We start from the raw sequence: 57,671 nt of genomic DNA on the forward strand, positions 1-57,671 counted from the left end.
GAGGACTTTTTTTGTCTATCCCCATAGCTAAAGCTCTATGATGCCCACTGGCATAGCCAGTGGTTAAATTCACTAACAAAAAACTCCCGCAACGAAAATTGCGAGAGCTTTTTTGATTTGCAGTTATTAAGCCGTTAATTAAAGTTCGGCGAAGTATTTGATGGTTCTGACCATCTGGCTGGTGTACGAATTTTCGTTGTCGTACCACGAAACAACCTGAACTTCGTAGAGGTCGTCGGCGATCTTGGAAACCATGGTCTGCGTGGAGTCGAACAAACTGCCGTAACGCATGCCGATAACGTCGGACGAAACAATGGGATCCTCGTTGTAGCCGTAAGATTCGGAAGCGGCTTTCTTCATAGCGGCGTTGATGCCGTCTTTGGTCACGTCCTTGCCCTTAACGACAGCGGTAAGGATAGTCGTCGAGCCGGTCGTAACGGGAACGCGCTGTGCCGATCCGATGAGCTTGCCGTTGAGTTCGGGGATAACCAAGCCGATAGCTTTTGCCGCGCCCGTCGAGTTGGGAACAATGTTCGCCGCGCCCGCGCGCGCACGACGCATATCGCCTTTGCGGTGCGGTCCGTCGAGGATCATTTGGTCGCCGGTGTAAGCGTGAATCGTGCTCATGATACCCGATTGGATAGGCGCATAATCGTTAAGCGCTTTCGCCATGGGAGCGAGGCAGTTGGTCGTGCAGGACGCCGCGGAAATGACCTGATCGTCTTTCGTGAGCGTTTTTTCGTTTACGCCGTAAACAACGGTTTTGAGGTCGTTGCCCGCGGGAGCGGAAATAACGACTTTCTTTGCGCCGGCATTGACGTGCGCCATCGATTTTTCTTTCGAGCAGTAGAAGCCCGTACATTCGAGCACAACGTCCACGCCGAGCTTGCCCCAAGGCAGATCCTGCGCTTTGGGCATTGCGTATATCGTAATCTCTTTGCCGTCAACGGTGATCGATCCGTTTACTTTAACGGTCTTGCCGTCCTCTTCGTAAACGGGTTCTTTGGACGAAACGGTGTGCGCGCCTTCGCCTATTTTGCCGCAGTAGCCGCCTTGCGCGGTGTCGTACTTCAACAAGTTGGCGAGCATTGCAGGGCTGGTAAGGTCGTTGATAGCGACAATTTCATAGCCCTTTGCGCCGAACATCTGTCTGAACGCCAAGCGTCCGATACGTCCGAAACCGTTGATTGCAACTTTTACGTTTGCCATAAATATTTAAACCTCCGAGTTTTGTTTATTACGTTTTTATCGATTTCTCGCGGCGGATTCAGTTTTGTTTTACTCCCGCGATTAACCTTTTGAATTATACCACTTTGGCGGCGATACGTCAAGTATTTTTATAACTTTCAATCTTTTGCATTATCGCCGTCGTCGACGGGATTTTCGCCGTCCGCATCGCCGTTGCCGTCGCTTTCGGTCGCGGCGTAAGGATTGACCAAGCCGCCGCGCCGAGCGCTTAAAAACTTATTGAGTTCGGGCAACGTCTGCCCGCTTGCGATTGCGTTCTTTATCATGAGCGCAACGTCTTTGCCCGTGTAAACGAGCAAGTATTGCTTTTTATCGCGCACTTCCGTGACCGACGCGAACGGGATTTTTACGTCCTCGCTCGGCGATTGCACGGCTATGCCGTTTTCGTCTATTGAAACAGTCAAGTCGTCGTCGCTCGGTTTAATCGCGCTTACTACAAAGTTTTTGGGCGCGATTAACAACATTATCGAACACAGCAACAGTATGCCGCCGAGCACAAGCAATATTATGCCGAGCACGAACATCAGTTTGCTCGGAGCCAGTACGACGGCAATCACGCCGACGGTTAAGCCGACGACCGCTACCGCCAAGTACAGCACGAAATAAAAAAGCATGAATTTTTTGTTTATCGCTTTAATATCGCCGTCGGTTATTTTATAATTCAGTTGAAACATCGCACCCTCGCTTATTTCAAGTTTTCGGGGTTGAGGCAATCGAGTTCGGGCAAGACGAACCGCCCGTCGTCGCGTATAAGCACGCCGTCGAAGTAAATCTTGCCGCCGCCGACAGCGGGCGTTTGGCGCAAAACCAAGTCCCAGTGCACTGCGGAAATATTGCCGTTATACGCGTCGTCGTAACAGCACCCCGGGGTGAAGTGTATCGACCCGCAAATCTTTTCGTCGAACAGAATATCGCCTATCGCTTCCGTGATGAACGGGTTTACGCCGATTGCGAACTCACCCACGTATTTCGCGCCGTCGTCGGTATCGAAAATAGCGTCGGACTTGGCTTTGTCCGAACTGTCAGACTGTATAATTTTGCCGTCTTTAAACGTCAGCTTGACCCAGTCGAACCGCGTGCCGTTGTACACGGTGGGCGTGTTGTAGGTAATAACGCCGTTTACCGAATTCTTGACGGGCGCGGTGTAAACTTCGCCGTCGGGAATATTCATGTGTCCCGAGCACTTAACGGCGGGAATATCTTTAATGGAGAACGTCAAGTCCGTGCCGTTTGCGACAAGCCGAACTTTGTCGGTCTTGTTCATGAGCGCGGCGAGCGCGTCCATGGCTTTGTCCATTTTGGAATAGTCGAGGTTGCATACATTAAAATAGTGATCCTCGAACTGTTCGGTTGACATGCCCGCAAGCTGCGCCATCGACGGCGAAGGATAGCGCAAAACAACCCAGCGCGTTTTTTTAACGCGGATTTCGTGATGCACGGGGTGCGAATATATGCTCATGAATTTATCCATGCGCTCGGACGGCACGCCCGCGTTTTCGTAAGCGTTGTCACTGCCGCGCAGCCCTATATAGCAGTCCATTTCGGACATGACAGCCGCGTCGAGCTTGCTCCAAAGCGTAAGCTGTTCGTCGGTCGCGCCCTTTAACAGTTGCGCGCGCACGCGCGTATCGATATTGGTAACAAACGCCTGCGCGCCCGCCGCGTACACCGCTTTTATAAGTTCCGTTACGAGCGGATACGGCACGTCAAACGCTTCGATAAGCACTTTGTCGCCCTTTTTTGCCGCCACGGAATAATTTACAAGATTGTGTGCGAGTTTAACTATTCTTTCGTCTTTCATTAACGCCTCCGTTTTTCCTTTTTATATTGTAATTCTTTTTGCGGAAAAAGTCAATAAAACAGTAGTCAAATCTTTTGCAATGTGGTATAATGTCCAAAGAAACAAAATGTTTTTTTGGAGGTAATAAAACATTATGCCGTTAGTAACAACCAAGGACATGTTCGCAAAAGCGTATGAGGGCGGATATGCAATAGGCGCGTTCAACATTAACAACATGGAAACGATACAGGGTATTGTCGAAGCGGGCAAGCTCGAAAAAGCCCCGCTCATTCTTCAAGTGTCGTCCAGCGCCATCAAGTACGCCAACCCCATTTATCTTACGAAAATGGTTCAGGCCGCCGTCGAAGATTCGGGCTTGCCTATCTGCTTGCACCTCGACCACGGCAGCTCTTACGACCTTTGCGTTGACGTTATAAAGGCAGGATTTACTTCCGTCATGATCGACGCGTCGTCGCACCCGCTCGCCGAAAACATCAAAATCACGTCGCAGGTCGTCAAGTACGCGCACGATCACGGCGTTGTTGTAGAAGCCGAGCTCGGCAGACTTGCGGGCGTTGAGGACAATGTTAAAGTGTCCGAATCGGACGCGCTTTATACCGACCCGGAGGAAGCGGCGGAATTCGTCGCCAAGACGGGCGTTGACTCGCTCGCCATCGCAATAGGCACCAGTCACGGCGCGTTCAAGTTTAAGGGCGAAGCAAAACTGCGTTTCGATATTCTCGAAAAAGTTTCGCAACTTTTGCCCAAGTTCCCTATCGTATTGCACGGCGCAAGCTCCGTTCTCCCCGACTATGTAAAAATGGTCAACGATTTCGGCGGTGCAATGCCCGGCGCGAAAGGTATTCCCGAAGAAATGTTGCGCAAAGCCGCGTCCATGGCGGTCTGCAAAATAAACGTCGATTCCGACTTGCGCCTCGCCTTCACCGCCGCCGTGCGTAAGCACTTTGCGGAGAACCCCGCGCACTTCGACCCCCGCCAGTACCTCGGCGACGGCAGAGCGCTCGTCACAGAGTGCGTGCGCCAGAAACTCGTCAACGTACTCGGTTGCGCAGGCAAAGCGTAATAATAAACGTATTTATCGCGTAACAGCGTGTAAAAACGGGCAGTTCCCCAAACAAAGGAATTGCCCGTTTTCTCTTGCCTATTGTTTAACTTTGCTTATAGCGCTAATTCTATTCTATGTCGAGGTTTGCCAAATCGAATACGGGACTGTCGAAAAATTCGGAAATAGTTACTCCGAGTTCCCGTATTATAAGAGCCATAGTTTTGAAATTAGACGCTTTTGTCTTTGCATGCAAAATATAGTTTACAGTACTCGGATATAAACCCGTTCTCTGCCCTAATTTGTATTGAGTTATTTTCTTTTCCTTTAAAAGTTCTTTAACTCTTGCCGCAAAGGCTTCGTTTAACGTCATGATGTTTACTCCATTCGATAATTACTCATTACAGTTTATCATAAAAATTAAAATAAATAAACAGTATATTAAAAATAATTTACAGATAAAAAACCGAGAGCACAACTCTCGATTTTTGTTTCTAATATTAAATTTATTTGCCGACAATGAGCGCGGTTTCGTACAACTCGTTGTCGAAATGCTTTTTCATTGCGCAACCCTCGACAATATCCATGTCGTAGAACTTGTGGTTCTTTATGCCGACTATTCGGTTGCCTATGCCCTGTTTTAACAGTTTTACGGCATGCACGCCGAAACACGTGCCGAGGTATCTGTCGCGGCACGACGGACTTCCGCCGCGTTGGACGTGACCGAGTCGCGTGGATTTGACCACCATTTCGGTGCGCGCCGACAGTTCGGCTTTAAGCTCGTCGGCATGCCCTGCGCCCTCCGCAAGCACGATAATGCCGCTTGTCTTGCCGTGTTCCATGCCGCCGCCCAAGGTCTTTACGATTTGGTCGATAGTGAGTTTATGTTCGGGCACGATAATAACTTCCGCGCCGCCGCAAAGCCCCGTATACAACGCCAAGTCGCCGCAGTTTCTGCCCATGACCTCGATTATAGACACGCGCTCGTGCGAACTCATTGTGTCGCGTATTTTGTTAATGGCGTCGAGAATAGTATTGCACGCAGTGTCAAAGCCGAGCGTATAATCGGTATACGCGAGGTCGTTATCTATCGTCCCCGGAATACCTATAGACGGGAAGCCTTTGTCAGTCATAGCTTTCGCGCCCATGAACGATCCGTCGCCGCCTATTACGATAAGCCCTTCCACGCCGCGAGCGCGCAGGTTTTCAATCGCCTTTTGCTGACCCTCTTGCGTCTTGAATTCGGGACAACGCGCGGTCTTTAATATCGTGCCGCCGCGGTGGATTATGTCCGACACGCTCCGCATATTCATGGGAACGAACAGGTCGTCGATAAGCCCTTGAAGTCCGCGCTCTACGCCCATGACTTCCATGCCCATATCCAAGCCGTAACGCACCACCGCGCGGATTGCCGCGTTCATGCCGGGGGCGTCGCCGCCGCTCGTAAGTACAGCTATTTTTTTCATTGCTTTCACCTCGAATAATTATCCGTGAAATCACAATCGCGGATTGTTGTACGGGTTAAGGTTCGGCGCGGATTACGCAATTCGTTGCGCCGTAACTTTTCCGTTTATATATTATAGCACAACGCCGTCCGAAAATAAAGAGTTTTAAATCGCATTTTTATATATTTTTCAACCGACAAAACGTCACTCGTTGGACTGTTCTTTGACGTTGGCGCTGCCGAGCACGGCGCAAAGCTCGCTCCTTGACAGATTGTCTATGACGAATTTGTCGCTCAACCTGTACAGCTTGCCGTCGTCGGTATTCTTGACGTACAGATAATCCCTGCCCGTGCCGTAAGCCGCGGCAATTTCTTTTACTTCGTTCAGCTTTGCCGTATCGGACAATGACAGATAGCAACAAATTTTGGCGGCGAACGCGTCCGCCTCGTCGAACGGTTTAATATCGTCAACGTACAGCGAAATGCCGTTGTCGTTCTGCTTAACGGTGCCCGTTATCGCGACGACGGTATCTTTTACCCACAAATGCCGTATACGCTCATACGACTTGTTAAACGCCAAAACTTCGACGGTTCCGTAAAGATCTTCGAGCACCGCCGTGCCCATGGGGTTGCCCTTTTTGGTCAGTTTGTTCACCGTTGCGGTGAGCATGCCGCCTATCGTTATTTTTGAATCGAACGGCGGGCAGTCGGGCAGTTCGGGATTGAGCATGGACGTGTTGTATTTAAACTGCTTGAGCTTGTCTATATACGCCGACAGCGGGTGCCCCGACAGATATACGCCTGCAACCTCTTTTTCGCGCTTGTATTTTTCGTTGGGCGAATACTCGTCCACTTCGGGATATATATACTCCGTTTTGATTTCCGGCGCAATGTCGAACAGCGACATTTGTCCGCTCATCTTTGCGCTTCGCTCTTTTGCTACCCTGTCCATAACGCTCGGGAACGCGGCGATAAGCACGGCGCGCTTTTTGCCGAAACAGTCGAACGCGCCCGCAAAAATAAGCGATTCCACCATGCGACGGTTTATAAGGCTTTTGCCCGTTCCGTCTTCCATGCGGCTGACAAACTCCACAAAATCCTTATACTCGCCGTTGCGTTCGCGCTCCTCGACAATCTTGTTTATAACGGGTACGCCCACGCCTTTTATCGCGCCCATGCCTATGCGTATACAGCCGTCCTCGACGGAGTACTCCGCGCCCGACTTGTTGACGCTGGGCGGCAGAACGGTTATTTTAGCCTCTTTGATGTACGACAGGTAGTGCGTAAGCTCGTCCAGCTTGTTTATGCGGTTGTTAAGAACAGCCGTAAAATACTCGACGGGATAGTAGCATTTTAGGTACGCTGTTTGATACGTGACGTGCGCGTAAGCCGCGGCGTGCGACTTGTTAAAGCCGTAACTCGCAAACTTGATAAGCATGTCGTAAATTTCGTTCGCAACGTTTTCGGGCACGCCGTTGGCGACCGCGCCGTTAATCTTGTTGCCCGTCTTTTTATCCACGCCTCCGCCCACAAAAACCTTGCGTTCGGCTTCCATAGCCTCATGCTTCTTTTTGCTCATCATGCGACGAATATTATCCGCGCCGCCCATGGAATAGCCCGCCAGCGTGCGCACAACGTCCATAACCTGTTCTTGATAAACTATTATGCCGTAAGTTACGCCGAGTATCGGCTTCATCAACGGGTGTTGATATTTGATTTTATCGGGCGCTTTTTTGTTCTTAATAAAGTCGGGGATAGCGTCCATAGGACCGGGGCGATACAGCGATATTCCGGCTATTACGTCTTCCAGACAGGACGGTTGCAGTTCGCGCATAAACCCTTTCATGCCGCCCGATTCCAGTTGGAACACCGCCTCCGTGTTGCCGCTGCCTATAAGCTCATACACTTTGGGATCGTCGTAACCGAGCTTGACAAAATCGATTTCCGCGCCGCTCGTCTGCTTGATGTAGTCGGTCGCTTTTTTTATGTCGGTGAGAGTTGTAAGACCGAGGAAGTCCATTTTGAGCAAGCCCAACTCCTCGTCCACAATCATGTCGTACTGCGTGACGATGACGTCTTCGTTTGTGCGCGACAGCGGAACGTGCTCGGCTATCGGGTCGCGGCAGATGATAACGCCCGCCGCGTGCATGCCTATCTGTCGCGGCATGCCCTCTATCTTTTCCGCCATGTCCAGCACGCGCCGCGCGGTCTTGTCGTTGTTGTACAACTCAATCATTTCGGGCACGCCGGGAATAGGCTTGCCCTCTTTGTCCACGCCTCTGCCGAGCAAATCTTTGATGTGCATTTTTTCGGAGCCGCGCGGGATCATTTTTGTTATGTTGTTTACTTCGGAGAACGGCAAGTCGAACACGCGCCCTACATCTTTAATAGCCGCCTTGGTCGCCATGGTGCCGAACGTCGCAATTTGCGAAACGTTGCTTTTGCCGTATTTTTCGGTAACGTAGTCTATGACTTCGCCCCTGCGATCGACGCAAAAGTCAATATCGAAGTCGGGGTTGCTTACGCGCTCGGGGTTAAGAAACCGCTCGAATATAAGCGCGTATTTAAGCGGGTCTATCTTGGTTATGCCGATAGCGTAAGCGACAATACTGCCCGCGCCGCTACCTCGACCCAGCCCGACGGGTATGCCCTGACTCTCGGCGTAATGAATAAAATCCCATACGATAAGGAAGTAATCGACAAACCGCAACCGCTCGATAATGCCTAATTCGTATTCGGCGCGCTGTTTGACTTCGTCGGTAATTTCGCCGTACCTCACCTTTAATCCGTCGAACGTGAGTTTGCGCAAATACTCGTCGGAGCTCATGCCGTCGGGCGGAGTGTACGACGGCAGCAGCGGCTCTTTCTTTATAAAGTACGGATCGCACTTGTCGGCGATTTCGAGCGAAACGTCCAATGCGTCCTCGTAAGGCAGAGCGGAATACATCTCGTCGTAATTCTTAATGTAAAATTCTTCGGTCGGGAAATACTTATCGTCGCCCACACTCTCGCTCGACATGTTCTCCCCGCTCGCGCCGTCGTCGTCGTTTTCGAGCGTCGAGTGAAAAGAAATTGCCATAAGCACTTTTTGCATTTTTGCGTCGGCTTTGGTCAAATAATGCGCGTCGTTGGTGGCGACTATCTTAACGCCGTTTTCGTTGGCAAGCCGTATAAGGTGCGGCAGTACGACTTTTTGTTCGGCAATATTGTGGTTTTGAATTTCTATATAAAAATCCTCGCCGAACACGCCCTTGAATTTTTTAATCCAACCGTCGGCGGCGGCGAAGTCCTTTTTGAGTATCGCCTGCGGAATAACGCCCGCTACGCACGCGGATAGGCACACAAGCCCCTCGCTGTGCGATTTAATCATATCGAAGTCAACGCGCGGCTTGTAATACATGCCCTCGGTGTACCCTGCCGAAACGATTTTAATCAGGTTGTGATATCCCGTGCCGTCCTTTGCAAGCAGGATTAAATGGTTGAGCTTGGGCGGCGCGCCGTTAAGCCCCTTTTCTTTGACGTGCATGTTTTCGGTCATGTACACTTCGCACCCGACAATAGGTTTAACCTTAAACGGGCGGCGCTCTTTCATGAACGTCAAAAAGTCCGCGTCCTTGTCGGTGTACTTAACTGCGGCTTTCAAAAACTCGATAGTCCCGTACATATTGCCGTGATCGGTCATGGCGATAGCGGGTATATTAAGCTCGTCGCACAGCTTGAAAACCTTGTCCGTGCGCACCGCGCCGTCAAGCAGTGAAAATTCGGTATGAACATGCAAATGCGCAAAAGGCTTCATTTATCGTCATCTCCTTTATCGGCGCCCGACGTTCTGTTACGTTCGAGCTTTTTGGCGACGCTTACAATCTTATCGTATCTGTGCTTTAATCCCGACTTGGATATGCCGAGTTCGTAAGCGAGTTCGCCGAGCGACAGGTCGGGCGAATTGATACGCGCGTCCGCCGCCTCTACAAGTTTGGGATCGAGCACGTCCAGCCCGACCGTTTTGTCTATAAGCTCGATAGCTTTTACAACGTCCACCGCGGCGTTGGTCGTGCGCGTCATGTTGGCTATATCGCAGTTGTTGCGGCGGTTTACGTCCTTTTTCATGGACAGCGTCACGACAGTGCCCATAATGCGCAAAACCGTTTTGTCGGCGCGCATGAGAGCAAGACAGTTGCTCACGTTTTCGCTGTCCTTTGCGTAAACGACATACTTGTCCGCGCGCTCCATCTTGTGCACCTTTACGTCGTGCCGCGCAAGCAATTCTGTAAGCTCGTCCGCAAGGCTCTCGCTGACCAGCGAAAATTCGAGGTGATACCCCCCGCCGCCCTTGCGGCTGTCCGACCCGTCTGCCTCGCGCACCGACAAACTGCCGCAACCCAAAAACATGCCGCGAACATACGCCGAACCGTAATCGTAAAACCTTTCGGGTATGCCCGTCAACTCGAACCCGTCGCCGTCGGGCTTGAAAATTCCGAGCATGCGCAACAGCTTTTCGCAGTCGGCGTACATGAGCGCGCCGTCATTTGACTTGGGTCGAATTTTATAACTGTTCATCATTATGGGCGTTATAAAATCGCGCACGAAATCCGTTTGACAGTCCAAGCCCAAAAGCAATCCGTCCGCCGCGTTGATTGTAAGCGACAGGCACGACCGCACAAACCCCGACAGCAACGCTTCGCGTTCCTCGGGCTTTAACCGCGCCTCGGTGATTTCGCGCTTTACGTCCGCGCCGCTAATCGTTGACATGACTGTCCTCCGTCGCGCCCGCGCCGCCGTCGGCTTTATTTTTTTCGGCACGCGCCGCCTTGAAGTTGGCGGAACGGAAATCGGGCAACCGTTCCCAGTTGGCAATAAGTTCGTAAGGCACGCCGCAATCTTTAATGTACTTTTCGCCGAGCGTCATTTTGCCCACGTCGTCGGCATTGTGCGCGTCCGAATTGCAAATAAACTCCACGCCGCAAGCCGCCATTTGTTTGATTTCCGCGTCGGTAAGACTTTTATGTCTGCCGTTGAGCTCTATATACACGCCGCGCTCGTGCGCGTACTTTGCCACCTCCACCGCGTCGGCGATAATGCCGCGATTGAGATGTCCTATAAAATCTATCGGGTATTCGTCAATCATGCGTTTGTACGCCTGCGTGTTGTACTCTTTAATCTTGCGCTTGGGCAAGAATTTGAATATGACGTTGCGCGACCAAAACCGCACGTTTTTAGCGAGCGTAGGCGCGCCGATAAACGCATGATATCCGCCCTGAACGATTTGCAGTTCGGACAGAATATCCTGCGGACAGGCTATGAACGGCGTAACGTCGGCACTCTTGCCGCACCGCGGATCGAGGTTGTTTTCCAGCCCCGCGTAGATCTTAACGCCCGTGAGTTTTTCCGCTTCCGCGCAGTCCGCTTTGAGCCGAGCAAACGCGTCAGCGCCCTCTACGCCGTAAACGTGCGTAAACCCGTGATCGGTTATCGCCAGTTCTTTAAGCCCGCGCCGCGCCGCGGTTTGGGCGTTTTGCAAAACGCTACCTTTGGCATGGAGCTTATCGCCCTTTCTGCTGTATGTCGTATGCGTGTGGTAGTCGCCCCAAAACGCCATTCTTAAATCCTCCGACGTAAATAATTTCCTCTTTCGCTTCTATGCCTCGCGCTTCGAGTTCGCCTTTCATAATGCGAATAAGCCCGCAAACGTCGTCCGCCGTCGCGTCGCCCGTATTAACTATGATATTGGCGTGCACGGGCGAAATAACCGCGCCGCCGTTGCGTAAACCTTTCAGTCCCGCGCCGTCCAACACCTTGCCGACCGAAATGCCCGACGGATTTTTAAATACCGAACCCGCGCTCTTGCCAGACGGCTGTTTGCTTCTGCGCCGTTCCGTGTACTCGCCGCACCGCGCGAGCGTGACCGCCGCACTGATTTTATCGAGCAGAAACGCCGCGGCGATAACTACGTCGTCGTCCGCAATCGCGCTGTGCCTGTACGAAAAGCCGAGTTCGCCTCGACCGAGCCGCACGACCGCGCCGCCGCGCAAAACGTCCGCGTACAACAGCCTGTCGGATATTGCGCCGCCGAACGCGCCCGCGTTCATGCGCACCGCGCCGCCGACCGATCCGGGGATACCTATCGCCCACTCCAAGCCCGACAGCCCGCACCGCGCCGCCGCCGACGACACAGAAGCAAGACACGCGCCCGACCCCGCTACAACAAGATCGCCGTTAAACACAATATCGTCGTAACGGTTGATAACCGCGTCGCCGTCGTAACCGTCGTCCGACACGAGAACGTTCGACCCTCTGCCCAGCACGAGCGCGTCGGGCGCGAGGTCGATAAGTTCGCTCCGCGACCGTGCAACCGATATTCGGCGCGCGCGCCCGCCTATGCCGAACGTGGTGTAAGCGCTTAAACTATCACGCATATATTCTACTCCGTTTTGAAATTTTTTTCAATAGTTTACGGCAAGAATTTAAAATTTTCCCGATCGAGCGTATTTTTGCGCAAAATCTTGCAAAAACGTCCGAGCCGTGATATAATATAGAATATGGAACTTTTCGAGGCGAACAGAATACTTCGCACCGTCAAAGCCGCGATTGCCGCGGACGGGTACAAACTCCCGTCGTCCGCGGAAACCGACGGGCTTATGATGTTGCTGGGCAAGCTCGACGCCGAAAAATACCTCGCGCCAAAAATAAAACACGCGCGCGCGCAAGACCAAGCGTCGCCGTCGTTCGACCGCGCGTATAAATACGTCGCGTTTTTTCGCGCGTTGCAAATGTCGCAAACCGACCTGCCCAACCCCGTGACCGCAATGTCGGTAATGCTGTTGCACAAAGCGTTGTTCGGCGACTTCGACCGCAATGCGGGCAAACTGCGCACCGAGGACGCGAGCACGGACGGCAACGCCCACACCGACCCCAAATACATATCCGGCTCGTTAAAGTCGATAATAGCCAAAATAAACGAAATCGACTGCGCGCCGTCATCCGCGCGCGACGACTTTGCGGGCTACTTATCACATTATATGCGCGAACTTCTTATATTGCACCCGTTCGAGCGCGGCTCGGAATTTACCGTGCGCATATTTATAATGCTGTTTTGCAAAATAAAGGGCTTTACGCTCGTGCTGTCGCGCGTGCCCGCGTCCGCAGTGACCGCGGCGGAGAGCGCGGCGTTCACCCAAGACGACGTCACGCCCTTGTACAGACTGTTTGCGGAATGTCTGTCTTACGACCACAAAACGGAAACGATCAAACGCGTCGCGCCGCGCACAAGACGGGAGATCGACAAGGACTTGTGCCGCCCGCCCCGCCCCGCGACCAACGCGCCCGCAGTGTGCGAACCGCAACGCGGTAAATCCCCCGCCAAAAAATCGGGCGGGCTGACCGACGACGAAGTGCTTAAACGCGCTGTGCGATTGCAACAAAAAATATCCAGACTCAACGAACAGCTGACGGAACTGATACAACCGCTCAAATCGAGCGAAGAAAAATAACCCGCGCTACAACATCGGAGAAATATGGAAATTATAGCCAACAAAAGCAGTGGGAAAGGCAACGGCGCAAAATGCCTCGCCGCGGCAACCGCGTATCTCGACCAACGCGGTATTCCCTACAACATACACACAACCGAACGCACAGGTCACGGCAAAGCTATTGCGCAAAGCCTTTGCGCTAACGGTGCGGACGTAATAGTCGCGCTCGGCGGCGACGGAACGTTCCACGAAGTGCTTAATGGCATGGACTTTGAAAAGGCGCGCATGGGTCTTATCCCCGCGGGCAGAGGCAACGACTTTGCCATAGGCACAAAGGCGGCGGCGCTCGACCCGGTAAAAGCCATTGCCGATATAGTGAACGGCGCGCCCAAAACCCTCGACTACATTCAGGTCGGCGACAAACGCTGTCTAAACGTCGTCGGCACGGGGCTGGACGTAGAAGTGCTGTTAAAAACGGCAAGAAGCAAAAACAAACTGTCTTACGTTGCGTCGCTGTTCCGCTGTCTGTTGCGGTTTAAACCCTACCCCGTCGAAGTGACGACAAACGGCGAAACGCAAAAGTTCGACTGCATAATGGTCGGCGTATGCAACGGTACGCAAATTGGCGGAGGAATAAAGTTATCCCCGATAAGCGTCGCCGACGACGGGAAGCTGGATATTCTGATAATGGAAAAACCCAAGCGTACGCCCACGGTGCTTGTAATGCCCAAGTTCGTAAAAGGCAAACACATGGGCAAACCGTACACTCACCATATAGTGTGCGAAAGCGTAAAAGTGACCACGCCCGCGCCGTTACAGCTCGACGGCGAAATATATTACGACCTGCCGTTTGACGCGCACGTCGTCAAAGGCGGAGTCAAAACCTTCGCGCCGATTGAATAATATTAACGAAACGCCGCGACGCTCCGTGTTTTGCGTTTATTAAACGCGTAATTGAAACTAATCTTTATAACATAAAAGGCTCGCACAATCGAGCCTTTTACATTGCGATTTATAATCCGTAGTGTATTTAATTCTTTTTGAAATTTCCTCTCAACCGCTCGTTAAGCTCGTCGGTCGCAGAGTACCCGAAGTCGCTCAATCGGTGAGTGCGCGCCGCCGCTTCGAGGATAACGGCAAGGTTTCGCCCCGGCTTGACGGGCACCGTGTACTTGGGAATTTTCACGCCGAAAATCGAATAATAGTCCTCGGAGTTGCCCAGTCTGTTATACTGCGCCTTGTCGTCCCACGCTTCAAGACGAACGACCATGTCAATGGATTTTACAAGCCGCACCGCGCCCGCGCCGTACATGGCTCTAATGTCTATAATGCCGATGCCGCGCACTTCCATAAAGTTGCGTATCATATCGGGGCAAGTGCCGTTAAGTTTATCGCCGACGCGAGTAATTGTAACGGCGTCATCCGCGACAAGCCGATGTCCGCGCTCTATAAGCGACAGCGCGGTTTCGCTCTTACCTATTCCCGACTCGCCTATAACAAGCACGCCCACGCCGTACAAATCCATAAGCACGCCGTGTATGGTCTGCGACGGCGCAAGCAGTTCGTTAAGATACAGCGACAGGCTGTTGACAAACATTGTGGTACGCTGTTTGGAGCGGAACAGTATGCGGTTATACTTGCGCACCGCGTCGAGCAGTTCGTCGCACGGCGGGTGTGCCGACGTTATTATGAGGCAAGGAATAGGCTTTTTCAACAGCGACTCGCACGCGGTTTTGCGCGCGTCGTGCGTCATCTGTTGCAAGTACGCCATTTCCATTTCGCCTATAACCTGCACGCGTTCCGCCGAAAAATGCTTGTAATAGCCCGCGAGCTGTAACCCCGGGCGGCTAATATTAAACGTGCAAAAATGGATTGTTTGATTGTCGCCGCTGTACAGAATTTCAAGGTTCATGCGCCGCGCAAACTCCGCAACGTTCACGTCCGCTTCCGCTTCTTCTATCTCCGCGTCGTTCACGCCCGTTTTACTCTCGGGCGCGAGTACGTCATCGTCGCCGTCCGTTTGGGCTTGCGAATATTGCGTTCCGTCTGTTCTCTTTTTAGGCATAATCCTCTCCTTGTAAATCGTTGTTCAAACAATGTTTTTCTATGGTTTTTGCCACGCCGTCGGCATTGTTCGTCGGCGCGACCTCGTCCGCGAGCGTCTTTATCGCGTCGCGCGCGTTGCCCATCGCCACGCCCAGCCCCGCGGCTTTGAGCATAGGCACGTCGTTAAAGCTGTCGCCGAACGCCATAACTTCCGACATGGGTACGCCGTAAAAGTCGGCGACGCTTTTAAGCCCTTTGCCCTTGTCCGCGCCTGCGGAAATGCACTCAATCATTGCAGGCTCAAAGCTGTCGCCCGGTTTTTTCATGCGCGCGAGCAACGGCGCGGTGGACTGTATAAAGTTCAGTTCGGGAAATTCCGCGACAAGCGCCGCGGTAAGCGATTGAACTTTGGGTTCGTCGAGTATGAGTATTACTTTAATTATAGGCGTTCGGACGGTCTGCGCATACTCCGCCATGTCGCCCACTTCCCGCGGCGTGACCTTTATCGCCGCAAAGTAGTTGTCGGTCATTTCGTCGGATTGGGCTATCGCCACGCCGTCGCCGTCGTACATTTGCATCATCTTGCAATGCGGCGCGGCAAACTTTAACAGCCTCGCCGCAACCAAGTTCGGCATGTCCGTTACTTGCGCCGCTTTAAGATCCGCCGTGTTCACGGTCACACAGCCCAAATGACAAACCGCCATGACGGGGTGAACGTCCAGTTTAAGCGGCTTGACGTACTGCGCAAGACTGATAGGACTGCGCCCGGTCGCAACGGTGAATATCCCGCCCGCCGCACGGTATCTGTCAATAACGTCCAGCGTGTAATCGGACACGGTAAGTTCGTCATTGAGCAACGTTCCGTCGAGATCGACCGCAACAAGTTTATATTTAAGCGCGGTCGCCGTCTGCGAGGTCGGATGATAGTACGCGTATATATTGGCGGCGGCTTTCTTGGCAATTCCCGCTTTTTGCGCTATCTCGTCCGCACTCGCCTCGACAATGGTATGCGTATTAAAAACGTTAAGCACTTTTTTAACCGTGCTCGCGCCCACGCCGTCAATGCCTTTTAACTCGCTTTCGTACCGCCGCGACCGCAATGTGCGGTGATATAGCACCGCAAACCTGTGCGCCTCGTCGCGCACACGCTGTAACAATCGCAGTCCGTAATCGTCGCGGTTGAGCTTAACGGGTTCGCGGTTGCCGCGCAAATATATTTCCTCGTCGCGCTTGGCAAGCCCGACCATGGGCACCTTTACGCCCACGTCGTCCGCCGCTCGAGAGGCAAACTCCACCTGTTCCGCGCCGCCGTCTATAACTATAAGGTCGGGCAGTTCGTTAAATCCCGCGTCGCCGTTTTTATAACGGATAAACCTGCGCGACAGCGTTTCGTACATGGAACGAAAATCGTCCGCGCCCTCGACGGTTCGTATTCGATAGCGGCGATATTGCGCCTTGTCCGCCTTGCCGTCTATAAACACGACGCCCGACGCGACCTTGTCCGCGCCCGAAATATTGGAAATATCGTAACACTCGATGCGCCGCGCGCTCGGCAAGCCGAACACCGCTTTAAGCCGCTCGCACGCGCCCAACGTCATATCCGCGTCGCGCTTCACTCTGTCCGCGCTCTTTAACAAAAAGTCGGAACAGTTGCGAGCCGCCGTGTCGAGCAGTTTTTTGCGCATGCCCTTTTGCGGAAAAGTTATCGCGGGGCGCTTGGAAAACACAGACGTAAAATATTCGATAAGCGCCGTAACGTCGCGCTCGGACTGTAAACATATTTCGTCGGGAAGCTCGTTAGTCATGGAGTAATACTGCGGCAAAAATGTCGTCATGTCGCCGCCGAACATCTGCGGCTCGTTAATGATGTAGTTTTTTACGCCCATCATTTTCCCGCCGCGCACTATGCACACGCTGACCGCGCCGTACAACCCGTTATCTGTGTAAAAGAACGCGTCTATATTCGCGACCTTTCCCAACTCGCTAACAATCTTGCTTTTTAAATTGTCGAGCACGCGCAGTTGATTTCTGTACGAAATAGCGCGCTCGAAGTTCTCTTTTTCGGCGGCTTCGGACATCTTTTGCGTTATGATGCCCGAAATATCGTCGCCACCGCCCGATAGGAACGTCATTGCGCCGTTTATCGCCCGCAAATACTCCGCCCTGTCGCAACGCTCGCAACACGGCGCAAGGCACAAATCGATGTCATGATTGAGGCACGGGCGCGCGCGTTTTTTCAGCTTGCCCGAGCAAGTGCGTATGCGGAAAACCGACTGCAAAACGGAAATCACGTCGCGCACGGACACGCCGATAAACGGTCCGAAGTATCGCGCGCCGTCGCGCTTGACCCGCCGCGTGATTTCGATAGTCGGATATTCCGCGCGCGGATCTATGCGGATATACGGGCTTGTCTTGTCGTCTTTGAGCAGTATGTTGTAGTGCGGCTTGTACTTCTTTATGAGGTTATTTTCAAGCGCGAGCGCATCCTTTTCGGTGCGCGTTATTATATAATCAAAGTCGGCAATGTTATCCACCATCGCCTGCACTTTAACGGGTTTTTCGGTGTGCTGGAAATACTGCCTGACGCGGTTTTTAAGCACAACCGCTTTGCCGACGTATATCACCTGCCCCGACGCATCGCGCATAATGTACACCCCCGGGGTGTCGGGCAGGTCTTTCAGCTTGTCGGAAATGTTGCTCATATCGCACCGCCCGAAGCCGCAGCTTGCGCCCGCACCGAAGCCAAAGAATATTCGCAACCGCAAAAGTTTTGACGGTAGATGCCGAGTTCGCGCGCCAGTCGACACGATAAAAGAAACCCGTCGCGCTTTTTAAAATCGCGCGGCAAAAACGGCGCGCCGTCATTAAATCCGTCGGCGAGCGAAAACATAAGTTTGCTGTTTTTATGCGGACTGACAGTAAGCGTCGTAGTGTACGCGTCGAACCCGTTGTCGCGCGCATACAAAGCCGAAGCGCGCAAGCGATCGTCCATGCACAACGCGCACCGCTCCCCGCCCTCACGATCGGACGCGCGCGCATAAGCGTAAGACAGATAAGAACTATAATCGTGCGGCGGAACGATAACGGACAAACCGTAATACGAAGCAACGTCGTTGAGTGCGGCAAGCCGCAAATCGAACTCGCCGTCGATTATGCACGGATTGTAAAAGAACAAAGTAACGCGCGCCCCGTCGGCAAGCAACGGAGCGATTGCGCCTAAACTGCACGGACCGCAGCACGCGTGCAAAAGGATTTTTTTGTCTTTTATATCGTCGGTGTAGAACATAATCAGTAAGTAATGGTGACGGGTCCGATATTGGTCTGCGAGATAAGCATGTCCGCGCCGAATATGCCGCGTTCGACCTTGCCTCCTCCGTCGCGCATAAGATCGACAACGACGTTACAAAGATAGTCGAACATGTCGCTCGCAGCACTCGGCGGACGCATGGCATTGGTAAAGCTCGGACGGTTGCCGTGGGAAATATCCGCGCAAAGCGTAAAGTTAGACACAAGCAAAATATCCCCGCCGATATTGCGCACGGACAAATTCATTTTTCCGCAATCGTCGGAAAAGATACGCATGGCGACGAGTTTTTGCGCAAACGCGATAATATCCGCCTCGACGTCAGACTGCTCGACGCCGACGTAAACCGCCAATCCTCGCCCGACGGACGCGACGCACTCACCGTCCACGGACAAGCGTGCATTTTCCACACGTTGAATAACCGCTTTCATGCCGTCATTTTACCACATTTATTCAATAAATACAAGCAAACCGCTTGACAAAAACGTCAAAATATACTAAACTTATAAAGCTATATGAGTTAGGGCAATTAACTCAGCTGGGAGAGTGTCTTCTTGACGTGGAGAAAGTCGGGGGTTCGAGTCCCTCATTGCCCACCATAAAGAACTGGGGCGAACACCTTAATAGGAGTTCGCTCTTTTTTTGTTGCGAAAAACCGACACGGCATTGTCAATAATTATTTCCCTCTTCCCCTCCGAATTTATTGCCTTTCGGCTGTGGTTGGTAGCACAGTTAAAAGCCGACGTCAACGCGCGAAAAATTTTGCATTGGACTATTAAATAACACCTGTCGGGTATCGTAATGAGCCCGACTTTTTCTTTGTACGCAAATTTTTTCGCGTTGTTCGTTGACGTCGGGTATTCGGGATTTGTTATGCGCTTACCTATCAGCTTTTACCCGTGCTACCGTTTGTTGTTGCCGAAAGGCAATATAAATTCGGAGGTTTCCAAAATGAAAGATATACGGCTTATAAATGTCGAGAGCTTTCATAAGCTCGATTGCTTTGTCTTTCTTTATCTGTCTGTCCATAGTAGTTATTCTCCTTTAATGTCGCTCAACATTTTGTCAAGCTGTTGTTCGGTTTCAATCTTGTAAGATTTACGGGTATAACTCAAACAAACTATACTGAGCTTGTTCATGCTTATTAGCCGTCTAATGTTGTTGAGCGTGCCGTTGCTTTTGCCGTCCCATAGCATAAACCCGAAATCGCAGTCGCGGCTCATAGCTATATCTTTTTGTTCGTAGTACGCTCTGCCGTAAATGCCTGTCGGTACGTCGATGGCTTTTACTTTGTAATTGCCTGCGTTATTGCGAGCTTTGCCGTTGGAAGCATACACCGTAACGAACGGGTAGTCGTATACGTTTTTAAGCTCTTGCTGAATCAGTTTGTCCGCACCGTAAGCGTCGCCTATGAGTACGTTCATACGGCTTGTTGCTATACTGCGTACATGAGCCTTGGCAAAATAACTTAATTCGGTTACGCTTAACGACCCACTGACGAATACGGTTTCGGTTTTGTTGTCAGTCATTATCTTCACCTCGATTTTCGCACCAATCCAATAACGCCGCAGTGAACTCATCGTCTTCGGCAAAGTCTTTGGGGAAGTCTTGTTTTAAGATAGCTATGTATTCTTCGTTAGTCATCGTCTTCACCTATGTTTACAAAGTCGTCGAGCTTGATTTTGTTTTCGTAGAACAGACCGAACTCGAAATACAGTTTACCATCCTTGTCGCGGAGCAGGGGGAACGTGTCTTGGCTAATACGACCTGCACGCGTGATTGCTACCGTAATCGTTTCGTAGACGAACGAAATGTCCAAGATATTGAACGTAATCTCGTATTCGCCGTCGTAGTAAGAGAATTCCGAGAGATAGTATTTTCTGGACTCGTTCTCTGTGTTTACATTTGCACTTGTTTTCATCAATGACATAATTTTCTTTTTTATTGTAGAATGTAGCTCCAAAACGTCCATGTACCAATGATCGAATGCTAATTGGTTCAGGTCTTGTACAAAAACTCAGTGACGGCAATTTACTTCCTTGTCCACGTTCACTATAAAAAAATTCTGTAATGTAATGCTGACAAACTATTGGAAACATATCATTATGAAATTTCACAAGCGAATAATAATTATACATTTTGTCGTTTTTATCTAAATGACAAAACGGTCTATAATCTTTTTTAGACATAACAGGGATTATTGTTGCTATAAAATTATCGCACATGAGTTTTGCGAAGCTTGTGGAATTGAGTTCATGGAATCGCCGAAACCCGCTACGAAAATTAGGCGTTGGATTCCTGCCGTTTCTATGAGTGCGGTTGCTGTCGCGGTAGTATGCGGTTGTATTCCGTTAATGTTGCCAAACAATGGCGGTAGTCCTATTCCGGACGCAAAATACGGAGAATCCGACGTTTATAGGGTGAGTGTAGAGGAGTCCGAATTCATAGCGTTGCCCGATATAGTTTTGTTTAATATGGATTATGCGGATAATTATACCGCAATACAGAAAGTTCTCACGGTAAAAAACGAAATCGAATTGGGCTATGAGATAAAACGCATAGAGTACAATTTCATATACGATGATGAATTATGCGCATACGATTTCGACTATCTTATGTATTCGGATAACAATTTTGATTTCCACAATAAAGACCAATATGTTGATTTGAATACTGTAATAGAAATAAAAGACATTACTTTTCAATATAAATTGATTACAAGCAAAACAGGCAAACGAATTTAACTATCTTAAAAAACTCAAAGATGTAAGCGTAAAAACGAGCGGTAAATTCTTAACCGTTTGCGAACCGTTTCCGAAAAATATCTATAAGGTAGACTCGAACTACGGAATAGAACTTGAATTTTACAGACAAAAACCGGTAAAAATTTTGCTTATACTATGGAGGACTTTTTTTCTCGTAGCTTTTATATTTTTAGTCATATCGTTTTTTATAAAAAACAGTTCCGTTACGACAGCAGCAATAATCACGATATTCGCCGTTAATTTTCCGTTCGTAATACCGTTGTCGATTTATCTTATAAAATGGTTTATTCGAAAAAAATAATTCGTTTTACATTACTGATTTTCCACTATCAATAAAGTTTTGCGTATCTCCCCATAAAACTTAATAGAAGCCCGTCGCCCCCCCATTTAGTTTTTTTGCGTTATTTTAATCATTTAAAGTTCTGTTTTTTGCGCAAACAATTTGTTTGCTCTGTCGAGCATTTCGGGAAAATCGGACAGTTTCATTTTCCCTTCCGAATCGCGGAACTCCGCCATAAACCCGAGGGTTTTCGGCTCTGCTTTCATCCATGCTATTTCGCTACCCGTGAATATGCCGCCGAACACTTCGTTAAACGCCTCGACCGCTTTTGGATTGTCAAACACTTCGATCACCGTGCTTTCGGGCGTATAGGGCGGAATATCGAGGTTTTCGCTTTGCGTCGAAAACTTGTATTCCCCGCTACCCGTTGCGACCGTCTTGCCGTTAATTACTATTTCCGCATATATTCCGCTCGGCACAGTTACGGCGTACTTTACATCGCCGTCTATATATTTGTATCCGACCTTAATCCCGTTGTATTCCGCTTCGAGCGCGGGCAAACCCTTAATCGGTCGGGGCGCAATCCTAACCTTTTTAAATCCTGCGCCCACCGTTTCTATACCCGCTATTCGCCTATACACAAACTCCATAACGCTACCGTAAGCGTAATGATTGTAACTGTTCATGCCGTCGGGATTGGGCGTGCCGTCGGGCATAAGGCTGTTCCAACGCTCCCACACAGTCGTCGCGCCCATGTCAACTTCGTATAACCAACTCGGATAGCAGTTGTTCATAAGGACTCTGACGGCTGTATCAAAATAACCGTTGTCCGCAAGCGCGAAAAGCAGGTACGGCGAGCCGACAAAACCCGTAACCATTCTGTATCCGTGCCTTACGACGTTGTCGTTAAGTTGTTTTGCGAGTTCATTACGGTGATTTTCCTCTACTATACCGAAGTGCAACGCTATCACTTGCGCCGTAACCGTATCCAAAGCGAGCCGCCCGTTTTTCGTAAAGTATTCGTCGCGCACGAGTTTTAACGTCTTTTCGTATTTTTTAGCGTACAATTCAGCTTCGGCGGTCTTGCCCAACAACCTTGCGCTTTCGGCGACAATCCGTAAAGAATTGACAAAAAACACATTCGTTATATAGTATTTATCGGTGCGACCTATGCAATCGCAAGCCACCATCTGTTCGTTATCCAAAGCAAGCCAATCGCCGTATTCAGTACCGCGACAGACAAGTCCGTTTTCTGTAGTCTGTTCGCGCGCCGCGATAAATTTTTTCATAGCGGCGTAGTTATCGGCTATAAACGATATATCGCCGTACATTTCGTACAACGTGCGCGGCACCATGGTTACGCAGTCGCTCCACATGGCGTCTGTATGACGACAATCGCTGTTTAGCTGATTACATCTGTAAAAGTCGGGGATCATGTGCGGAATCCCGCCGTTTTCGCCTTGGTCGTTGCGCAAATCGTTGAGCCACTTTTTCATGAACGCGCGAATATCGTAATTGTACGCCGCCGTGCGGCAAAACGCATTGATGTCGCCCGTCCACCCCAGCCGTTCGTCGCGTTGCGGGCAATCGGTGGGAATATCCACAAAGTTTCCGCGCTGACCCCAAACAACGTTTTGCATAAGCCTGTCGAAGCGTTTATTGCTCGAATGGATGCTCCCCGTGCGGCGCATATCGGTGTGCATGACAAGCGCGGTAACGCAGTCGCTCGGCAACTCCGCGCCTGATATTCGCACATACCTAAACCCGTGAAAAGTAAATTCGGGACGAACCGTCGCCTTCCCTTTAATACATATTTCGTCAGTAGCTTTTGCCGTGCGCAGATTAGCGTTATAAAAATTGCCGTGCACAAGGATTTCACAAAATTCGAGTTTAATTCGCCCGTCGAAACCGTCGTGAGTATTCACCTCGACCACGCCCGCGACGTTTTGTCCGAAGTCGTACACGAGATCGCCCTCGGGCGTGCGAATAATTTGTTTTACGGGCAACCGCTCCGTCACGCGCACCGGCTCGCAAATTTGCTCGACCAGCGCGGCTTTATTATAATCGATAATTTTAACCGTCAAATCATGCAACGGCGCAGTGAAGTCTATCACTTCCCCGTCGTAAATTCCGCTCTCGCGTATAACGCTTTCGCGCGCATTAAAGCTACCGTCGGTAGACAAGACGACAGCGTCGTCCGCAACCAAATCGGCGCACACCGCCGCATCCTCGCCGTACATACGCCGCTTCCGATCCCACGTCAGATCGCCTTTATACCACCCCTCTCCGACCGTAAACGCAACGGTGTTTTCGCCGTTCCGCAAAAGCTCGGTAACGTCGTACTGTTGAACTTGCAAAGTTTTTTTGTACGACGTCCACCCGGGAGCAAGATAATTTTCGCCCACGCGCTTGCCGTTTACTTCGGCAAAGTAAAGCCCTGCCGCAGTCGCTTTCAATATCGCGCGTTGCGGACGCTCGGACAACTTAAACGTCTTATAAACAGTAAAAACGCTTTTGTCCTCGTAAACGCTTATAAATTCGCCTTTTAACATTTTTCACCTACTAAACTTACCGCTTGCCTATCGCCCATAGATGGAATTGCGCCGAAGCCCGTCGTCGTATATGCGCCGCACTTGCAAGCAAATTCTAAAATTTGAGAGTAATCCAAATTACCGACTATATTATACGGAGTTGCGCCCAACCGCAAAAGTTCCGCTATAAGCCCGCCGAAAAACGAGTCGCCGGCGCCCGTAGTATCGACGTTATTGACATTATATCCGCCGCAGTCGAACGTTCGTCCGTCGGCAAGATAAAGTTTCGCGCCGTTCGCGCCGCGCGTCACCGCCACGGCTTTGACCGTTCCGCACAGCAGTTTTTTTGCCGCGCCGTCTATATTATGCTCGCCCGTCAAAAATACCGCCTCGTCGTCGCCCACCTTTACAACGTCGGCTTTTGCCGCGTATTCGAGCGCGATCCGCTTTAACTCATCGGCGCTATCCCAAAGATTAAACCGCAGATTGGGATCGAAAAACACAAGCGCGCCGCCGCGCCGCGCCCGCTCGATTAAACTGTCGTGCGCGGCGCGGGCTTGCTCCGTTTTTAACGCCACGCTCCCAAACTCAAACGCGTCGCCGTCGCCGAACATTATATCGTAGAAGTCGCGCGCGTCGAGATACAGGTCAGCCGCCGTGCGACGGTAAAACGCAAACCGCCGCTCGCCGTTTTGACCGACGCTCACAAACGCGAGCGACGTATCGTAATCGGCGGTAGTCTTTACATGTTCGACGTTTACTCCAGCCGCCGCTATCGCTTGTTTTAAAAACTCGCCGAACGCGTCGTCGCCCACCTGCGATACGTATTCGGCGGGGCAACCGAGCTTTGCGGCTTGCACGCAGACGTTGGCGGGCGCGCCGCCCGCTTTTTTCACAAACTCCGTCGCGGCTTTAAGCTCGCCGCAACCTTTCGCCTGAAAATCTATCAAAAGCTCGCCCATACACGCCAGCTTGCCCATGACCGTTCCTCCTATTAACTTTTTTGCGCCGCAGGGTCAAACGCTTTGACAGTCAAACCTCTCGCGCCGTTCGCCGTCAGCGTCATCCTGCCGTCGATATAAAAGCGACTGCTAATCGTCTGTCTGCCGTCGTCCGCAAAAACCTCAACGCACGATACGTCCAGAAAAACGCGCACGCGCGGACTGTCCGCCCCTACTTTTGCTTTGCGCACACAACCGTTAAGATTGTTGGACTTTGTAGTGTCGAGAAAAACATCGCCGTCGTTGCCGACAACTATCTGCCCGGTTTCGCCCGCGATAACAATGCTCGCCCCGACAGGCAATTCCGCTTCTATTACGGAACACTGCGGCAATTCGCCGTCCGCATTACACGGCGAAAAATATCGCTCTGCCGCCGCAATCGGCGACTGAATAATATCACCGTTTACTATCGATAATTCGCGCGGCAAAGAGAACGCGCCCACCCATCCGTGATTGCGTTCGCGCGTCGGATAGCGTTTATTCCACATTTCGAGCCAACCGATAACGGTCGGGCGCGGCGCGTCGTTTACAAACTGCGGCGCGTAAAAACAGTCGCCGCAATCCATTTCTTTTACGAAATCTATATTCATTCGCTTGTTTCCGAAATCTATATCGCCGACCGCAAAAACGCTGATATTTCCGTTTTTATACCGACCGTCTTTCTCTTTTACGCCGCAACCCGATACGACTATAACATCTTTGCCGTCCACCTGCGCATAGCACGGACACTCCGCCATTTCCCCCAGTTCGTAAAACGGACCGATGCAAAAATCGTATTCCAGCCTGTCGAGCGATCGCCCCGACAGCACGACTATAACGCCGCGGTTGGCGCGCTCGTCCTTGCCTCCGACAAACACGTAATACTTTTCGCCCACACGCACGGGAAACGGATCGCGAAAATCCGACCGACTTATATAACTCGGCAACGCGGCGTTGTCGAATACCGCGGCGGCGCGCTTTTCAAAGGTCTTACCGTCGGCGCTCTCCGCCAAGCATATCCATTCTTTTTTGACGTTTTCCGTTTCGTAATGCCGAGTATACATCAAGTACAGCTTGCCGTCCGCCGCAATGCCCCCGCCCGAAAAACAACTCGTTTCGTCCGCGCCGGACGGACAGAGCGCGACGTTCCCGTGCCTGTATTCAATGAGATCGCTCGACACAAACTGACCCCAGTGCATTGCGCCGAACGAATCGGAATAAGGGTGATACTGATAAAACAGCCTATACTCGCCGTTAAAATACGCCAGTCCGTTGGGGTCGTTCATCCAGCCAATCGGCGGTGCCATGTGGTAGCGCGGATAATAGGTCTTATCGACGTTTTGCGCGTTTGCCGCGATATATTCGTCGGCTTGTTTAACGGTATACATATTCCGCCCTCTCATGCCTTTTGCGCGTCTGCGTCGCATCGGCAACGCCGTTCGGCGCAATAACTTTCTTTTACGATAAGTTTAACAAACGCAACCGCGTATGTCAACATATTTTTCGTGTCGCAACCGCATATAATTAAAAATTATTGTATGTGTAAACGATTGAGAAAAACATAAAATTATGTTATAATATGTCGATGGAATTCGACGATGATTCTTTATTTTTCAAAAGAATAAAAGACGGCGACGAAGCGGCGTATCACGAATTGGTGCGCCGTACTTCAAAGCCGCTCTATAACGTCGCTTACGGAATTCTCCTAAATAAAGAGGATAGCAAAGACGCGGTTATGGCGGCTTACGAATCGCTGTTTCAAAAACGCTATCTTTTGCAATATCCGAAAGGCATTGCTTCTTGGTTGCGCGTAACCGTTTCCAGAAAAGCATACGACATTATTCGATCGAACAAACGCATGGTCTTTATGGATAACGACGCAATAGTTGACGTCGAAGCGGAAACGATCGCAACGCACGTTTTGCATAAAGACGTTATATACGAAAAATTTCTCGTACTCGATTGCATGAGCAAACTTACAAAAGAGCAACGCGAGGTAGTCGTGTTAAAGTTTTGCGGTTATCCCAACCGAATCGTTACGGAATTCACGGGTCTTTCCGCCGCGCAAATAAAGCTCTTATATAAAAAGGCGCAAGACATATTTATCGATTACTATAAAGACAGGGATATGTACCCCGATCCCAAGCCCAAGAAAAATCGCAAAAAGTAAGTAATAGCGCAAAATAAACCCCCTCTTTCTCGACGTTACGGGAAGAAGGGGATTTTTTGCTTGTTTTTATCAACGCGTCGACGACGTTACGCTTTATTTATCCTCGTCGCCTTCCAACCTGCGCGTTTGATCGGCAAGCCGCAACGCCTCGACCATTTTGTCGAGATCGCCGTTCATAAACTCGTCTATGCTGTACAGCGTATAGCCGATACGGTGATCGGTCACGCGACCTTGCGGAAAATTGTACGTGCGTATGCGCTCGCTCCTGTCGCCCGTTCCCACCTGACCTTTACGAAGCGACGCATACTCCTCGTCCTTTTGACCTTGATAGTAATCGTACAGCTTGGTCGCAAGCACCTGCATGGCGCGTTCCTTGTTTTTGGTCTGACTGCGTTGGTCCTGACACGTGACGACAATGCCCGTCGGGAAGTGCGTTATGCGTATCGCGCTGTCCGTCTTGTTTATGTGCTGACCGCCCGCGCCGCTTGCCCTGTACGTGTCTATTTTAATATCTTTGTCAAGAATTTCCACGTCCACCGTTTCGGTTTCGGGCAGAACAGCGACCGTAACCGTCGAAGTGTGCACCCTGCCCTGCGTTTCGGTGACGGGCACGCGCTGAACGCGATGCACGCCGCTCTCGTATTTAAGGAAAGAAAAAACATCCTTGCCGCTTATGCCGAACACAGCTTCCTTTATGCCGCCGAGTTCGGTTTCGTTGACCGAAATATCCTCGACGGACCAACGCTTGCGCTCGGCGAACATGCGATACATTCTGCAAAGCTCCGCCGCGAACAACGCCGCCTCCTCGCCGCCCGCCGCGGGACGAATTTCGAGCACGGCGTTCTTGCCGTCGTTGGGATCTTTGGGCAAAAGCATTATTTTAAGCTCATCGATTATATTCTCGATAAGCTCCGACAGCCGTTCGCACTCCTCTTTGGCAAACAGCACAAATTCCTGATCGTCCGACTTTTGCATTTCCACCGCGTCCGAATAATCGGCTTTGGCTTTTTTTAGCTCGCCGTACTTTTCCACTATCGGTTCAAGCTCGCTTCGCTCTTTGCAAAGTTCCGCCCACGCCTTGTTGTCGGCGATGACGGCGGGGTCTTGCACTTTCAGATCGAGCGTTTTGAATCGCTCGACTATAATATCGAGTTTATCGGTTTTTATTTCCTGCATACAACAATCCTTTCTATTCCGTCGAGGTCCTTGACGACTTCGCTTTTGCCTATCTTTTTGAACAGCTTAACCACTTCCGCCGCTTGGTCGTACCCGACTTCCGTCATGATAACGCCGTCGTCCGTCAAATGCTCGGCGGCGCAATCCGCGATAATCCTGTAAAACTTCAACCCGTCGTCGCCGCCGTCGAGCGCGATTCGCGGTTGCACCGTGACCTGCGGTTGCAAGCCGTCTATATCCGCGGTGCGCACATACGGCGGGTTGCACGTAATAATGTCGAACTTGCCCTCAATCGCCGAAAACATATCGGACTTGACTACTTCCACGTCCAAACCCTTGAAATTGGTAAGAGCGACTTGCAACGCGTCGTCGGAAATATCCGCAGCGGTCACAGCCGCATCCGTACCGCGCGCAATAACGGAAGCGATACAGCCCGAACCGGTGCACAGATCGAGCACGCGCGCTTTTTTGTCGCCTATCTCTTCTACGGCGAGGTTGGCAAGCATTTCCGTTTCAAAACGCGGAATAAGCACGCGCTTATCGACGTTTATCTTAACGCCGCAAAAATCACTGTTTCCCAAAACGTAATCGAGCGGCTCGCCGTCAATCAGTCTGTCCGCATACTCGTTTGCCTTTTTTACAAGCCCCGATTTTATTTTTTGCACGCCGCCGAGGTCGCCGCGTCGCTTGTCCAAAATATCGCAGAAAATCCAGTCTGCGTCCTGCGGATTATCGGGCAAACGCTCCGCGAGCTTTCTGCGCTCGCAAGCGAAATCGCGCTCGTAAAAATCGATTGTAGGTTTGTTCGGTTCCGCGTCCAGTTCCAACACAGCATTAAACGCAACTATCGCAACTTCCGCCATACCGTCGTCGGGAATACACGTAGACAGCTTTTGCAACGCCAGCCCGGGCGCACGCAACGCGTTGGTAAACTTGTTGTCGGGAAGCACTGCAAGCCCGCGCAACAGCTCGAACGACAGCCCGGCTATCAACGGCAAGAGCAAAAGCCTAATCATCAGCGTAAAGAAAAAGTTTTCAAACAGATATTCGTACCCGCGAAACAACGTGAATATCCAGTTTAAAAGCGCGTACATCAATATTGCGAATATCACTACAAAAAACAAAAACGTCGTACCGCAACGATTATGCTTGGTCGAGCATGACTGCACGTTCTCGACGGTAAGAGGCAAGCCGCGTTCGTAACAGTTGATTGTGCGATGTTCCGCACCGTGATACATAAACGTGCGCTTGATGTCAGGCATCAGCCGCACGACGCCGAGATACGCTATAAAAATAATCAGCCGCGTACAGCCCTCTATAACCGAAATAACGCCCACATTGTCGAACGTCGTCCAACGCTTTATCGCCCAGCCGACAAACCACGGAAGCGCAATAAACAGTCCCACGGCAAGCACGACGCCCAAACCGACCGCAAGCGCAGTCGAACCCTTGGACGGGGTTTCCTCCTCCGGCGCGCTCACTTCCGCCGACTTCAACAGCGACGACATACCGACGGCAAGCGAGCTTATAAACGATATAACGCCGCGCACAATGGGTATGCGGCTCGCCTTGGAACGCTTTTTAAGCCGTTCGGTTTTAAGCTCTATCTGCCCGTCGGGCGCGCGCACAGCCAACGCGACGGAGCTTGCTCCGCGCATCATTACGCCCTCCAACAACGCTTGCCCGCCAATAAAGGTGCGGCGCGTCTTGCGAGCGGTATCGTATTTGTTATCTTTACTCTTTTTTGCCATATAAGAAAAAATCGAAACGCCCGCGTTTCGACATAAAAAAAACGGCGGACGAAAACCGCCCGCCGTGATCGACCGCTATTTACCGGATTTGCCCGAACGCTCGTTAAAGCGCGCGATACGTCCGCCCGTTTCCGCCTGCTTCTGCTTGCCGGTGTAGAACGGATGACACTGCGCGCAAATATCGACCTTCATAACGTCGCCTTTCTGTGTGGAGCCGGTAACGAACTTCGCGCCGCAAGCGCACTCCACCGTTACTTCGTGATAATCGGGATGTATATTCTGTTTCATGGTTATTATACCTCTCTATTGTTAGCCTAACAATTATACACCCAAACACGACCGCTGTCAAGCGTTTTATGCGCGTCGCGTGCAAATTTACGCCGTAATTCGAGTGTCTTATATTTACAGTTTGATTATATCTTGATCAAAGTTTTAAGCGAGCCGTCCTCCGCGCCGCTCGACAGCCGCTCGTATACTTCCGCCGCCTTATCGAACGGGATGGGCTCGGCGTGCAACAAGTCCACGTTGACGGTCTTATTGGCAAGCAGGTTGATAGCCGAAGAATAGTTTTTGCCGCAGTCCGTAACGGTAAAAAGGTCGAGCCGTTTTTCAATCAGTTCGCCGACGTTGCAGGACAGCGCGTTTTCCGCATACCGCCCTATCACGGCTATTTTGCCGCGCGTCGCCGTATAGTCGCACACGCTTTGGAGCGGCATGCCCGACCCCACAAAGTACGCGCACGAATCCGCCATGTGTCCGCCCGTAAGGCTCAATATCTTTTTGCAAACGTCGTCGTTTACGGCGTTGACCGTAAAATACACGCCCGACTGTTGCGCGAGCGCAAGCATTTCCTCACGCATATCGACGACGATAGGCACAGCCTGATAGTACATTGCGACCTGCGCAAGAATAATCCCCTCGACCGTCGCGCCCATTATGACTATTTGATCACCCTTGTCTACGCCCAACCGCGAAATTGCGTTAAGCGCGGTTGCGACGTGTTCGATAAACACCGCTTCCTCGTCCTTGATACGGTCGGGAATAATATACACGTCGTCGCAGGACACGACCGAAAAATCGCTCAAAAAGCCGTCCTCGTTCACGCCGAACAGCGCGGGCTTTTCGCAATCGAAATACCGCGAATCCTTACACGCCTTGCAGTTGTGACAGCTTGCGTGCGGCGAGGTTACAACGCGGTTGCCGCGCTGAATACCTTTTACGTTGCTACCGACTTCCGAAACGAACCCGACGCACTGGCGCACGGGAATAATCGGATACTTAACGTCCAACCGCCCTTCGTAAACCGCGACATCCGCGGGAGTGATTCCGCATATAAGGTTTTTCAGTTTTACGCAGTTATCCCCGACGGGCAACGCTTCCGTTTCGTCGAGTTTAAGCGTGCGCGGAGAGTGAATTCTGTACGCCTTCATATCGCATTTCCGCAATCGGCTAATTATTTACGGTCGTTGTATAACAGTGAAGCGTCGAATTTTCCGTAACGATTGCAAATATATTATAACACAAACCGCCGTAAATATCAAGTATTTAACGCGTCGTATTCACTTTGCGAACATGCGAAATATGCGGCGAAAAAAACAGCGTTTTTTAAAACGACAACGCCCCCGCGCGAACAAAATCGCGCAAGGACGCATCAACCGAAAAACTTTTTTACTGTCGGAATAACCGTTAGATTAGCGACGATTGCCCGCGACGCATAAAGCGTTCGGCAGTTATTTTATTTATCGCCGTCAATCGGGAGCAAGGTGGACGGGTCGACGTGCTTGCCGTCCTTTTTGAGCTCGAAGTGCAAGTGCGCGCCCGTTTTGAGCTCGGACATCATGCTGCTGGAAGTTACGCCCAGCTTGTCGCCGGCTTTTACCGCGTCGCCCTTTTTGACGGCAATGTTGCTGCCCAACGATTTGTAAATGGACACATAGCCGTCCGCATGCGTAACGGTAACGACGTTGCCGTCCATGGTCGTCTTTTCCACGTCGGTAACGGTACCGTCGAGAACGGACACAACGTCGCCTTCGCCTACAAAGTCGATAGCGGGGTGCCACTGCCAAAGGTCAAGCGTTTCCCACTTGACGAGTTTGTCGTCCGCATATCCCAAGCCGACCTGCGCGCCCTCAATGGGCATCATGACCGTGGGTTTGGTGTTGACTTCGTCGTCCGGCGGCGCAACGACGTTGCCCGTCGGTTTTTTATCGGGTAATGTAAATACCACCGACAAAACAATCACCGCCGCAATCACCAATACCGATACCGTAACGGCTATTGCGTACTTGTGACGTTGAAAAAAGTTTTTCTTTCTGTCTTTTGTGCTCGATTGATAGGTTTTCATGGTTTATTCCTCCGTACCGAAGATTATTGCCAACATATTTTTACTTATACAATCCGTCATAAAATTTTTACGACGCATGCAATCAATCAGTAACAACCCGACAAAACGGGCGTTCCCACGCTGATATGCCCGTCGCGCAGGCACGCCATAACGTTGTACTTCGCGCCGTTGGCAAGCGACTGCGTCGCGGCGCACACCCTCGGACTGAACGCGTATACTACTATCATGCCGTCCGTTTCCTCACGGTCGGTTTGGCTCGCGCCTATATGCGAAAGCGCGGCGTACATTTCCTCCTCCCCGCCCGAAAAATCGACGCGCACAAGCTCGTCGGCGCGATAACACAACCCGTCGAGCGAAGCGACGGGCATATTGTCGTAATACGCTGTGGGCTCGCCTATCCAAACAAGCGGACTGAACCACACGGCGACGAATACAATTCCCACCGCAAACAAAACGACGGCGACACACAGCTTTTTCATACCCCCGATTATTGACGCCGAACATAAATTTTAAACGCCGCCGCGCGTCAAAATTGCGCGCAAAGCAATAGAGCTGTCGCCGCAACCGTTCCCAATTTATCAAATGCATATACAAAAAAATCGCACAAAAAAAGAGAGCAACGCGTGCGAAGCTCTCTCGAAAATTTTTATATTTTTTGTCTTATGTTATTGCAATATCGCGGCGGATATTTTTGCCGCGTCGTTATGCTATAACTTACTCGTCCGATTTGTTTCCCTTTGCAAGCTCGTAAAGTTTGACGGAATTTTCCACCGTCTTTTCTTTCGCCATTGCGCCGTATTTATTGACGTCGGTAAGGCTTTTAGGTCCGTGGTGCAAGCACAGCGCGCCGTTCACGCACCCTCCGTCGCACGCCATGCCCTCAAAGAAGTTGTACGGCGACTTATTCACCTTTAACATCAACAGTTGTTTCTTGCACTCGTCAAGCCCGCTCATGGCGATAGGTTTCGCCTCGAACCCGCGCTCTTTTGCAAGGTCGGTAACGCCCTCGACAATGCCGCCCGACCGCGCGAAAATTCTGCCGTAATAGGACGCATTGTCCAGCGCTGTGTCGGGAAGCGTGGACACGTCGATATTGCGCGCATCCAAAAACGCTTGCAATTCCTCGAACGAAATCACGCAGTCGATAAAGTCTTTGGCTTTGTCCGACTTGAACTCGAATTTTTTGGACGTGCACGGTCCGACAAAAATAACCTTGCCCGTGGGGTCGAGCGCCTTTAACAGCTTGCCCGCCATGACCATGGGCGACGGCGTGTCGGATATGTACTTGGCAAGTTCGGGGAAGTTAATCTGTATGTATTTTACAAAACTCGGACAGCACGACGTGGTGAGCGTGCCGCGCTCTTTAAGCTCGTCCGCTTCGTGATCGAGCGTCAAGTCCGCGCCGATAGCCGTTTCCACGACTTGGAAAAATCCGAGCTTGCTCATGCCCGTAATTACCTGTTCGATACGCGCGTAATTGAACTGCGCGACAATAGCGGGCGCGATAATCGCGTACACTTTATACTTGGTGTTGTTCTCCGAGTTTTTGAGAATATCGAGCGCGTCGAGTATATACGATTTATCGGAAATCGCGCCGAACGGACACTGATACACGCACGCGCCGCAACCGACGCACTTGTCGTTGTCTATAACCGCTTTTTTATCGGCGTTGACCTTGATTGCATTGGCTTTACAGCTCAAAACGCAAGGGCGCTTTTGCAAAATTATAGCATTGTACGGACAAGCCTGCGTGCATCTTCCGCACTCTATGCACTTTTCCTTATCGACGACGGCGTGCTTGCCTTCTATCTTAATAGCCTGTTTGGGGCAAACCTCGATACAGCGGTGCGAAATGCACCCCCTGCACGCGGGCGTGACGAAAACGCCGTCCACGGGACACTCGTCGCACGCTATGTCAATGACTTCGACGACGTTCTTATTGTCCTTGTCGCCGCCCATTGCGAGCTTTAACCGCTCTTGAAGAATAGCGCGTTCCTTATAAACGCAACAGCGCAAGCTGGCTTGCGGTCCCGGCATTATCTTAATGGGAATGTCGTGAAAAATTTCGTTGTTAAGTCCGTTGTCATACGCTTTGATTAGTTCCTTAATCACCTCGTATTTTATCTGTTGAACGGTAGTATCGAATAATCTGTTTTGCATGATTTTCCTTTATTGTGTCGTTTAGTTGTAGCGAACGGCGACGTTCTTGCCCATGAGTTTGAGATTTGCGGCAAGTTTGTCAATCAGTTTGAGTTTCATGGTCGTTTCTATATCGAGCCCGTCGTGCGCATGGTTGTGCGACTGTCCGACAAAAAAGTTGACGTCCGTCGAATCCTCGAACAGCAGCTTTGCAAGCAGCGTCGCGCCGTCGCGCTTATCCAACGTCTTTGCGGCATAGTCCGCGGGATTGAGATACTTTTCGGATAATTCCAGCACCCGCCGCACCGTAATAACGCCCTCGGTCGTCAGGTCGATACCCTCTATATACCCTATCGGCGGAATATCGCGATCGGGAAATTCAAAACTCGTGCGCACCTCTTTGCCGAGCTGTCGCGCGACAATCTGCGAGCTTGTTCCGCCGCAAACCGCTTTTTTCCCGGGCATCGCCATAAAGTCCGCGACGTATGCCGCGTCGTCCTCTTTTTTGATAGGCGGTCCGACAAACACCGACGTCGGCGCGTGTTCGCGCACCTTAATGCTCAATACCGTGGTGTCGTCCCCCGGCATGTCCATGTACAGCTCGTTGCACTCGCCCGCGAGCGTTGCGGATATGGCGCGTGCCGACATGTTGGGTTTTACCGCGCGGCGCAGATAGTCTTTAATCTGCGGGCGTTCCCACCCGAAGTTCATGAGCATGCCTATTCCCGCATGCTCCACGCCGTCGCTCGTTATTACAAGCGCGTCGTTAGCTTTAAGATCGAGTTCGGTTGTGTACACGTTTTTCCCGCACACGACCGACTTGACGCGCGGCAGATCGCTTACTTCGCCGTTGCGCAACAACAGCGCCGCAGGGTTATCGAACTCCAAAAGTTCGCCCTTGCCCTCGCCGTTGATATGGCAGACCGAAAACGTAGCGTAAGCGACGTTGCGCACCTTGCACACGGGCAAAGATGCGATAAGCGTTTCTATACAGTCGGTAATGGGTATGCCCGCCGACAACATAGTGCAAAGTATTTTGGACGAGAGCGTGGCGAGAATATTGGCTTTAACGCCGCTTCCCATGCCGTCGCAAAGCACGGCGGTAATCCAATCGCCGCTCTTCGCGCACTCCACGCGGTCGCCGCAAAGCTCTTCGCCGACGTGGTTTAACGAGGTATAGCCTCTATCGATAAAGTAACTCAACTCTCTTTTTCCTTTAACATCGCGTCTTTGAGTTTGAGCAAAGCGACCTTTGTTTCCGCGGTCGTTTCGCCGAGCAACGAAGCGATTTCCTGCGCAACGCGCATTTGCTTTTCTATAACCGTGCCCGTGACGGCAAGCGTATCGCGCTTGACCTTGTCGAGTTCGTCGTCGTAATTGACCCTGTCCGTAATATCGGTGAGCACGACGAGAACGGACTTTTCTTTGGCAAGCGGTACAATGTTAATATCGGCGTACCTGCCCGTCTTTTCCAGCTTTTGTTTTTCGACGTAAGCGGAATTGCCGCTCTCCGCGGCTTTGAACACCGCCGACGGGTCGAAGCAATCGAAAATATACTCGGGCGAAGCTATGCCCAGCATGGACTGCGCCCTGCGATTGATTTCGGTGATTTTAAGATCGCCGTTGCAAACGATAATACCGTTGGGGCTGTGCTCGATAATTACGTTGCCCATAGACTCCGCTTTCTCGCGCATGTACGGCACGCACATTTCCACTTCCGCATAACCGTTGATAACTGCCCACGCTTTTTCGCGACAGGTCGAGTATCCGCACGCGCCGCAGTTGAGTTCGTCCGACGGTTTGGTCTTGCCCGTGCTCGCGAGCACCGCGCGAACTTCGTCCTCGGACGGGATACGGTCGCCCGCCGTCTTTGCCTTATGCTCGGCGCGAATATCGGGATAATCGTCAACCGCGTCCGGCGGCATGCTGTTGGTGTAGCCGCGCACCATGACGTTGGCTTCTACGCTCCCGCCCGCACGCTTGATAGAACACGGTCCGTTTACGCACGCGCCCTCGCAAGCGTTAATTTCCAAGAACACGCCTTTGACGCCGCGCAAATCTTCGAGCGCCTGATCGAGCCGCGAAACGCCGTCCACCGCTATGTATTCATAGCCCGCGGGGAACTCGTCGAACGACTTGATTATGCCGCGCGAAATGGGATAGAACTTGGCGCGCATTTCCCCGTTCTTGGGCGCGACGCACGCCGCCGCTTCCTTACTGCCGCCGCATGCGCAACCGCGTTCGGGCTTTGGTTCGCTACCTTTTGCGACAGAGTTGTCCTCGACGGAAATATTGTGTTTTTGGAACAGTGCGGACAGCTCCTCGAACGTCAACGCGCCCGCAAGCACGCCGCTCTCTTTTGCCTCGCGCTTCTTGGCGATACACGGTCCGACAAACACGACCGAACAATCGGGGAACCTCGACTTTAAGATCTTGGCGTGCGCTATCATGGGCGAATCGACGGGCGCGAGGAATTTAAGCACGTCGTGGTGATAAAGTTCGATCGCACGGTTGACCGCAGGGCACGCCGAAGTGATAAAGTTTTCGTACTTGCCAGATTTAAGCAGTTTTTTGTATTCCGCAGTGACCGCCGCCGCGCCTTCCGACGTTTCAAACGCGTCCGCAAAGCCCAGAGCTTTGAGCGCGGCGCGGAACGGCTCGAACGCGCGCATGCCGAACGACGACACGAACGCGGGCGCGACCGAAGCGATAACGCGCTTGTTCTTTGCCAAAAGCTGTTCGATATTTTGCGCGTCGTTATGAACGCTCTTTGCGTTCTGCGGACAGACAAGCGTACAATGCCCGCAAAGAATACAACGGCTTTCTATAATCTTCGCCTGTTCGTCACGCGCGTCGATAGCCTTAACGGGGCACGACCGCAAACACTTGTAACAGTTTTTGCAATCGGCTTTTTGAAAATCCAAATAGAACATAGTTTAACTCACAAGCGGCAGAATTTCGTTTTCAAACTTTTCTTCCGCATTTGCGCCGTTTACGTTTAGTATGTAGCTATTGTCCGCCTTGACAGCAACGCCGTCTGAACAACGTCCGAGACAGAAGCAAGCGCGCAATTCCACCTTATCGCCCAAGCCATGCTTTTCGATAAGGCGTTTAAACGCCTCGATTACGTCGTAAGAGCCCTTTAAGTGACACGAGCTGCCCACGCATACGCTTAAAACCATAAAATTTACCGCCTTTATAACTTTGGTATTTTTAAAGCAATTCCCTGCTTTTATAGACGTGCGGCGCAATCACACAAAAACTATATAATTACGCCGCACCGTTTCTCCCACATATTTGTTTAATGACAAAATTTATCTTTTGCAATCAGTAGTGTAGTTGTTGTAAAGAACACTGCTTAACGCAGTATATGCCGAAAACGATAGCAAGATTGCGCACGAGCTTTTTCGACGCACTTATTCGTATTGGCAAACGTCTACCCACTTACCCAACATTTCGCGTTCATGCGGCTTGCCCTTTGCCATTTGCGACGCGGCAACAATGGGCAACCACTGATCGACGTACTGACGCGCGGTGTCCGACTTTTTGCAGAACAGCGTCATGTAGTCTTCCGCGGTCTTGTCGTCGCCTGCCAGCTTGAACAGCAAGTACGTGCGCGCGGTGTCCGCCGAAGCATTGCCGACCGTCGCGTGCGACCAGTCGATAACGCAAGCTCTGTCGTCATTTGTTATAATGACGTTGGACGGGTTAAAGTCGCCGTGGCACAGTTTGTTATGCTTGGGCATGCCGCCGAGCCGAACGTGCAGTTCGTAACGCGTGGTTGCGTCCAGTCCCGACAAGTCGATCTTGCGGTCGAACTTGGCGCGCTGTTTGTTGAGTTCGGGCGACGTGAGCGAGTGCATGGAAAGCTGAATATCGATAAGCCGAGTTACGTACTCCAAACGCTTGGCGGGGTTTTCCGCAATGAGCGTTGCGAGCGACTTGCCCTCGACGTAGTCCATGACGATGGCGAGCCTGCCGTCATCCAGCTTTTTAACCTCGTGCACTTTGGGGATAAACAATCCCGTTTCTTCGACGCGCGTCTGGTTGAGCGCCTCATTGAAAATATCCGATTTTTTGTAGTCCGCCGCGAAAACTTTATAGCAAAGATCGCCGTCGCGGTACACCGCTTTATTGGGTCTTTTTGCAATTTCGTTCATCGTTATTTACCCTCCTTACCGTAGTAAGCGTTAAGATACATCTGTTTGATTTCCGCGATCATGGGATAGCGGGGGTTCGCGCCCGTGCACTGATCGTCGAACGCGTCGCGGCTCATTTTGTCGAGCTGTTCGAGGAACTTATCTTCCGGAACGCCCGCCGCCTTAATGCTCTCGGGCAAGCCCACCTCCTTGCGCAGGTCTGCGAGCTTATCGAGCAATTTTTCAAACTTCTCCTCGTCGGTCTTGCCCTTAATGCCGACAAGTTCCGCAACCTCGGCGTAACGGCGCAAACATACGGGGTGATCGTACTGCGGGAAAGTACCCATTTTTGCGGGCGCTTCGGCGGCGTTGAACCGCATAACTTCGTTCAAGAGCAACGCGTTAGCCATGCCGTGCGGCAAGTGGTGATACGAGCCGAGCTTGTGCGCCATGGAGTGGCAAACACCGAGGAACGCATTGGCGAACGCCATGCCCGCCATGGTAGCGGCGTAAGCCATTTCCGCGCGCGCGGTTTCGTCCGAGCCGTTTTTGTAGGCGACGGGCAAATACTCGAATATAAGTTTAATCGCCTCTTTCGCCATGCCGTTGGCAAAGTCGCTGGACATGACGGAAGCAACCGCTTCGAGCGCATGAACCATAGCGTCGTAACCGGAGTTGGCGGTCAAGCCCTTGGGTATGCTCATCATGAGTTCGGGATCGCAGATCGCCATCTTCGGCAAAAGCTCGTAATCGGCAATCGGGTATTTAAGCCCGCTCGTTTCGTCGGTGATAACCGCGAACGGCGTAACCTCGGAACCGGTACCCGCAGTGGTCGCAATAGCGACGAAGTACGCCTTTTTACCCATTTCGGGGAAGCGATAGACGCGCTTTCTTATATCCATAAAGCGCATAGCCATGTCCGCGAAATCGACTTCGGGATGTTCGTACAGCATCCACATAATCTTGCCCGCGTCGAGCGCACTGCCGCCGCCGAGCGCGACAATCGTGTCGGGCTCGAAAGAGCGCATTGCCGCCGCACCCTTCTTTGCCGAAGCCAAGGTCGGGTCGGGCTGAACGTCGGAGAACGTGGTGTTGACAATGCCCATTTCGTTGAGCCTGTCGCTTACGCGCTTGCTGAAACCGCTCTTAAACAAGAATTCGTCGGTGACAATGAACACGCGCTTTTTGCCCATGTCTTTAAGCTCTTGCAAAGCGACGGGCATGCACCCTTTTTTGAAGTACACCTTTTCGGGCGCGCGGAACCACAGCATATTCTCTCTCCTTTTTGCCACTGTCTTGTAGTTCAACAAATGTTTGACCGAAACGTTTTCGGAAACGGAGTTGCCGCCCCACGACCCGCAACCGAGCGTGAGCGACGGACGAAGTTTAAAGTTATAAATGTCGCCGATACCGCCTTGCGCCGCGGGCGTGTTGACGAGTATACGGCAGGTTTTCATCAAATCGCCGAACGCCGCAATCTTGTCCTTTGCGGTGTGTTCGTTGGCGTAAATAACCGAGGTGTGACCGAAGCCGCCGTCGGCAACCAGTTTTTCCGCTTTTTTAAGCGCGTCGTCAAAAGATTCGGCTTTGTACATGGCGAGCACGGGCGAAAGTTTTTCGTGCGCAAACGGCTCCGAAATTTCGACGGACTCGACTTCGCCGACGAGTATGCGCGCCGATTCGGGCGCTTCGAAGCCGCAAAGCCGCGCAATCGCAGGCGCGCTCTGTCCGACTATCTTCGCGTTGACCGAACCGTTAATCAGTATCGTGCCGCGCACTTTGTCTATTTCCTCGGCGTTGAGGAAGTACGCGCCGCGGTAAGCGATTTCCTTTTTGAACGCGTCGTAAACGTCGCTCATGACAATGACCGACTGTTCGGACGCGCAGATCATGCCGTTGTCGAACGACTTGCTGTGCAGGACGGAAGAAGCCGCGAGCTTGATATCCGCCGAACTGTCTATAATAACGGGAGTATTGCCCGCGCCCACGCCGACGGCGGGTTTGCCGGAGCTGTACGCCGCGCGCACCATGCCGGGACCGCCCGTTGCGAGGATAAGATCGCTACCGCTCATGACCGCCGCGGAAAGCGCGACGCTCGGCACGTCTATCCAGCCGATAATACCCTCGGGCGCGCCCGCTTTGACAGCCGCGTCGAGAACGGTGCGAGCCGCCGCAATCGTGCAGTTCTTTGCGCGCGGGTGCGGCGAGAAAATAAGACCGTTGCGCGTTTTGAGCGCGAGCAACGCTTTGAATATAGCGGTGGACGTGGGGTTGGTCGTGGGAACGATAGCCGCAACGACGCCGACGGGCTCCGCCAAAACTTCTACACCGAACGAATCGTCGGTTTCCACAACGTCGCAGGTTTTGACGTCGCGGTAAGCGTTATAAATGTACTCGGCGGCATAGTGGTTTTTTATAACCTTGTCCTCGACAATGCCCATGCCCGTTTCCGAAACAGCCATTTCCGCAAGGTCGAGTCTTGCCTTGTCCGCAGCGGTAGCCGCCGCCAAAAAAATCTTATCGACTTGTTCTTGCGTGTACGTCGCAAACTTGGCTTGCGCCGCGCGCACGCGCTTGATGAGTTCGTTAAGTGATTGCTCATCTTGTACAATGAGTTCGTTCATAATACCTCCAATTATGCTTTACTATATTATGCGATATTTTAATTCGCTTGTCAAGCGGTTGCAAGAAATTCGGCGGTTTATGTAACATTTTCCGCGCGCCGCGCCCTTTGATTTCCCTTTGTTTTTCTTTGCGCAACCGCGAGCTTATCTTTTGCGGTTTTGTCGCCGCGCGAATTTTGAAAACGCTATTGCATTTTGCCCCGCCGTGTGCTATAATTACCGCATGAAATACACGGACATAGGCGGAATACGCGCGAGCAGACTTTGTTTGGGCAACATGCGGATTGCGGACAAGCCGATCGAAAATATCGAACGGCTTGTAAACGTCGCGCTCGATATGGGTGTAAACATGTTCGACCATGCGGATATTTACGGCGGCGGCACGTGCGAAAGCATGTACGGCGAACTTATAAAAAGAACGCCGTCGTTGCGCAAACGCATGGTAATTCAGACCAAGTGCGGAATATGCGCGGGTCGGTACGATTTGAGTTACAACCATATCGTTCAATCGGCAAACGGATCGCTTGCGCGCCTGCGCACCGACTATATAGACGTGCTGTTGTTGCACCGCCCCGATACTCTTATGCGCGCGGAACAAATAGCGCGCGCGTTTGACGAACTGGAAAAAAGCGGCAAGGTCCGAGTGTTCGGCGTCAGCAATTTCTCGGCGCAACAAATTGACTACCTTCAACAGTCGCTCAATCAAAAACTGTACTTCAACCAACTGCAATTAAGCCCGACTTACTGCCCTATTATAGATTACGGAATAAACGTAAACACGCCCGTCGCGTGCGACGTTTCGGGCGGCGCGCTCGAATACTGCCGCAAAAACGGCGTTACAATACAGACTTACGGCACAATGCAATGTTCGTTCACCGACGATACGGGATACTTTTATTCGGGCGCGTTCAATACCGAGCACGCCGATAAAAAATACTTCGCGCTCAATTTCATGCTCGGCGGACTGGCGCAAAAATACGGCGTAACGCCCGAAGCGGTCGCAGTCGCGTGGGTGCTGCACCACCCCGCAGGCATGCAAGCGATTATAGGCACTACGCTCGATAAGCGGCTCGCGCTGTACAAGGACTGTTGCGAAGTGCCGTTGACCGACACGGAGTGGTACGACATATATAAAGCCGCGGGACACTCCTTGCCCTAACCGTCGCGCGCGTCAAATATATACGCGCCTATAAAATCCAAAAACACAGCCTATTATAAATGTGCAATCAATACTCGAAACAAAAAACCGCCGCGGGACTACCTCCGACGACGGCTTTTATTTTATATTTATTTGACCTTGACGACCTCGACGGGAAACACCTTGCGGCTCGGTTGCGCACCGCCATTTATGACCATGTCCGCAATAATATCCGCCGCGCTGTCCGTCATAGCTACGATGTCGCCGCACACGGTGTTGACCTTTTTGTAGATGGGCAAATATCTGAACACGCCGTCCACTCCGAAAACGGTCGCGTCGGGATAACCCGCCCTGTCCAGCTCGCCCGCTACCGCCGCGGCGACCTCGTCGTTGTAGCAGAATATAAAATCGTTGTCGCTCTGTATCAGCTTGTCGCGCAAGCCCTCGTCGGCGGCGACGTATTCGTCGCAAGTCGCGCCCGTCTCCGCAAGCGCGCGAGCAAAACCGTCGCGCCGCAGTCTGTCGCTTTCGCCGCAGTTACAACCGACGTAACAGGGTCGGCGTTTTTCAGATTCGGCAAACGCCTTTGCGACAAGCTCTCCGCATGCGCGGTCGTCCACGCCCACCGAACTGACGGCGCTGTCGGAAGTATTGCCCATTACGAGAAGCGGGGTGCCCCCCCCCCCCTTACAATACTCCTTTATGTCGTCGTCGGGGTCGAAAAACGAAATTACCGCACACACTCTGTTTGCTTTTATGTCCGCGAGCAACGCCCCGCGCCTGTCGCCGCGCGCTATCATTAAGATAGGTATAAATCCCTTGTCGCGCAACCGCCTTACGAGCATATCCGAGGCAGCCGCCACAAACGGGTCGGTCAGCGACGAAGCGACAAGCGCGATAAGATTGGTCTTGCCATAACGCAAACTTCCCGCAATGTTATCGGGCACGTAATTAAGTTCCGCGGCAATGCGCTTAATCTTTTCCTTCGTTTCGTCGCCTATATCCGCACAGTCGCGCAAGGCGCGCGATACGGTGTTTGCAGAGCAATTTGCCGCCGCCGCAATATCTTTCAATTTTACAGTTCCTGCCATAACTTCCCCGATCCTCAATAGTACGGTTCGAGCCGCGACGAGGTTTCCCGCCGACGGAATAAATCGACTTGCCTTATAGCAACGTGCCGAATTAAATTTACATTAACCGTAATGTTTTTATTATATACACAAATTCAACGCTTGTCAAGCATAATCCGAATATTTGCGCTGTTTAAAATAACAACGCCGCCGCGACGAAAAAACGACGCGACGGCATTTGTATATTATTGTTTTTAATTATGTTGCGACGGTTGAAAACCGCGCCCTATTATTACAACTCGCGTATGCCCAAACTGCCGAGGAAGTCGGCGGCGGTCTGACCGTCGAACACGGCGGTTGACGCGAGTATCTTTTCGCAAACCGCGTCTATCTCGTCGTGAATATTGAGTTTGGCTTCGAGCTTGCTAACCGTGCCGCCCTGCGCTTTGAGCAGACGCTCGACCGTTTTTGCGAGCGGGATTTTTGTTTCTTTCGGGTCGAACGGGAGCGTTCCGTCAAGATAGAGTTGCGCGGTTTTAAGCTCTTCCGACAGCTTGGTGGGAAGAACGAAATAACCGAGAATATCGGTAATGGACAGCGCGCCCGCCTTTATTTCCTCGTAATCCGCCGCCATGCGCGGGCGTTTTAACGCAGTCGAACGCAACACAATATCGAACGTATATTTGCCGTTTATCTTGCGGCAAACCGCACTGCAAAAATTCTTCGTTCCGTCGTTGACGATACGATCGTCCGAGTATTTTTTCCACGCGGATATTAACAAGTCCGCAAACTCCACCGTTTTTTCGAGGTTTGAGTGCGCGAAGCGGATAACCGTGGAATACCAATCGGCAATGCCCATTTCCAAATACGGATAGTCCTGCGATTTGAGTCGAGTTCTGATGCCCTGCCGAAGCATGGGCGCGGTGCGGAAGCCCGTTTTAAAATGCTCGTGCGCGGTGTTGGACGCGCCGCCGTTTTCGACCGCCGAATCCATGCCGACAAAGCCGTCCGCGCCGATAAAGTCCGCGGCGAGCGCGAGCTTTTTCATAGCGGTTTTGCCGCCTTCGGACGCGACGTGTTCGCCGTTTACAAGCACGCCGTGCTTGTCGAAGTACTGATGCCGCGACGGCGCGTAAAACCACTCCTCGCCGTCTATGTCCGCGGACACCGTGCGCATATTCGCCCTGCCGATATAGCCCTCGTTCTCGCGGCACAGCGCGCACTTGGGATATTTGTCGGTGGTCGCTTGCGGCATGACGTTGATTATTATTTCGATTTTGCTTTTAAGCTCTTTGGCTTCCCAGCGGTCGTTTTTGGCGCACTCGTCGGGATCGACATAGCCCGATTTCACGCTGTATTCGTACAGGAAATCGAACGCCTTTTGCTTGTTGACCGCATAAGTATCGGCAAACAGGTCGTTAAGCTCGGACGGTTTAAGCATAAGCGCGTCGAGAATATCCGCTTTAAGTGCGGAAACGCCGTCGTCGCCTACAATCTTTTGCTCGACGGCATACGCGAGCACGGGCGCGAGCAGTGCATTGGGATTGGTCGCCGCTTCCACGTCCTCGGCGGGTTCGACCGGCTCGAAGTCGGTTATTTTGAGCATGTTGCAAATGCGCCGCGCGGCTTGGCTCGCGTCAAGCTCGTCCAAAAGCAAATGCGCCTGACCGTATGCCAACAGATTGGAAATCTCTTGATTTAACATGATATATATTCTCCTTGAATTGTTTTACTTAAAGTAGTGCCCGCCGTCCTGCGGTCGGACTATGTCCGTGAGCGATTCGGTGTCGAACTCCGTCCACGGAAACTCCTGCGGCGGCGCGGCGAGAAATTTCATTTTGTCGCCGCTTGTCGGGTGCGGGAACGAAAGTTTATACGCCCACAACGCAAGGTGCGGACTTTTGACAAGTTTGTCGCCGCCGTATCTGCCGTCGCCCACAATCGGACAGCCGAGCGCTTTTAACTGTACGCGCGCTTGGTGCGTTCTGCCCGTTATCAGTTTGACGCGCACAAGCGACAGTCCGTCGCGTTCGTCCAAAATTTCTATTTCGGATACCGCCTTTTTTGCGCCTTCGAGCGACGACGGCGCGATAGTTACGGTGTTGGCTTGCGCGTCTTTGACCAAGTAGTGTTCCACCCTGCCCGTTCGGTTAGGTCTGCCGACCACGACCGCGGCGTAAGTCTTTTCAAACTCGCCGTCGTCCGAACGGATTTGCTCGCACAACCGCGCCGCGGCTTTGCTTGTCTTTGCAAAAACCATAACGCCGCCCGTCGGACGGTCGAGCCTGTGCACAAGCCCCAAATACGCGTTACCCTGCTTGTTGTACTTTTTGACAAGATAGTCTTTGAGCCGCGTGAGCAAATCCTCGTCGCCGCTCGAATCCGCCTGCGTGGGAACGTTTTGCGGTTTTAGCACGACAAGCAAATGATTGTCCTCGTACAAAACTGTTATACCGCCGTCCTCGCCGTTATCCGCGCCGTCGCGCTTGCGCACAACGTCTTTAACGTCCAAACGCAGTTTTACTTTTTTTGCCGACGTCTTGACGTCGGGTTTGAATTTGTCGTCGTTATAAGCCACTTATAGCTCCTTGAAAATGTACGTTCGACGCGCCCGCGCCGAATTATATTGATAGTTTATCCCGCGATGTATGCACCGCCGAGGACTGCCATAATCCGCTACACCCGCACGGCAACGCTATATCTCGCTCCGTTGGCAAGCACACTTCATACGCTTGGACTGCGCCGCGCGGGAGATTAAGCGTAAGTATATTTGCAATGGTCTGCGGTTGCAAGCCCGTCGTGTAGCTGTTAATCAAAAAGAACGTCGGATTGTCAAGCAACTTTGCCGTGAGCGACACAAGGTCGAAAATATCGTCCTCCATGCGCCACACCTCGCCGCTCGCGCCCCTGCCGTAGCTGGGCGGGTCCATGACGACCGCGTCGTACATTTTGCCGCGCTTGATTTCGCGCGCGACGAACTTTTTGCAGTCGTCTATTATAAAGCGCGTGTTTTCGGTCGGTGCTTTGTTAAGCGCGCAGTTTTGCCGCGCTCTGTCAACCATGCCCTTCGCCGCGTCCACGTGCGTGACGTGCGCGCCGCTTTCGGCAAGCACTGCGGTAGACGCGCCCGTATAAGCGAAAAGATTGAGTATTCTCGGCTTTTCGCCGCGCGCCGCTTTGTCCTTTACAATCGCCGACAGCTTGTCCCAGTTGACCGCCTGTTCGGGAAACAAGCCCGTGTGCTTAAAGCCCGTCGGCTTGACGTAAAAGGAGTACTTGCGCCAATCGACCGTCCACTGTTCGGGCATAGGCTTGTTTACAATCCACCTGCCCCCGCCGTTCCTGTCGCGCTCGTACCGAGCATGACAGTCGAACTTGCCGTAATCGACGGTCGCGCGCCAAATGGCTTGCGGGTCGGGTCGAAGCAAAGTAACGTTTTTCCAGCGTTCCAGTTTCAGCCCGTCGCCGCTGCCGAGAATTTTATAATCGTTCCAGTCGGGAGCTAACATTTTTCCACCGCGAGCGTTGCGGCATGCCCGTTCACGTCGGCGTTTTCCGCGCCGTCGCAATCGCCTTGCAACCGCTTGACCGACGTTGCGAGCGTGACTTTTGCAATGCGCTCGCCATGCGCCTCGAATACTTTTTGTATAAACTCGTCGCCCGACCACAAAAGCGTTATTCTGTCGGTGACTTCAAGTCCGCGCGTCTTGCGCAAGGTCTGAACCTTGGAAATTATTTCGCGCGCGCCGCCCTCTATAAGCAACTCGTCGGTGAGCGTTACGTCGAGCGCGACGGTCATGTCGAGATCGGACTCGACCGAATATCCTTCCGCGCCGCGCGTGGAAATGAGCATATCGTCCTTGGTAAGCTCCACCGCCGTGCCGTCCGCATCGAACGCATACGTTCCGCCCGCAAGCGCGACGCGCGCCGCTTGATCGCCGTTAGCCGCAAGATGCGCGCGGATTGAGCCGACCGCCTTGCCGTACTTGGGTCCGACCGTTTTGAGCTGGGGTTTTACGTCGTAACCGGTAAGCTCGGACGCGCCGCCCTTGACTACCTCTTTGACGTTTAGCTCGTCGGCGAGGATATACGAATATTCCTGCGGGAACTCGCCCGCGACAATGACCTTTGCAAGCGTCTGACGATTTTTAAGCCCGCTCTTGTTGCGCGCCGCCCTGCCGAGCTCCGCCGCCTTGATGACGTTTTCCATATCCCGCGACAGCCTGTCGTCGATAAACTTTTCGTCGGCTTTGGGGAAGTCCGCCAAGTGCACGGATACGGGCGCGGTCTTATCGACCGAACACACGATATTGCGGTAGATTTCCTCCGCGATAAAAGGCGTGTAAGGCGCGACCAATCGCGACAGCGTTTGCAACACGGTGTACAGCGTGTAGAACGCCGCGGTCTTGTCCGCGGTCATGCCGCCCGCCCAGTAGCGTTCGCGGCACCGCCGCACGTACCAGTTGGACAACTTGTCGGTAAAGTCGCCTATCGCGCGCGCCGATTCGTACAGTTTGTAATCGGTCAAATCTCCGTCCACCTTTTTGACAAGGCGATTGAGTTCGCCGAGCGCCCATTTGTCCATGAGCGAGTATTCGAGTTTGCGCGCGTCTACCTTTGTCGGGTCGAACCCGTCGATCTCGGCGTACATGACATAAAATGCGTAAGTGTTAAACAGCGTGCCGAGGAATTTGTTTTGCGATTCTGTAACCGCTTTCATGTAGAACCGCGACGGCAGATAAGGCGCGGAATTGGTATAATAATACCACCGCACAGCGTCCGCGCCCGTGACGTCGAGCACCGACCACGGATCGACGACGTTGCCGAGGTGCTTGGACTGCTTTCTGCCCTGTTCGTCCGTCACGTGTCCGAGCACCAAGCAATTCTTAAACGGCGCTTTGTCGAACAACAGCGTCGAAATAACAAGCAACGTATAGAACCAGCCGCGCGTTTGATCGACCGCTTCCGAAATGAAATCGGCGGGAAAAGTCTTTTCAAACACGTCCTTGTTCTCGAACGGATAGTGGTACTGCGCAAACGGCATAGACCCCGAATCGTACCAACAGTCGATAACTTCGGGCGTTCTTTTCATAGTGCCGCCGCACGAACATTTGTACGTCGCGCCGTCGACATACGGCTTGTGCAGTTCTATCTCGCCTTTCAAGCCGCACTTTTCTTTAAGCTCGGCTTTACTGCCGATAGCCTCGGTCTTGCCGCATTTGTCGCACACCCAGATAGGCAGAGGCGTGCCCCAGTACCTGTCGCGCGACAGGCCCCAGTCGATAACATTTTCGAGGAAGTTGCCCATGCGCCCCGTGCCGATAGACTGCGGATACCAGTTGACCGACGCGTTGTTTTTGATAAGTTTATCCTTGACCTCGGTCGTCTTGATAAACCACGACGAACGCGCATAGTAAAGCAACGGAGTGTTGCATCGCCAGCAGAACGGATAGCTGTGCGTGTACATGGGCGCGGACAAAAGCAATCCGCGCTTTTTGAGATCGGTTATAATGTCCTTGTCCGCGTCCTTGCAGAACGCGCCTACAAACTCTTTGGGCGCGGTAAACCGTCCGCGTTCGTCCACCGTTTGAACGAACGGGAGCTTGTACTTTCTGCCGACGCGCGCGTCGTCCTCGCCGAACGCGGGCGCGATATGCACGACGCCCGTGCCCTCTGACAACGTAACGTACCCGTCGCATACTATATAATAGCAGTCCGCGTCGCTCGGCTTGGTGTCGTACAGCGGTTTGTACCGCGTGCCTTCGAGCGCACTGCCTTTGTACGTTCGGAGAATTTTATACTCCTCGAAATGCTTGCCGATAAGCTCTTTTGCAAGTACGTATTTTTGCCCGTCGGACTCTATCAACGCGTACTCGTAGTCGGGATTTACGCACAGCGCGACGTTGGACGACAAAGTCCACGGCGTGGTCGTCCACGCGAGTATGCGCGCGCCGCCCGCAAAGTCGGACTCGAACCCGACTACCGCCGTGCGCTCCGTCACGTCCTTATAGCCCTGCGCCACTTCGTGCGAGGACAACGCCGTGCCGCAACGCGGGCAGTACGGAACAATCTTATGCCCCTTATAAATAAGTCCGCGGTCGAATATGGTTTTGAGCGACCACCAAACCGATTCGATATAATTATCGTCGTAAGTGACATAGGGTTTGTCCATGTCCGCCCAATATCCGACGCGGTCGGACATGCGTTCCCATTCCGACTTGTACTTCCAAACGCTCTGCTTGCATTTTTGGATAAACGGCTCCACGCCGTATTTTTCTATGTCCTGTTTGCCGTCGATATTGAGCGACTTTTCCACTTCCAGCTCGACGGGCAGACCGTGCGTATCCCAGCCCGCTTTGCGCAAAACGTGCTTGCCTTTCATGGTGTGGAACCGCGGAATAATATCCTTCATAGTGCGCGTCAAAACATGCCCGACGTGCGGTTTGCCGTTAGCCGTGGGCGGACCGTCATAGAACGAAAATTCCTCGCCGCCCTCGCGTGCGGTGATGCTCTTATTAAAGACGTCGTTCTCTTTCCAGAACTCGATAACGTTTTTTTCCATTGCCACGGGATCGTAGCCGTTTACCTTCTTATACATAACTCCTCACATTAAGACATCGAGAATAAATATATTCCCGCGCAGTGCGCCGCCGCACCGACAATAACCAAAATATGTTTAAACGCATGCCGCGCGGGCATGCCCTCCAACGCGCCGACAATCGCGCCCGTAAAGTACGCCGCGCACCCGCCGAACAACGCCCAAAAACTTCCCCAGCCGCACAGATCGACTATGCGGTGCGCGCGCGCCACGCACGCCCAACCGATAACGACGTAAAAAACAAGACAGATAATCTTGTACTCCGCGACGTTGGCGACGCTGACCGCCGCGACGCACACAGTCGCAACGGCGATAATCGCAAACAGCGTATAGCCCCAAATCGCGTCGGTACTCGTGCCCGCACCGAACGCCGAAAACATTACGGGGAAGAACGCGCCCGCTATAAGCACGGGAACCGCGCAACGGTCGAGCTTGCGGCACACCTCGCCCGCCCTGCTCGACGCGGGCAGAATATGGCAAAGCGCGCCGACTGTAAAGACGACCGCCGCCACAAAAAGAAAAACCGCATAGCGTCCGAGGGAGGGGCTTGCGTTAATCAGCGAACAAGACAATAGTAAAGCGAACCCGACAAACGCTAACAGAGCGGCAACCGCGTAAGTTATGAAATTTGTCGGCTCCTTCGGTCGTCTGTACGCCTTGGGCGTATTTTCCGTTCCCGTTTCGCTCACGGTATTATTTTAACACATAACAAGTCCGCGGTCAATCGATTTGGCGAATTTTCTCGACGCAACGGTTTTTTTGCGCGTGCAATTCGTCCGATATAAATATTGACAAACGCTCGCCGATATTGTATAATGTTACGGTATGCAAGATGTACGCGACTTAAATTCAATATGCTTACACTGCTTCGGCACGCTCGATCCCAAAACTCGCGTTTGTCCGAGGTGCGGCAAAACCGCCGTCGGCGAGCAATCGCCCGTGGGCGCGTTGCCCCTTCGCACCATGCTTTCGGGCAGATATCTTATAGGCATGCCGCTCGGCAGAGGCGGATTCGGCATAACGTATAAGGCTTACGACACGTTCACTTGCACGACTGTCGCAGTCAAGGAATTCTTCCCAAAAGGCTACACAAAGCGCATGCCGCACTCCTGCACCGTGGACGTAGGCAATGCCGAAAACGGCAAGGTTTTCAATTACTGGCTTACGGCGTTTATTCAGGAAGCAAAAGTGCTTACTTCCATCAAGCACCTCGACGGCATTGTCGCCATACACGATTTTTTTCTTACCAACAATACTGCGTACATAGTTATGGAATATCTAAACGGCATGAGCTTGCACCGCTTTATAAACGGCAGGGGCGGCAGACTGCACATAACCGAAACGCTCAACATCATGCGTCCCGTTATAGAAACGCTGTTGCGCTTGCACCAGCACGGCGTTATCCATAAGGACATCTCGCCCGAAAACATACAAATAGTAGATAACCGCGCTATCAAACTTATAGACTTCGGCGCGGCGTCCATCTACACGCAAAACGTGCAAAAACCGTTCTTCGTGCTTAAAAAGGGCTACTCGCCAATCGAGTTGTATTCGCACGGCGGGTCGCAAGGTCCGTGGACGGATATATACGAATTAGGCGCGACTATTTATACTTGTCTTGTGGGCAATCCCCCGCCCGAAGCGACAGAGCGACGGCTTAACGATAAAATCATGCCGCCCTCCGCGCTCAACGTAAAAATTCAACCCGTGCGCGAAAAGTCGCTGTTAAAAGCGTTGTCGGTCTACCCCAAAGACAGATACACCAACATAGCCGCTTTTCAGCAAATGTTTTACGGCGAGTTTTTGCCCAATACGACCGTACACACAAAGCCGACTTTTTAACTCTCCCCCAAAAATAAACGTCGTACAAATTTCGCTATTCGATGCGTTTCGCTCACAAAAACCATATCTCCCACTCTACGCAAAACGGGTTCGGCACAATACCGAACCCGTTTATGAATAATATTTTTTTGCCGACTTTTTGTGTTCATAACAAAACAATCGGGCTTTTTATCTATACGACTTGAATATAACGGAGCGACTACATAAACTTATTGAATTTTCGTTTTTTAAGCGTTTTGATTGCATCTTGATTGCCTCTCTCGGCGGCAGCCTTGTAAAACGCGAAGGCTTGGTAAAGATCCTCTTCGACGCCGTCGCCGTTTTCGTAAATTTGCCCAAGCATAAACATTGCCGCGGAGCGACCGTTTTGGGCGGCAAGCATGAAAAACTTGATAGCCTGTTCCATGTCGACTTTTACTCCGTATCCGTTCGAGTAGCAAATGCCCAAATTGTAAAATGCGTCCGTACTTCCGAGTTCCGCACCGGCATGATACATAGTAATTGCCTTTTCCATATTTCTTTCTACGCCCTCGCCGTACTGGTAACAATAGCCCATATTGGTAAAAGCCTGAAAATATTTCTGCGCCATAGAAGCCTTGTACCATTTAACGGCTTCTTCGCGGTCAAGCGGCACACCGTCGCCGTACTGATAACAATAACCTATGTAGCACATCGCCTTGCCGTGATTAAGCGCGGCGGCTTTTTTATACCACTTCAAAGCCTCTTTCATATCACGCGATACGCCGAGCGCGTCGTCGTAAAAAAGCCCTGCTTCAAACATTGCGTCGGCGTTTCCGTTTTCTGCGGATAGTTTTATCCATTTAAGAGCTTCGGCATAATTGCGCTTTACCGCAATTCCTTGTTTATAGCAATTACCTACGTTTAATTGCCCGATAGCGTCGTTTTGCTCGGCGGCTTTTTTATACCATTCGAAAGCCGCATTTTCATCTTTATCGACGCCTATGCCGCTTTCGTAAAAATTGCCCGCATTGTTCTGCGCACGCGCATAGTTCTTATTTGCGGCGGAAACGGTGTATCTAAACGCTTCTTCTCTGTTTTCTTCAACCCCGCGCCCGAAAAGATAGCACAGCCCTAAATTAAACTCGGCTTCCGCATTACCTTTTTGAGCCGCGCTTTTAAGCAGTTCTACGCCCTCGTCTGTGTTTTCGGCAATATTAGTGCCGTCGCAATCGATCCCCAATAACATTTTACCTAACGCGCACTGCGCCTCCGCGTCCCCGTTTTCGGCATCGATTTTCAATTTTTCGATATCCATAATTTTACCTCCCATTATTGAATATGTCCGTTATAGCACAATATAACGCAAATGTAAACCGATACGTCCGCTGCAAATAATTTTTTTTGCGACGGCTTTATTTGTATGCCCGCTATTCAACCGCTTCACTATTTTGCGCAGTGCAAAAACCCCGAACGCAAGCAAGTACTTTAGTTCGGGGTTTTAACGGATACTTCCGCTATTAGCGTAGCTATAAGAAAAGCTATCGCCGTTCTTACGCACAGTTTTTACGCGCGCTTCATGGCTTAATAGTTTTCCGCGCTCAATTCAAAGTAGCTCTGCGGGTGCGCGCACACGGGACAAACGGCGGGCGCTTTCGTGCCGACGACTATATGCCCGCAGTTTCGGCACTCCCAAACCTTGACTTCGCTCTTTTCAAACACCGCCGCGGTTTCCACGTTTTTAAGCAATGCGCGATAACGCTCCTCGTGATGTTTTTCAATCGCGCCGACCATGCGGAACTTTGCGGCAAGCTCCTTAAAGCCCTCTTTTTCGGCGGTCTTGGCAAAGTCCTCGTACATGTCCGTCCACTCGAAGTTTTCGCCGTCCGCCGCGGCTTTAAGATTGTCCGCGGTGTTGCTTATGCCCGCAAGCTCTTTAAACCACATTTTGGCGTGTTCTTTCTCGTTGTCGGCAGTCGCGCCGAATATAGCCGCAATCTGCTCGTAACCCTCTTTCTTGGCTACCGAAGCGAAATAAGTGTACTTATTGCGCGCCTGCGATTCGCCGGCAAACGCCGCCTGTAAATTCTTTTCGGTTTGAGTGCCCGAATACTTGTTCATGATTTTATCTCCTTGTTTTTTGATTTTTATAGCTGCGGTATACGCCGTTACGCCCATGACTTTTCGCGCCTATTACGCCTCACTTATCGCCGCGCTTTTCACAGTCCGCGCACACTCCCACAACAAGGAAGTCCGCGTCCTTTATGCTTATATCCTCGCCTATCGCCGCCTGCACAGCCGCAACGTCCAAAGGATAGCAAAAATCGAATATCCTGCCGCACTCCGAACACAACGCGTGATTGTGTCTGTCGCGCACGTAATCGTACCTGTCGCACGCGCCCGTTTTTTGCACTTTTTTAACGATGTTTTCGGAGATCAGCCTGTCGAGATTGCGGTAAACCGTGCCGAGCGACACGTCGGGAAACGCCGCGCGCGTGTGCTCGAAAATTTCCTGCGCGGTCGGGTGCGACCGCGTTTCGCGCAAATAGCTCTCTATGTAATCGCGTTGTTTGAACCCTTGCCTCACAGCTACCTCAAAACAGGAATCATTCCTGTTTTAATTATAACACACGACGGGATAAAAGTCAACGGGTTTTCAAAAACTCAAAGATAAAATTTTAGCGTTAATCGAAATTACAGGAACATTGCATATACGGGATTGGGCGTTATTACGTCCGTCGCAAACGAGTACGTAAAATACGCATTTTCGTCGTCGTAATTTTCGTTGGGCACCCACAGTACCGTTTTCTTGGTAAGGTTGAAAACCGCGCTGTGAACGGTGCAACCGCCGCCGCCGTTAAACGTGCGCTGTCCAACTTCCGACAGGATTTGCATAGCGGCGCGTTCGTCCGTCACTACCCCGTTTGTTGCGCGCAGTCTGTCGTAGATATGTTCGTAACGCCCGTACCCCGGTTTCGCTTCGTTGTCGGTGTAGTACGAATCCTGTCCGTTGACTATAAAGTTAGTCACCCATTGATACTTGAACGCGTCGGACGCGCGCAAGTCGTTATACATTTCGTCGGTGTTGTATGTCACGACAAGCTCGCGCGCCGTGCCGTCGTTGTCGGTCGCGTCCGTGCCGCCGTCCGCGGGCAACCATTCGAGAATTGCGCTCTTGCCCGTCGCGTCGGCTACCATGTAATGGAACGACGTATTAGCCGAGTCGTGCAGATTGTACTTTTTGATAAGTTCGACCGCCTCGTCCACGTTGTCGGCGTAATCGAGCACCAACCGAAGCATAGTGGTGGAAGTAATATTCTGCTTGGCGGCGTCGTTCTGATTGGTAGCGACCGTGCCTTCCTCGCCGTCGCCGCCCTGATAGGACATGTATATGCCGCAACTCACGCCCGCGTCGTTCATGCCGTCCAGAGGCACATAGGGCGCGGCGAGGCAAGTTATTTGGTTCATAAGCCCTTCCACGTCCTTGTTAATATCCATGCCGATATAGTTGAGATCGACCGTCGAGAACGACTTGTGTCTGCCGTCCCCGGGGTCGGTAAACGTCAAGCAAACATTAGTTTTGGCAAAGTCGTAATTGCGCGCGAAAATAATATCGCCGCTCGGCGTGACCGCGGTAAACGACGAACAGCCTATGTCCGTTTCGCCGATAGACACGTCTATAAGCCCGCGCGTAATGTGATTGGTGATAAAGTTGATAAGCTGTTTATCGCTGGACGCGCCGCCCTGCGCAAGAAAATCGTCAAAGTAAAATCCGCCCTTGACTCTCATCATATACACAGCGCCTTCCTGATTGGAATCCTTGCGATTGCGCAGTTTGGTGAAACTGCGCACCGAGGAAATCTCGTCGCTCCACACGCATGCGAAAGTAATGCCGAGCACCGCGATAACGCCTATAACGGCGGCGAGCACAATGCAGGTTATTTTAACCCACAGTTTGCATTTTTTCTTTTCGACCGCGGGCGTCGCCGCAACTTCTCCCGCAACATCTTCCGTATTTTCCATAAAAAACTCCTTAAAAAAATTTCGGTTTATCTATATCGGCGAACAAAAAAACAAGAGGCGCATGGCATTGCTCCGCCCTCGATTATCGCGCGTTGTTTTAAGTATGGTTTTTATTTATTGCCGACAAGCTCGTCGTAATAGCACGACAGATTGTCCACTATCGCGCCCAGCGTTTTATAAAACGCCACGCGCTCGGATTCCGACATATCGGCGGAACCCGCTTCCACCGCCCTGTCCGCCTTTTGCAGGACAGCCTCCGCAAACCGCTTGCCCTGTTCTGTAAGAACTATAACGGAATTGTACGTTTTGGGATCGTAAACAACTAAATCCTTTTCGCGCATGGTAGCGAGCGCGCGCGACAGCGCGGCTTTGTCCTCCACCGCCAACCGCGAAATCTCGCTCGCGGTCAAGCCGTCGGGGTGCTTCAAAAGATAATACCCGCACATTACGTGTATCGCCTTTAACCCGTACTCCTCCATTTCCGCCAACTTGATTTTATGTACCAGCTTATTGAGTTTGAGGATATTTATAGTAAAGTTTTCAAAAACGTCGTCCATAGCCGCTCCATTGTTGATATGTCAACAATGGAATTATACGCCAACGCGCCGCCCGTGTCAAGCAAAATCGTTGACAAATCAATAAATTTATGCGCCGCAAAATTCGCGGGCGGCAAATACGGCTAAAACACTTGATTTTTTTTGCGTTACGGGTTATAATAACTCTACTGCGCTAGACGGAGAATTAGCGGCGCTCTGTAACCTACAATCCGCTACAGTAGGGTTGAACACCGTCCTCGGTTTGCGTATGGGAGGTCTGTTACCGTTAGGTGGCGTTGATGTTAAGGTCTTGTGCAACGTCTGCTTGCGAACCGTGTCAGGGCTTGACCGCAGCAGCACTAAACAAGAAGTGGCGTGTGCCACAAGGTAGCTTTAACGGAGTCAACCGACGGGAAAACGCTTCGGTGCGTTTTATCAAAGACGGCGCGCAGTATTCAAAAACCGACGAGCATCAGTTCGTCGGTTTTTGATTTGTTGTTTTATATTTGATTGAATTCAAACGGTCGCAACCGAATTATGTAAATCGAACTTCAAATAGCGGTTTACAGTTTGGACGCGGCGGCTTTATCGACGATAAGCGTACAATCGGGGTGGAGTTGCAACACGCTCGCGGGCAGGCTTTCGGTCACTTCCCCGCGCACCATGCCGAACACTGCGTCGGCTTTGTTCGCGCCGCTCGCAAGCACCAGTATTTTTTTCGCCTGCATAATGCTTTTAAGACCCATGGTGAACGCCTTGCGCGGCACTTCGGAAATTTGCGAAAACAAACGCGAGTTGTCCTTGACCGTGCTGTCGGCGAGCGTAACGACGTGCGTCGTGCTTCCGAACGGCGTGTTCGGTTCGTTAAACGCTATATGACCGTTACTGCCCAAGCCCAAAAGCTGAAAATCGCGCGGAAGTTTTTCGAGCGTTGCGTCGTATCTTGCGCACTCGGCTTGTTCGTCGGTTGCAGTGCCGTCTTCTATGTTTGTGTTTTCGGGTGCAATGCCGAGCGCGTCGAACAGGTTTTTACGCATAAAATACGCATAGCTCTGCTCGTGCGTTTTGGGCAAGCCCATATATTCGTCGAGGTTGACAGTGCGCACCGCGCTGTAATCGGTGCCGTTTTGGGCACGGTCCGCAATAAGCCGCTTATACAGTCCGAGCGGAGTTGTACCCGTGGCAAGTCCCAAAACCGCGTTAGGGTTTTCGGTCACCGTGCGCACCGCTATTTCCGCCGCGCGCGCGCTCATTTG

The 57,671-nt window shown here is 51.9% G+C and carries 51 protein-coding genes, 1 tRNA gene and 1 other RNA gene (1 of these 53 running past the window's edge); 9 read left to right on the forward strand and 44 right to left on the reverse strand.

Features of this window, described 5'->3' with window-relative positions; all coding sequences use genetic code 11:
* Window positions 1-138: 138 nt before the first annotated feature.
* The 3 genes from gap to NFR57_RS07915 form a co-directional block, all read right to left on the reverse strand.
* Window positions 139-1,209 carry a type I glyceraldehyde-3-phosphate dehydrogenase gene (gap, locus tag NFR57_RS07905; RefSeq protein WP_251183301.1) on the reverse strand — a complete coding sequence of 357 codons (1,071 nt, stop codon included), beginning with the start codon at window positions 1,207-1,209 and terminating at the stop codon, window positions 139-141.
* 137 nt (window positions 1,210-1,346) lie between these two features.
* Window positions 1,347-1,922: a YcxB family protein gene (locus NFR57_RS07910; protein ID WP_251183302.1), complete on the reverse strand. Its 576-nt coding sequence runs from the start codon at window positions 1,920-1,922 to the stop codon at window positions 1,347-1,349.
* Between the two features lie 11 nt (window positions 1,923-1,933).
* Entirely contained in the window at window positions 1,934-3,049 is a 1,116-nt protein-coding gene (locus tag NFR57_RS07915) for an aminopeptidase (RefSeq protein WP_251183303.1), read from the reverse strand.
* Window positions 3,050-3,182: 133 nt separating this feature from the next.
* Between NFR57_RS07915 and fba the strand changes: the two genes are divergently transcribed.
* Window positions 3,183-4,112, forward strand: coding sequence for a class II fructose-1,6-bisphosphate aldolase (fba, locus tag NFR57_RS07920; RefSeq protein WP_251183304.1), 930 nt, complete (start codon window positions 3,183-3,185; stop codon window positions 4,110-4,112).
* 109 nt (window positions 4,113-4,221) lie between these two features.
* On the opposite strand, the gene NFR57_RS07925 is transcribed toward fba, so the two are convergent.
* From NFR57_RS07925 to murB, 6 genes are all read right to left on the reverse strand, one after another.
* Window positions 4,222-4,464 carry a helix-turn-helix domain-containing protein gene (locus tag NFR57_RS07925; RefSeq protein WP_251183305.1) on the reverse strand — a complete coding sequence of 81 codons (243 nt, stop codon included), beginning with the start codon at window positions 4,462-4,464 and terminating at the stop codon, window positions 4,222-4,224.
* 133 nt (window positions 4,465-4,597) lie between these two features.
* Complete coding sequence (pfkA, locus tag NFR57_RS07930) at window positions 4,598-5,557, reverse strand: 6-phosphofructokinase (protein WP_251183306.1); 960 nt, start codon at window positions 5,555-5,557, stop codon at window positions 4,598-4,600.
* 183 nt (window positions 5,558-5,740) lie between these two features.
* Window positions 5,741-9,331: a DNA polymerase III subunit alpha gene (locus tag NFR57_RS07935; RefSeq protein ID WP_251183307.1), complete on the reverse strand. Its 3,591-nt coding sequence runs from the start codon at window positions 9,329-9,331 to the stop codon at window positions 5,741-5,743.
* Window positions 9,328-10,284, reverse strand: a complete 957-nt coding sequence (whiA, locus tag NFR57_RS07940) for a DNA-binding protein WhiA (RefSeq protein WP_251183308.1) — start codon at window positions 10,282-10,284, stop codon at window positions 9,328-9,330. The genes NFR57_RS07935 and whiA overlap by 4 nt, the downstream gene beginning before the upstream one ends.
* On the reverse strand, window positions 10,271-11,131 hold the full coding sequence (locus NFR57_RS07945) for a PHP domain-containing protein (protein WP_251183309.1): 861 nt from the start codon (window positions 11,129-11,131) through the stop codon (window positions 10,271-10,273). The genes whiA and NFR57_RS07945 overlap by 14 nt, the downstream gene beginning before the upstream one ends.
* A complete protein-coding gene (murB, locus tag NFR57_RS07950) occupies window positions 11,076-11,948 on the reverse strand; it encodes a UDP-N-acetylmuramate dehydrogenase (protein ID WP_251183310.1) in 873 nt (290 codons plus the stop codon). The genes NFR57_RS07945 and murB overlap by 56 nt, the downstream gene beginning before the upstream one ends.
* Before the next feature lie 123 nt (window positions 11,949-12,071).
* Here murB and NFR57_RS07955 point away from each other — a divergent pair, with 123 nt between their 5' ends.
* Both NFR57_RS07955 and NFR57_RS07960 read left to right on the forward strand, forming a co-directional pair.
* Entirely contained in the window at window positions 12,072-13,022 is a 951-nt protein-coding gene (locus tag NFR57_RS07955; RefSeq protein ID WP_251183311.1) for a Fic family protein, read from the forward strand.
* 24 nt (window positions 13,023-13,046) lie between these two features.
* Window positions 13,047-13,904: a diacylglycerol/lipid kinase family protein gene (locus tag NFR57_RS07960; RefSeq protein WP_251183312.1), complete on the forward strand. Its 858-nt coding sequence runs from the start codon at window positions 13,047-13,049 to the stop codon at window positions 13,902-13,904.
* Window positions 13,905-14,031: 127 nt separating this feature from the next.
* On the opposite strand, the gene hprK is transcribed toward NFR57_RS07960, so the two are convergent.
* Genes hprK through dtd form a run of 4 tightly spaced genes read right to left on the reverse strand, consistent with a single transcriptional unit; the run spans window position 14,032 to window position 18,782 of the window.
* Window positions 14,032-15,066 (reverse strand): HPr(Ser) kinase/phosphatase, encoded by a 1,035-nt coding sequence (gene hprK, locus NFR57_RS07965; protein WP_251183313.1) that lies wholly within the window; start codon window positions 15,064-15,066, stop codon window positions 14,032-14,034.
* Entirely contained in the window at window positions 15,059-17,749 is a 2,691-nt protein-coding gene (gene uvrC / locus NFR57_RS07970; protein WP_251183314.1) for an excinuclease ABC subunit UvrC, read from the reverse strand. Before uvrC ends, hprK begins: the two co-directional genes overlap by 8 nt.
* Window positions 17,746-18,333: an epoxyqueuosine reductase QueH gene (locus NFR57_RS07975; RefSeq protein ID WP_251183315.1), complete on the reverse strand. Its 588-nt coding sequence runs from the start codon at window positions 18,331-18,333 to the stop codon at window positions 17,746-17,748. Before NFR57_RS07975 ends, uvrC begins: the two co-directional genes overlap by 4 nt.
* A 2-nt stretch (window positions 18,334-18,335) precedes the next feature.
* Entirely contained in the window at window positions 18,336-18,782 is a 447-nt protein-coding gene (gene dtd, locus NFR57_RS07980; RefSeq protein ID WP_251183316.1) for a D-aminoacyl-tRNA deacylase, read from the reverse strand.
* A gap of 92 nt (window positions 18,783-18,874) precedes the next feature.
* Here dtd and NFR57_RS07985 point away from each other — a divergent pair.
* A tRNA-Val gene (locus NFR57_RS07985) sits at window positions 18,875-18,950 on the forward strand.
* 280 nt (window positions 18,951-19,230) lie between these two features.
* On the opposite strand, the gene NFR57_RS07990 is transcribed toward NFR57_RS07985, so the two are convergent.
* The 4 genes from NFR57_RS07990 to NFR57_RS08000 are packed head-to-tail and all read right to left on the reverse strand — an operon-like array spanning window position 19,231 to window position 20,272.
* Window positions 19,231-19,380, reverse strand: a complete 150-nt coding sequence (locus NFR57_RS07990; protein ID WP_251183317.1) for a hypothetical protein — start codon at window positions 19,378-19,380, stop codon at window positions 19,231-19,233.
* A 5-nt stretch (window positions 19,381-19,385) separates the two neighbouring features.
* The gene (locus tag NFR57_RS07995) at window positions 19,386-19,880 is read right to left on the reverse strand and encodes a hypothetical protein (protein ID WP_251183318.1); all 495 of its coding nucleotides are present in this window, start codon (window positions 19,878-19,880) and stop codon (window positions 19,386-19,388) included.
* Complete coding sequence (locus tag NFR57_RS08745; protein WP_275557189.1) at window positions 19,873-19,995, reverse strand: hypothetical protein; 123 nt, start codon at window positions 19,993-19,995, stop codon at window positions 19,873-19,875. The genes NFR57_RS07995 and NFR57_RS08745 overlap by 8 nt, the downstream gene beginning before the upstream one ends.
* Window positions 19,988-20,272, reverse strand: a complete 285-nt coding sequence (locus NFR57_RS08000; RefSeq protein ID WP_251183319.1) for a hypothetical protein — start codon at window positions 20,270-20,272, stop codon at window positions 19,988-19,990. Before NFR57_RS08000 ends, NFR57_RS08745 begins: the two co-directional genes overlap by 8 nt.
* 334 nt (window positions 20,273-20,606) lie before the next feature.
* On the opposite strand from NFR57_RS08000, the gene NFR57_RS08005 reads away from it, so the two are divergent.
* Window positions 20,607-21,095 carry a hypothetical protein gene (locus tag NFR57_RS08005; protein WP_251183320.1) on the forward strand — a complete coding sequence of 163 codons (489 nt, stop codon included), beginning with the start codon at window positions 20,607-20,609 and terminating at the stop codon, window positions 21,093-21,095.
* A gap of 435 nt (window positions 21,096-21,530) precedes the next feature.
* Here NFR57_RS08005 and NFR57_RS08010 read toward each other — a convergent pair whose 3' ends face one another.
* Genes NFR57_RS08010 through NFR57_RS08020 form a run of 3 tightly spaced genes read right to left on the reverse strand, consistent with a single transcriptional unit; the run spans window position 21,531 to window position 26,295 of the window.
* Complete coding sequence (locus NFR57_RS08010) at window positions 21,531-23,948, reverse strand: alpha-L-rhamnosidase (protein ID WP_251183321.1); 2,418 nt, start codon at window positions 23,946-23,948, stop codon at window positions 21,531-21,533.
* Window positions 23,942-24,907, reverse strand: coding sequence for a carbohydrate kinase family protein (locus tag NFR57_RS08015; protein ID WP_251183322.1), 966 nt, complete (start codon window positions 24,905-24,907; stop codon window positions 23,942-23,944). The genes NFR57_RS08010 and NFR57_RS08015 overlap by 7 nt, the downstream gene beginning before the upstream one ends.
* 14 nt (window positions 24,908-24,921) lie before the next feature.
* On the reverse strand, window positions 24,922-26,295 hold the full coding sequence (locus tag NFR57_RS08020) for a glycoside hydrolase family 32 protein (protein WP_251183323.1): 1,374 nt from the start codon (window positions 26,293-26,295) through the stop codon (window positions 24,922-24,924).
* Window positions 26,296-26,492: 197 nt separating this feature from the next.
* Here NFR57_RS08020 and NFR57_RS08025 point away from each other — a divergent pair, with 197 nt between their 5' ends.
* Entirely contained in the window at window positions 26,493-27,077 is a 585-nt protein-coding gene (locus tag NFR57_RS08025) for an RNA polymerase sigma factor (protein ID WP_251183324.1), read from the forward strand.
* Between the two features lie 93 nt (window positions 27,078-27,170).
* On the opposite strand, the gene prfA is transcribed toward NFR57_RS08025, so the two are convergent.
* The 12 genes from prfA to adhE form a co-directional block, all read right to left on the reverse strand.
* Complete coding sequence (gene prfA / locus NFR57_RS08030; protein ID WP_251183325.1) at window positions 27,171-28,253, reverse strand: peptide chain release factor 1; 1,083 nt, start codon at window positions 28,251-28,253, stop codon at window positions 27,171-27,173.
* A complete protein-coding gene (gene prmC, locus NFR57_RS08035) occupies window positions 28,241-30,004 on the reverse strand; it encodes a peptide chain release factor N(5)-glutamine methyltransferase (RefSeq protein WP_251183326.1) in 1,764 nt (587 codons plus the stop codon). Before prmC ends, prfA begins: the two co-directional genes overlap by 13 nt.
* Window positions 30,005-30,079: 75 nt before the next feature.
* The gene (rpmE, locus tag NFR57_RS08040) at window positions 30,080-30,292 is read right to left on the reverse strand and encodes a 50S ribosomal protein L31 (RefSeq protein WP_251183327.1); all 213 of its coding nucleotides are present in this window, start codon (window positions 30,290-30,292) and stop codon (window positions 30,080-30,082) included.
* A 125-nt stretch (window positions 30,293-30,417) separates the two neighbouring features.
* Window positions 30,418-31,434 carry a zinc-dependent alcohol dehydrogenase gene (locus NFR57_RS08045; RefSeq protein WP_251183328.1) on the reverse strand — a complete coding sequence of 339 codons (1,017 nt, stop codon included), beginning with the start codon at window positions 31,432-31,434 and terminating at the stop codon, window positions 30,418-30,420.
* A gap of 305 nt (window positions 31,435-31,739) precedes the next feature.
* Entirely contained in the window at window positions 31,740-32,348 is a 609-nt protein-coding gene (locus NFR57_RS08050; protein WP_251183329.1) for a M23 family metallopeptidase, read from the reverse strand.
* An 86-nt stretch (window positions 32,349-32,434) separates the two neighbouring features.
* Complete coding sequence (locus tag NFR57_RS08055) at window positions 32,435-32,827, reverse strand: hypothetical protein (protein ID WP_251183330.1); 393 nt, start codon at window positions 32,825-32,827, stop codon at window positions 32,435-32,437.
* A gap of 235 nt (window positions 32,828-33,062) precedes the next feature.
* Window positions 33,063-34,508, reverse strand: coding sequence for a 4Fe-4S dicluster domain-containing protein (locus NFR57_RS08060; RefSeq protein WP_251183331.1), 1,446 nt, complete (start codon window positions 34,506-34,508; stop codon window positions 33,063-33,065).
* A 21-nt stretch (window positions 34,509-34,529) separates the two neighbouring features.
* Window positions 34,530-35,690: a SpoIIE family protein phosphatase gene (locus NFR57_RS08065; protein ID WP_251183332.1), complete on the reverse strand. Its 1,161-nt coding sequence runs from the start codon at window positions 35,688-35,690 to the stop codon at window positions 34,530-34,532.
* Complete coding sequence (locus tag NFR57_RS08070) at window positions 35,687-37,420, reverse strand: [Fe-Fe] hydrogenase large subunit C-terminal domain-containing protein (RefSeq protein WP_251183333.1); 1,734 nt, start codon at window positions 37,418-37,420, stop codon at window positions 35,687-35,689. Before NFR57_RS08070 ends, NFR57_RS08065 begins: the two co-directional genes overlap by 4 nt.
* 3 nt (window positions 37,421-37,423) lie before the next feature.
* Complete coding sequence (locus tag NFR57_RS08075; protein WP_251183334.1) at window positions 37,424-37,669, reverse strand: (2Fe-2S) ferredoxin domain-containing protein; 246 nt, start codon at window positions 37,667-37,669, stop codon at window positions 37,424-37,426.
* Between the two features lie 234 nt (window positions 37,670-37,903).
* The gene (locus NFR57_RS08080) at window positions 37,904-38,647 is read right to left on the reverse strand and encodes a phosphotransferase family protein (protein ID WP_251183335.1); all 744 of its coding nucleotides are present in this window, start codon (window positions 38,645-38,647) and stop codon (window positions 37,904-37,906) included.
* A 2-nt stretch (window positions 38,648-38,649) separates the two neighbouring features.
* Entirely contained in the window at window positions 38,650-41,250 is a 2,601-nt protein-coding gene (gene adhE, locus NFR57_RS08085) for a bifunctional acetaldehyde-CoA/alcohol dehydrogenase (protein WP_251183336.1), read from the reverse strand.
* A 223-nt stretch (window positions 41,251-41,473) separates the two neighbouring features.
* On the opposite strand from adhE, the gene NFR57_RS08090 reads away from it, so the two are divergent.
* Entirely contained in the window at window positions 41,474-42,409 is a 936-nt protein-coding gene (locus NFR57_RS08090) for an aldo/keto reductase (protein ID WP_251183337.1), read from the forward strand.
* A gap of 128 nt (window positions 42,410-42,537) precedes the next feature.
* On the opposite strand, the gene NFR57_RS08095 is transcribed toward NFR57_RS08090, so the two are convergent.
* The 6 genes from NFR57_RS08095 to trhA all read right to left on the reverse strand — a co-directional run bounded on the left by NFR57_RS08095 (window position 42,538) and on the right by trhA (window position 50,745).
* On the reverse strand, window positions 42,538-43,479 hold the full coding sequence (locus NFR57_RS08095) for a LacI family DNA-binding transcriptional regulator (protein WP_251183338.1): 942 nt from the start codon (window positions 43,477-43,479) through the stop codon (window positions 42,538-42,540).
* Between the two features lie 271 nt (window positions 43,480-43,750).
* Window positions 43,751-45,163 carry a hypothetical protein gene (locus NFR57_RS08100; RefSeq protein ID WP_251183339.1) on the reverse strand — a complete coding sequence of 471 codons (1,413 nt, stop codon included), beginning with the start codon at window positions 45,161-45,163 and terminating at the stop codon, window positions 43,751-43,753.
* 24 nt (window positions 45,164-45,187) lie between these two features.
* A complete protein-coding gene (locus NFR57_RS08105) occupies window positions 45,188-46,036 on the reverse strand; it encodes a pseudouridine synthase (protein WP_338022277.1) in 849 nt (282 codons plus the stop codon).
* 43 nt (window positions 46,037-46,079) lie between these two features.
* The gene (locus NFR57_RS08110) at window positions 46,080-46,967 is read right to left on the reverse strand and encodes a class I SAM-dependent methyltransferase (RefSeq protein WP_251183340.1); all 888 of its coding nucleotides are present in this window, start codon (window positions 46,965-46,967) and stop codon (window positions 46,080-46,082) included.
* Window positions 46,961-50,056, reverse strand: coding sequence for an isoleucine--tRNA ligase (gene ileS, locus NFR57_RS08115; RefSeq protein ID WP_251183341.1), 3,096 nt, complete (start codon window positions 50,054-50,056; stop codon window positions 46,961-46,963). The genes NFR57_RS08110 and ileS overlap by 7 nt, the downstream gene beginning before the upstream one ends.
* Window positions 50,057-50,067: 11 nt before the next feature.
* On the reverse strand, window positions 50,068-50,745 hold the full coding sequence (gene trhA / locus NFR57_RS08120; RefSeq protein ID WP_251183342.1) for a PAQR family membrane homeostasis protein TrhA: 678 nt from the start codon (window positions 50,743-50,745) through the stop codon (window positions 50,068-50,070).
* A 136-nt stretch (window positions 50,746-50,881) separates the two neighbouring features.
* Between trhA and NFR57_RS08125 the strand changes: the two genes are divergently transcribed.
* The gene (locus NFR57_RS08125) at window positions 50,882-51,898 is read left to right on the forward strand and encodes a serine/threonine protein kinase (protein ID WP_251183343.1); all 1,017 of its coding nucleotides are present in this window, start codon (window positions 50,882-50,884) and stop codon (window positions 51,896-51,898) included.
* 199 nt (window positions 51,899-52,097) lie between these two features.
* Here NFR57_RS08125 and NFR57_RS08130 read toward each other — a convergent pair whose 3' ends face one another.
* The 5 genes from NFR57_RS08130 to NFR57_RS08150 form a co-directional block, all read right to left on the reverse strand.
* Complete coding sequence (locus NFR57_RS08130; RefSeq protein ID WP_251183344.1) at window positions 52,098-53,174, reverse strand: tetratricopeptide repeat protein; 1,077 nt, start codon at window positions 53,172-53,174, stop codon at window positions 52,098-52,100.
* Window positions 53,175-53,440: 266 nt separating this feature from the next.
* Window positions 53,441-53,977: a rubrerythrin gene (gene rbr, locus NFR57_RS08135; protein ID WP_251183345.1), complete on the reverse strand. Its 537-nt coding sequence runs from the start codon at window positions 53,975-53,977 to the stop codon at window positions 53,441-53,443.
* A 79-nt stretch (window positions 53,978-54,056) separates the two neighbouring features.
* Entirely contained in the window at window positions 54,057-54,443 is a 387-nt protein-coding gene (locus NFR57_RS08140) for a Fur family transcriptional regulator (RefSeq protein WP_251183346.1), read from the reverse strand.
* Window positions 54,444-54,550: 107 nt separating this feature from the next.
* Window positions 54,551-55,879, reverse strand: a complete 1,329-nt coding sequence (locus tag NFR57_RS08145) for a linear amide C-N hydrolase (RefSeq protein ID WP_251183347.1) — start codon at window positions 55,877-55,879, stop codon at window positions 54,551-54,553.
* 110 nt (window positions 55,880-55,989) lie between these two features.
* Window positions 55,990-56,436, reverse strand: coding sequence for a MarR family winged helix-turn-helix transcriptional regulator (locus NFR57_RS08150; RefSeq protein ID WP_251183348.1), 447 nt, complete (start codon window positions 56,434-56,436; stop codon window positions 55,990-55,992).
* A 167-nt stretch (window positions 56,437-56,603) separates the two neighbouring features.
* On the opposite strand from NFR57_RS08150, the gene ffs reads away from it, so the two are divergent.
* Window positions 56,604-56,867: signal recognition particle sRNA large type (ffs, locus tag NFR57_RS08155), an RNA gene on the forward strand.
* Between the two features lie 111 nt (window positions 56,868-56,978).
* Here the strand turns inward: ffs and nagB are convergent.
* Window positions 56,979-57,671, reverse strand: the 3' portion of a protein-coding gene (gene nagB, locus NFR57_RS08160) for a glucosamine-6-phosphate deaminase (protein ID WP_251183349.1). Its footprint extends 66 nt past the window's final position; only the last 693 of its 759 coding nucleotides appear in the window; its start codon lies off the right edge, out of view; it ends in the stop codon at window positions 56,979-56,981.

It is taken from the genome of Anaerocaecibacter muris, assembly GCF_943192945.1.
GTDB classification, from domain to species: domain Bacteria; phylum Bacillota; class Clostridia; order Christensenellales; family Pumilibacteraceae; genus Anaerocaecibacter; species Anaerocaecibacter muris.

Bases quoted from the DNA above. Each gene is read 5' to 3' on its own strand.
- pfkA (WP_251183306.1), bottom strand. From the start codon at position 5,557: ATGAAAAAAATAGCTGTACTTACGAGCGGCGGCGACGCCCCCGGCATG.
- NFR57_RS08010 (WP_251183321.1), bottom strand. From the start codon at position 23,948: ATGTTAAAAGGCGAATTTATAAGCGTTTACGAGGACAAAAGCGTTTTT.
- NFR57_RS08100 (WP_251183339.1), bottom strand. From the start codon at position 45,163: ATGTTAAATCAAGAGATTTCCAATCTGTTGGCATACGGTCAGGCGCAT.
- fba (WP_251183304.1), top strand. From the start codon at position 3,183: ATGCCGTTAGTAACAACCAAGGACATGTTCGCAAAAGCGTATGAGGGC.
- NFR57_RS07945 (WP_251183309.1), bottom strand. From the start codon at position 11,131: ATGGCGTTTTGGGGCGACTACCACACGCATACGACATACAGCAGAAAG.
- NFR57_RS08050 (WP_251183329.1), bottom strand. From the start codon at position 32,348: ATGAAAACCTATCAATCGAGCACAAAAGACAGAAAGAAAAACTTTTTT.
- rbr (WP_251183345.1), bottom strand. From the start codon at position 53,977: ATGAACAAGTATTCGGGCACTCAAACCGAAAAGAATTTACAGGCGGCG.
- NFR57_RS07910 (WP_251183302.1), bottom strand. From the start codon at position 1,922: ATGTTTCAACTGAATTATAAAATAACCGACGGCGATATTAAAGCGATA.
- NFR57_RS08125 (WP_251183343.1), top strand. From the start codon at position 50,882: ATGCAAGATGTACGCGACTTAAATTCAATATGCTTACACTGCTTCGGC.
- whiA (WP_251183308.1), bottom strand. From the start codon at position 10,284: ATGTCAACGATTAGCGGCGCGGACGTAAAGCGCGAAATCACCGAGGCG.
- prmC (WP_251183326.1), bottom strand. From the start codon at position 30,004: ATGGCAAAAAAGAGTAAAGATAACAAATACGATACCGCTCGCAAGACG.
- NFR57_RS08015 (WP_251183322.1), bottom strand. From the start codon at position 24,907: ATGGGCAAGCTGGCGTGTATGGGCGAGCTTTTGATAGATTTTCAGGCG.
- NFR57_RS08020 (WP_251183323.1), bottom strand. From the start codon at position 26,295: ATGTATACCGTTAAACAAGCCGACGAATATATCGCGGCAAACGCGCAA.
- prfA (WP_251183325.1), bottom strand. From the start codon at position 28,253: ATGCAGGAAATAAAAACCGATAAACTCGATATTATAGTCGAGCGATTC.
- NFR57_RS08110 (WP_251183340.1), bottom strand. From the start codon at position 46,967: ATGTTAGCTCCCGACTGGAACGATTATAAAATTCTCGGCAGCGGCGAC.
- NFR57_RS08745 (WP_275557189.1), bottom strand. From the start codon at position 19,995: ATGACTAACGAAGAATACATAGCTATCTTAAAACAAGACTTCCCCAAA.
- gap (WP_251183301.1), bottom strand. From the start codon at position 1,209: ATGGCAAACGTAAAAGTTGCAATCAACGGTTTCGGACGTATCGGACGC.
- NFR57_RS08075 (WP_251183334.1), bottom strand. From the start codon at position 37,669: ATGGTTTTAAGCGTATGCGTGGGCAGCTCGTGTCACTTAAAGGGCTCT.
- rpmE (WP_251183327.1), bottom strand. From the start codon at position 30,292: ATGAAACAGAATATACATCCCGATTATCACGAAGTAACGGTGGAGTGC.
- NFR57_RS08145 (WP_251183347.1), bottom strand. From the start codon at position 55,879: ATGGAAAATACGGAAGATGTTGCGGGAGAAGTTGCGGCGACGCCCGCG.
- NFR57_RS08005 (WP_251183320.1), top strand. From the start codon at position 20,607: ATGGAATCGCCGAAACCCGCTACGAAAATTAGGCGTTGGATTCCTGCC.
- uvrC (WP_251183314.1), bottom strand. From the start codon at position 17,749: ATGAGCAACATTTCCGACAAGCTGAAAGACCTGCCCGACACCCCGGGG.
- NFR57_RS07960 (WP_251183312.1), top strand. From the start codon at position 13,047: ATGGAAATTATAGCCAACAAAAGCAGTGGGAAAGGCAACGGCGCAAAA.
- NFR57_RS07995 (WP_251183318.1), bottom strand. From the start codon at position 19,880: ATGACTGACAACAAAACCGAAACCGTATTCGTCAGTGGGTCGTTAAGC.
- NFR57_RS08025 (WP_251183324.1), top strand. From the start codon at position 26,493: ATGGAATTCGACGATGATTCTTTATTTTTCAAAAGAATAAAAGACGGC.
- hprK (WP_251183313.1), bottom strand. From the start codon at position 15,066: ATGCCTAAAAAGAGAACAGACGGAACGCAATATTCGCAAGCCCAAACG.
- NFR57_RS08055 (WP_251183330.1), bottom strand. From the start codon at position 32,827: ATGAAAAAGCTGTGTGTCGCCGTCGTTTTGTTTGCGGTGGGAATTGTA.
- NFR57_RS07955 (WP_251183311.1), top strand. From the start codon at position 12,072: ATGGAACTTTTCGAGGCGAACAGAATACTTCGCACCGTCAAAGCCGCG.
- ileS (WP_251183341.1), bottom strand. From the start codon at position 50,056: ATGTATAAGAAGGTAAACGGCTACGATCCCGTGGCAATGGAAAAAAAC.
- NFR57_RS07990 (WP_251183317.1), bottom strand. From the start codon at position 19,380: ATGGACAGACAGATAAAGAAAGACAAAGCAATCGAGCTTATGAAAGCT.
- NFR57_RS08000 (WP_251183319.1), bottom strand. From the start codon at position 20,272: ATGAAAACAAGTGCAAATGTAAACACAGAGAACGAGTCCAGAAAATAC.
- adhE (WP_251183336.1), bottom strand. From the start codon at position 41,250: ATGAACGAACTCATTGTACAAGATGAGCAATCACTTAACGAACTCATC.
- NFR57_RS08150 (WP_251183348.1), bottom strand. From the start codon at position 56,436: ATGGACGACGTTTTTGAAAACTTTACTATAAATATCCTCAAACTCAAT.
- NFR57_RS07975 (WP_251183315.1), bottom strand. From the start codon at position 18,333: ATGTTCTACACCGACGATATAAAAGACAAAAAAATCCTTTTGCACGCG.
- NFR57_RS07925 (WP_251183305.1), bottom strand. From the start codon at position 4,464: ATGACGTTAAACGAAGCCTTTGCGGCAAGAGTTAAAGAACTTTTAAAG.
- murB (WP_251183310.1), bottom strand. From the start codon at position 11,948: ATGCGTGATAGTTTAAGCGCTTACACCACGTTCGGCATAGGCGGGCGC.
- NFR57_RS08130 (WP_251183344.1), bottom strand. From the start codon at position 53,174: ATGGATATCGAAAAATTGAAAATCGATGCCGAAAACGGGGACGCGGAG.
- NFR57_RS08080 (WP_251183335.1), bottom strand. From the start codon at position 38,647: ATGAACGAAATTGCAAAAAGACCCAATAAAGCGGTGTACCGCGACGGC.
- dtd (WP_251183316.1), bottom strand. From the start codon at position 18,782: ATGAAAGCGGTTATTCAACGTGTGGAAAATGCACGCTTGTCCGTGGAC.
- NFR57_RS07915 (WP_251183303.1), bottom strand. From the start codon at position 3,049: ATGAAAGACGAAAGAATAGTTAAACTCGCACACAATCTTGTAAATTAT.
- NFR57_RS08060 (WP_251183331.1), bottom strand. From the start codon at position 34,508: ATGCAAAACAGATTATTCGATACTACCGTTCAACAGATAAAATACGAG.
- NFR57_RS08090 (WP_251183337.1), top strand. From the start codon at position 41,474: ATGAAATACACGGACATAGGCGGAATACGCGCGAGCAGACTTTGTTTG.
- NFR57_RS08045 (WP_251183328.1), bottom strand. From the start codon at position 31,434: ATGAAGGCGTACAGAATTCACTCTCCGCGCACGCTTAAACTCGACGAA.
- NFR57_RS07935 (WP_251183307.1), bottom strand. From the start codon at position 9,331: ATGAAGCCTTTTGCGCATTTGCATGTTCATACCGAATTTTCACTGCTT.
- NFR57_RS08070 (WP_251183333.1), bottom strand. From the start codon at position 37,420: ATGTTCTATTTGGATTTTCAAAAAGCCGATTGCAAAAACTGTTACAAG.
- NFR57_RS08095 (WP_251183338.1), bottom strand. From the start codon at position 43,479: ATGGCAGGAACTGTAAAATTGAAAGATATTGCGGCGGCGGCAAATTGC.